Source organism: Oceanobacillus sp. FSL K6-0251 (genome assembly GCF_038004725.1).
Taxonomy (GTDB): Bacteria; Bacillota; Bacilli; order Bacillales; family Amphibacillaceae; genus Oceanobacillus; species Oceanobacillus oncorhynchi.
The window spans coordinates 1,290,932-1,348,602 of record NZ_JBBORS010000001.1 but is presented as its reverse complement, the minus strand read 5'-3'; the positions used below and the strand labels follow the sequence as shown (position 1 = coordinate 1,348,602).

Below are 57,671 nucleotides of genomic sequence, written 5' to 3'. Positions count from 1 at the left end.
ATCGAAGAGGTTGCTAGAACGATTTCTGATGCTATAGACCAGTAAACAAACATCTATGTAAAGGTTTTTCACCCTTATGATCAATTGATACTGCACGGAATTATTGAATCAGTTGGTCAATATTGCCATCGGATGAAACTGCGCCATGAGAATAATGAGTGTACATGGGTAAATCTCTGTGACATTGTGTATCTTTACTCTAAAAGTGTCCCATAAAGCTTCCCACGAAGCTTTTTAGTTCACTTTTGAGCTGTCTGTTTTCCTCTTCAAGTTTTTTGATACGCTCATTCTTTGCTGCCAGGAGGAGAGCCTTACCTTTATCCGTTATCTGTTTTTAACTTTTTGTACGTGTATGGCTTTCCTTTTGTTCTCTTAGCACTTCAATTTGCTATCTGATATCCGGTTGATTGTAAGATAATAGAATTGCACCTATCCCTTTCATACCAATCGTTAGAGCTTATTTTTCATGTCCGAAACTTGAATTAATAACAATTTTTTCAAATCCACATCAGATTCACAAAGAAAATGGTCTTAAATGGGCTAATTTCTTTATAAGAATAGCGCCCGATTGTGGAAAATTGAAATGTGAAAGAGATGCAAAGCTCCTGTCGATTAGGGAAGTCCTATTACATCAACAAAAGCACCTTTTACATATACCTCTAATTGTAATAAACACAATATGAATTTAATTAGGTCTTTCCATTTCACTCATGAATAACCACGAACTGAGCACCAATACAATAATAATTACGTAAAAAAGTACGGTTTTCAATTTGGGCTTACTCCCACTTTTCAAAACTTGAACACCTAAAGGAGGAAGAGCTATGCAGAGTCCTGTTAGTGAGATTATCGTTGTCATATTTGTTCCTTTTAGTACACCCAATGCTAAGACAAACATCATTCCTAAAGCAAGTGATCGAAACCACCCAAAAACCTTAGACAGATATGCTCCTATAGCTAATACAATCCAGCCAAGAAGGATAGAAAAATTTAATATATTAACAACATTGAACATACCGTAAAACTCGCCAACAAAATTTGTAGCTACTTCAACATTTTCAATTTCTACAATTTGAAAAGCGAAGTGATCTACTCCCGAGTGGAATGCCCTTGCAAATAAACCAACAATTACTAATAAACCACCCCAAAGACCTAGACGTGGCTTTTTTTTACTAATTAACTGTACAAGGATTAAAATAGCTGGAAATAATAAAATCATTCCAATTAAAAATAGACTATAGGATATGAGCATTAAGGTTGGATGTGTATCATAAGCTGCTAACTGATCAGGGAAAAAGAAATTATATTGTATTCTAAGCAGTGCAGAAATAACTAATAAGATAGGAGCTATTATTAAAGAAAGCCCTCCTAACCATCTTCCTGGGAATGAGTCTATATCATTTTGTAATATACTTCTTTCATTGAACATAATTTTTTCTCCTCCTAGCACAATACTTTGTTAATCGACAATGATATAATCTTAACGGGTTTACAGTTGCATAACAGTTACTAAACGACTTTCATTTATTAACTGGCCACGGCCAACGTGAATAAAACAAGCATTGGGTTAGCTTTCTTCTTTTTGTCTTCTCTTGAGGTTCAGAATCATCCTCCTTATTTTCATCTAATCGAAGTAAGGAGATTGAACTGTTTATCAGAATGAAGAACCACACAACTGGAAGGTTTTCAAGGGATTTCGTATGCTCACACTTGGCTGGCCAGATGGTGTGTCTTTTAGGCCACTTGCTTTTTTCTTTGAGTTCAAAAACAGAGAAAAATCGGTACAAGAACATCGATTCGAATATAAACTCTTCCACTAATCTGCTTTTTTTAACACAATAGTAGTTGCCAAATTTGGGTCACTCCTTGCTCGGCTATTGCAGCTTTTAAGTGAAAAAAATCAATTAAAAAAAAAAAACAAAATCTACTAACTCATTGAATAATATTAATACATGATCAACTAACTCAATTGACTTTCATTGCAGAGTGTTTCTAAATGGTAACGGATTACTTCCTTTACCTTTTCTGGAGAATAGACATCAGGTCTTAACAGAGCATGAATGGACAATCCATCAATTAATGCCGCTAGCCTACTCTTTTCTAATTTTACATTAGTTGAATCAGATAAAATCCCTTGTAGAGCTAATATCTCGATCATTGAACTTGCTAATTCATACATACCGTTAGTCATTTCATCTTTTTTTTCTTTTAAAGTATCACTTGTAAGTGACTGAAGTGCAAGGATCCACCAAACACTCGTTTCGATTTTCTTTTCTTCATCAATTGGTATAAGCTCTAATAAAACTTCCGCAACCGCCTGCAATGGATTGTCTGACCAACTTTTACTTTGAGAACGTTTTTTCCCTTCTTCCAGATAATAATCCATGATAAATAATAACATTTCATCCTTAGTTGAAAAATAATGTCTTAACGCTCCAGCAGACATACCTGCTTCAATAGCAACTCTTCTTATAGATGCTTTTTCGATTCCCTCTTTCTTAATAATACTCCAAGCGGCCTCAGCAATTGACTTCCTCTTTTTTTCATGATTAACAATCCTTGCCATAAAAGATCACTTCCCTTTCTTAACACAGTGTGTTATTATAACTTTAACACACTGTGTTATTTAAATTATAACATATAAAAAGGAGGGACTCTATATTTGATCGAAAGTATTGAAGCATTGATGCCTTCTTCATCAATAGACACATCGATAGCTTTGCTAATTATTTCTATTTGCGCATTAATTGATATATTAAGTCCTGGTGTACTTGCTGTAACAGCTTATTTATTATTGACACAGCCTAATCAATTATCTTCTCGCTTGCTTGGTTTTTTGTTTATTACGCAGTTTGGCTACTTCGTAGTGGGCTTATTCCTATACTTTGGTGGAGATTCACTATTGAAAGGAATCGGAAAATTATCTGAATTTGACTTTATCAATTGGTTTTATCTCCTTTTTGGAGCAGTTATGGCTCTAATTAGCTTCTGTAAACCAAATGATAATACAAAAAAACGTTTAATTTCATTTATACCCCAAAAAACAACGATGAAAGGGATGATCATGTTAGGTATCATTGTTTTTCTAATTGAATTTGTAACTGCCTTGCCTTACTTTTATTCAATTTTGTTAATGAATCACCTAACAATTGAGCCTTCCTCTTCTATCTTTATTATAATTGGCTACAATCTTGTAATGGTGCTTCCTTCTCTTCTTTTGTTAGGGGTAAATATTATGTTTAAAGAGAGACTGCAACAATTTCTAAATAAAATTAGATCAAAATTAAATGAAGCTCCGATTTCCTCACTGTTGGTAGCGATAGGAGTAGTAGGTGCGGTTTTTTTCAATATCGGTCTTAGAGGCATATTAAATTAAAAAATTATTAATGAGGTGTTCATCATGAAAGAAATAATCAGTGGACTTGGTCTACTTTTTGTTATACAGGGAGTAGGCGGATTAATCAATCATTTGACTAATGGTGGAAAAAGTTGGTTTTTGGTAAATTATATTGATGCGTTTCAGGGATTTGAAATTGTTATGGACATTATATTTATTGTAGTTGGCGGAATCATAGGTTTAGCCTCTTGGAAAATAGATGGATCAACTAAAAGAGAAAATTAAAATATAAAGCAAATAGTACGGCTTATACATAGCCGTCCAGTTTGGCGGATGCTCCGTTGAGATATATTTTTAAATATTCATAGAGGGGAACATAAGAATTATTATGAATTCAAGACATATAGGGAGCTCGTCTCTCCAAAAGGAAGGTCGGTTATACTTTATCGATAACCTAAGGGCAGCTCTTACAATGTTAGTAGTGCTACATCATTTAGTGTATTTTTCCATCTATAACGAGGTATTATCACAAGGATCTATTGGGGCTGTTATGGGCCTTCTATTCCTTGCTTTTAATCAGACTTTTTTCATGGGGACGTTTTTTCTTATTTCCGGATATTTTGTTCCTTCATCTTTTGAACGTAATGGAGCAACCCGATTTATCAAAGATAGATTCATCCGGTTCCTAGTCCCGTTTATCTTCTACGTTCTCATTCTTAGCCAAGTTCAATCAATTGAAGTCTATATGCTTAACCAGGAGCCATTTACATGGCAAACCTATTTTTCACATTTAACTTACGGGCCGATGTGGTACGTCGAGCTACTTTTCGTATTCGTTTGTTTATACGCAGTCTGGGCGAAATTTATGAGTAAAAATAAGCTATCAGTAGTTCGTCAGAGTACGCCACCCACCTACAGGATGTTTACAGTCTTTGTCATGATATTATCAGTAGGATACTTCATCATAAGACTGTGGGTCCCTGCTCTTGATTTACCCGGTGGGTCTCCCGGGGTTCAATCATTCGTTGGACTTTTTACAGCAAGCGGCTATGATCTCCCGCAATATGTCGGGCTATTCATTTTGGGCATCATCGCTTACCAACGCAATTGGTTTCGAAATACTCCTGATTCTATGGGGAGGGCGGGTTTTGGAATTGCAATTGGAGCATCGATTCTTCTCCTTCCCTTAGTCTTGATATTTGGGGTAGACGGATTACAGTTTTCTGGCGGCTGGAACTGGACATCTTTGGTTTATTCTCTGTGGGAAGCTCTATTTTGTGTTGGCGTCATTCTCGGATTAATCATATTCTTTCGCAAAAGAGTTTTTCTTCAGGGAAAAGGTTGGAGCTTCTTGTCAGCCCATTCCTTCGTGATTTATATCATTCATATACCGATTATCGCTATTGTTATAGCTGGATTGAAGGTCATCCACTTTCCACCATCCTTCATATTTCTAGCTACGATTCTGATCACGATACCACTTTGCTTCTTGTTAGGTTATATAATTAGGCAGATTCCCTTTGTGTCAAAGATTCTTTAGGGATGGTGAGTTTTAAAGAAAAAAAGAGGATACGACGATAACCATATCTGCCCTTATGCTTTTCAAAAATAGAACTAATGAGCCTTTCTACTTTGAATTTTTATCTGAGTGCTTAAAAGTATTAATTTTATAATAATAAGTGTTACGTGGAATACCGACAATTTTGAGTAATGCCTTCACAGGATAATCGTGCCTTAGCTCATATACTACTTTTACTTTTTGTTTTGTCGTAATTTGTTTTCTTCTTGAACTAAGGCTTTCAACTTTTTGAAATAGAATTTTCCATTTAATAATATGTATAAATTTTTACTCCCACCTGGCTTATGTTCAGTTGGGCTTTTTTGTATTTAATGAATATTTTTTTAAAAATATTGCTTTTATTTTTGGCATTTCATAAAAAATCTTGTTGAAGGTTATGAAAGGGGAAATCATCACCCACCTTTGCAGTTGCGAAGGGAGAGGAAATGCATGATAGAACCAGATCGTACCGAGTGGCAAGTTTGCTGTGCATTTAATGCTTTTTGTAAACGTGTATTGAAGAATGAAGCAATTAATATTTTCAACGAAAGACAACAACGACAAGCAAAGGAGATGACATTTTCTGATCTCACACCACAAGAATAAAATCAACTCTATACCTTAGATAAGCAATATGAAGGAGAAGAAGGACAAAGTTTTCAAGTGGCTGGAAAGAAAATAACTCCGAAATTACTCGCTGAAGCGTTGCGTACTTTGCCAAAAGAAAAGCGTAAGACTGTCCTTTTATACTACTTTTTTGACAAATCAGATGTAGAAATAGCTGAACTACTCGATATTCCACGTAGTACCGTTCAGTATAGGAGGACAAGCTCTTTCAAAAGGTTAAGACAATTTTTGGAGGAACATGCAGATGAATGGAGTGATTAATTCTAATGTTGGAAACAACGAGCGTGGTTTATTGCCGTACCCAATTATTTTAGCTGCAAATAAGGGTGAGCCAGAAGCAATGAAAGTAGTTGTTCTACATTATGGAAGCTATATGACAAGCCTATCCATGCGTAAGCTCCGTGATGAACAAGGAAACACTTATTGGGGCATCGATGAAGATACACGCGAACGCTTACGAGCGAAGCTTATGCAATCTGTTTTAGCTTTCAAAATTTGAATACAGAATGGTTAGGTTTTCCCTTTCATTAATCATATATTTGTTCTTTGACAAAGAAAGCACGGAAGATAACGCTGTGCAGTATAAACTAAAAAATCAGATACATTCTACTGATGACGAGCCACTTGATTCATACGCCACGACTTTCGTTAGAAACGAGCGATAATCTATGAATCTAATGCAATCGTGGTGGATTGCTGGCGATAACCCATCAGTTAGGATAATGATACTCCCCTATCGTCATGGTTCGAGCGTTCAAAGCGTCGCAAGCTATGAGTAGGGCTGGAAGAAATACTTGCAGGGGTGAAATTCCCGTGGAGCTGTACCAACAGCCGTCTGATTTTTAATTGATTAATTATAAGGGGGCGTGTTTTTTGAAACAGAATTTGATTCCTTATAGTATGCAAATTGCTATGTTAAAACAACTGCTAACCCGTAAATTGATTACTGAGAAAGAATATTACATGGTTAAAAATAAATTAATGAAAGAATATGGTGTTATTTCTGATATTACAAGCTGAATTGTGTTTCTATTAGCGATACATTTTGTATGGGAGTTATCATATTTCCAATCATTCGATTTTTTGATGTTAGAAGATTTAAGGATGTTCAAATTGAACTTCAATAATATAATCGGTCTAGATTCTAGAGCAATGAGGATTTTTTTAACAAAGGAATACATGACAAAACACCTCTCGAACCGAACATTCGAGAGATGTTTCGCTCTTATTTGTTTACAATGCGATTGTACGTATTAACAGTTAATACATAATAGACTGCATAGATGATAACAAAGAAGACTATAGCCATTAGAATAGGGAAGATAAGATTGATTCCAATTAGATTAGAAATAAAGTTGCTAGTAAAGTACAATGTCACACAACTATGCAATATTCCTACGGTTAGTGGCAATCCGAACACAAATAATGACTGTCTTTTGATTGATTTACGTATATCCTTTTTATTGACACCGATTTTTCTAAGGATTTCATAGTGTCCTTTCGCCTCATTCGCTTCTGTTAACTGTTTGAAATAAATGATACTTCCACTTGCCGCTAAAAATACAAGTCCCAAAAAACCAAAAATAAAGAGAGTAATTGCGTTTCCTTCTTTACCTTGCTTATACTCAGTATAAAATGATGAAGAAACTTGAAAATCGTTTCCAACCAGTTTATTTACTTTCTTTGAAGTGGCTTGTGCCGTTACTTCATTTTCCACTTCATATACTTTATAAGTTAATGGAGCCTCTTTTTTGGCTATCTCAGCAAACATTTCGTTACTAACTACGAGAAAGAAATCGGGATAATCGAAAGGTAGCACATTACTTTCAACCATATGAACAAATGGCAGTTCGCTGCTTCCTTGAGGCAATTGAATCGTTATATTTTCTCCTTTAAAAACCGACTTCGTATATTCAGTAAACCTTGGCTGGATTACTGCTGCTTGATTTCTTGATAGTAAGACTGTTTCATCCTTATTTAAAGCATTCGCTGCTTTATTAAATGTACTTTCTGAGATTAATTGCACAGGATTTATGTCATAATCCAGTTGAAATGAGAGTATTCCTTTTACCTGAATGACGGGTATGTCTAGTTGGGCTTTTATTGGATGTCGATGATCTGCTTTTATTATTCTCTCCACCTGCGAATCAAATTCTGGACCTTTTGACAAATGCGAATAGCTGAACGGAACAACTTCCTCAGCTCTTTTTTCGTTGCTGTAATACCCACTGTAAGTTGCACCTAAGAAACAAATCGTTGCAGAACTCAACAATGCAATGACTGTAAAGGTACGTGCATTCCCTCTAATACGAAACAGTAAGCGAGATGTTTCAATTATTCTAGTTCCTCTGTAATAACGCGACTTATTTTTTTGTGATAATCTTAATAAATAGACCGTTACAGATCGAAAAAATAAATGGGTGCCAATGACGAGAGCAACAAAAGCAATACCATAATTTTTCATTAAATATTCCGTAGTAAATTCGTCAGGAAATGGTTTTAATATCAGCCAGTAACTAACGACAAGCAATATAACTCCGATAACAGCCGATATAAGTGAAACCTTTGGAATTTGTTCACCTTTTTTCTCATCATAGAATAATTCGATTAATGTAAAACGATAAATCAAACGGTAACCTTGAACGGAAGTGAATAAAATAATGACCATAAAGACTATGACTGTTTGGGTAATCGCTAGAATGGAAATACCGAAGTCCACCTCGGCAATTGAACCCATAAGTTTTATTAAAATCATTGCAAATAATTTGGAAAGTAAGGTTCCAAGAATAATTCCAATAACTATTGCAATGATTCCCATAATCAAATTTTCATAAAATAACATTTTTGCAATGGTTTTCTTGCGTAAACCAAGTATGGCGTACAATCCGACTTCTTTCTTCCTTTTTCTTGTGAAGAATGAATTGGAGTACAAAATAAAGATTGCTACGAATAAAATTAAGATAATTGATGATACCCCAAACATGAAACTCATTGTATCCGACAATTCAATGCTTTCCTGAATTTTTTCGCTATATTGCAAGGAAGTGAACGTATAATAAATAACCATGCTGAAGACGAGCGTAACAAAATAGACAAAATAATTATTGAAGTTACCTTTAATATTTTTCCTTGCTAAACTAAATAACGTCATTTGCTCCACCCCCCAGTGCTGATAGAACATCCAACACCTTGTTGAAAAATTCTTTGCGGGATCTTTTCCCTTTCACAAGTTCTGTGAAGATTTTACCGTCTTTAATAAATAGGACGCGATTACAATAACTTGCCGCATAAGCATCATGGGTAACCATTAAAATTGTTGCCTTGTCTTGTTCATTAAGATCCTTTAAACTTTCTAATAAGTCTGTTGCTGATTTCGAATCCAACGCACCTGTTGGTTCATCTGCCAATATTAGGTTTGGCTTTGAAATAATCGCGCGTGATGCTGCCGTGCGTTGCTTTTGTCCCCCAGAAATTTGATACGGGTACTTATTTAAAATGTCGCGAATGCCAAACTTATCTGCCACTTCATCTGCTCTTCGTTCCAATTCCTTAACGTTCAATTTTGCCAAGGCTAACGGCAAGATAATATTTTCTTTCACAGTTAGAGTATCTAATAAATTATAGTCTTGGAAAAGGAAACCAAGTTTGTCACGGCGAAAGGCAGATAATTGCTCTTCATTCATCTTTGTCAAATTGATTCCGTCAACCACGATGTCACCAGCAGTCGGCTCGTCAATTGTTGCCAATATATTTAGTAAAGTTGATTTACCAGCACCCGAGGGACCCATAATACCGACGAATTCACCTTCCATGACGGTTAAGTCTATATCCTCCAAAGCTGAAAATACATTTCCCTTTGCACCATAGACTTTTTTTATTTGTTTTGCTTCGACAATAGTTTTCATATTTAAATCCTCCATTCAGAGTTGTTTTGTTTTACGTTTTTATTTTACAATAGGTGCCCTTTATATAAACTTACAGCTTGATCTCGTAACCTTACATTTTCGTCACATTGATAAAAAATATGTTTAAACACGATATTTTCTTTGTATGTTGGTCGATATTCAATTAATATGATGTTAAAGAAGGATGATTGTTTGGAGGGAAGAGGAATGAAAATCATGATTGTGGAAGATGATTTGACCATTCGTGATATGGTAGGGGAAACATTAGAAAAGTGGGGTTTTGAAACCGTTAAGATCGAAGACTTTGACCAAATCATGCAGGTATTTCTTAATCATGATCCTCACCTAGTCATCATGGATATCAATTTGCCATCGTTTGACGGATTTTACTGGTGTAATAAAATCAGAGAAATTTCAAAGGTCCCTATGATCTTTCTCTCTTCCCGTGATACACCAATGGATATAGTGATGTCGATAAACATGGGAGGAGATGATTATATTCAAAAACCTTTCCATATGGATGTATTGATTGCAAAAATTAATGCACTCCTCCGCAGAACGTATTCCTACATGGAAACACAGTCTAAGACAATCGAACATGATGGAATTATATTAAACCTTGAGAACGGAGAGGCCTTACATGGAGATCGAAAGTCGGAACTCACGAAAACAGAATTTCTTATTTTGAAAATCCTGATGAAAAATAAAGGAACCATCGTCAGTCGTACGAAAATGATGCGTAGCCTTTGGAAGAATGAAAATTTCGTAGACGAAAATACATTGACGGTTAATATTGCTCGTCTGCGTAAAAAGCTTGCTGAACTTGGAAAAGAACACTTCATTATGACTAAGAAAGGACAAGGTTATATTATCCAATGAGTTTCTTTCAATATCTAAAAGATAAACGGAATTTCTTTATATTAAACGTGATCATTATGTTCTTTGTTTCTTTGATGACGATTGTGAGCACAGATTCCAGAAACACTGTAAGTAATATCGTATATACCAATGTGGTTATCTTTTTTATTGTAGCTATATACGTAATCATCGAATACTATTACAATAGAGAATTTTATCGGGAATTAAATGATTTGGTTGAAAGTAATCATGAAGAATTTCTCGCAACTCTGCCTAAACCGCGAAACGATGAACAACTGTTATATCTTGAGTTATTAAAAAAAGTAAATAGTGTGCATGGCGATCAATTACAAAAGTTGTATAACGAAAAAATGGATCATCAAGATTTTATTACATCTTGGATTCATGAAGTCAAGGTTCCGATTGCGGCAGGTCGCTTGCTTATGGAAAACAGTAATGGAAGAACTGTTGAATACCTTGTGGACAAGTTTGAAGATGAGTTGGATAGAATCGAAAATTACGTGGAGCAGGCTCTTTATTATTCTCGCATTGATTCTTTTTCCAAAGATTATTTTATTTCCGAGGTAGTGTTGGATCAAGTTGCTAAAAACAGTGTAAAGAAATTTGCCAAATCTTTTATTAACAAGCAAATTCGTTTTCATATGGACAATATTGAACAGGTTGTCCATACCGACAGTAAATGGCTTGGTTTTATTATGGATCAAGTTTTTTCAAATTCTTTAAAATATACAGGTGAAGGCGGGGAAATCTCCGTACAATTTGAGGAAGATCTAAAAGAAAAGCGGCTACAGATTCAAGATACAGGCATTGGAATTAAGCCAGAGGATATCAGCCGCGTATTTGAAAAAGGATTTACAGGATCTATTGGGAGAAGTCATGCCAAATCTACCGGTTTAGGTCTCTACCTTGCAAAAGAAATGGCTCTTAAATTAGGACATGACCTTTCCATTCATTCAGAAGATGGGAAATATACGAAGGTCATCATCCACTTTCCAAAAATCAGAAATTATTATCATCTATAAGTATAATGGTGGGGTTAAAGAAATTGGTTAATCGGAAAATAGTATCAAATTAAAGGTGTTCAAGTAGAATAATGTTTATCGTAAGGCTTAAGAAATATTAAATAATATAGCCAATAGTAAGTGAATTAATTGATAAAAAAATAAGTACTTGAAAATAGCTATAACCAGGTTTTTATTATATTTTAATCGAACTTTTCAAATATGGTTTTATTAATACCACGATAAATCAACGTTATATGTCCTCTTTTTATCTCCAGTTCCAAGTATGGGAAATATTATCCATGGTTTTAACATGCATATGCAATGACTTTTGAAAATCAATTGAGGCTCAAACACTTTATTTAAGATTTTTATTTGGTTATAATTTTTATGGGGTAATCGGAAAATAGTGTAGAAAGAGGGTTAAAAATAACCCTCCTCCATTGCTTTAGTCAGTGGTGAAAAGTCAGCACCATAGATTTCTTCATAAACCCATTCATAGCCTATTTGACCCCAATTCGGGAATTGATCAGGTAACAATTTTATGAAAGTAGCTTCAACTTCTTTGAATTTCTTTTTCTTTTGGGTATTCGGATTATAGTGTTGAAAAACCCTATTAAATAAATTAATGTTCATAGCACTGTAAATCGTATAATTGGATCTACGCCAATATTCTGGACACAAAATAGATGGTGGATTGGACAGAGCTCCATTTCATAAGAGTGGGTTGGTCTATGTCGCTTGACATGGAGCCTCTATGGGCATGGGTGTCTTGCGAAGGGCGAAAGGGTCAAACAATCCTTTCGCAGGCGGACGAGCCTAACATGCCCCCCCTCCATGTAAAGCGCCGTGCTCAGACATGATGCAGTGACTTAGCCGCCACCCGGATTTCATCTTCAACCTGTTGTGGGGTCTTATATTGAAGGCTGCCATGCATTCGCTTTCGATTATACCAGCCTTCAATGTATTGGAAGAGATGAATCTTTGCAGAGGCGTAATCCAGATAAGTTACGTGATGTATTTCTTCCTTCTTCAAAATAGCATGGAAGGATTCAATACAGGCGTTATCGTACGGGCAGCCCTTTCGACTGAATGATTGTCTGATCTTTTTTGACTCAGCCTCTTCCATGAAAGCCTCACTCGTATATTGGGAACCCAAGTCACTGTGCAGAATTAACTCCTCTGGTGGTAGATGCGTGGCATAGGCGTTATCCAATGCTTTAATCACCAGGTCTGTTGTCATTGTACAAGAAAAGGAATAGCCTACGATTTTCTTTGAATGCAGGTCCATCACAGAAGCAAGGTAGCACCAGCCATCCTTTAATGTATGGATATACGTAATATCGGCCACCCATTTTTCATTGATGGTGGTCGTAGAAAAGTCCCTGGCCAGGATATTCTCGCGTTCGATAACTGTTTCTTTGCTTGGTGTTGGCCGATATTTTTTAATGACGATGGAACGGATGCCCTCTTTTTTCATCAGTCTCTGTACACGTTTCAGACTTACTCTATATCCTTCCGCACAGAGATATTGGTGAATTTTTGGGGCTCCATAACGTCCTTTGCTTTCTTCGTGGATCTCTTTGATCCTTTTTGTCAGCTCCTTGTTTTCCCGCTCACGCTTGGATTCGGTTTCTTGGAGTGTTAGGTAGTAGGAGCTTCGCGGCAATTCCAAGACTTCACACATAGTTTGGATGGGATGTTGGTCTTTATGTTGATCAATCACGGAAGCTACTGCAGATTGGCTTACCTTTTCGCGAATATGGCCATAGCCTTTTTTAAGATTTCATTTTCTTCCTGCAGCCGGCGAAGCTCCTTTTGAATCTTGGTATAGTCATCCGCCGTTGCCACGGTTCCATCTTCAAATTTGACGGGAGAAAACTTTTTGACCCAATTATAAATGGAGACATCAGATGCACCATATTCGCTGGTTAATTGCTTGACTGGAGTGCCAGATTGATATAATTCCACAACCATCCTTTTGAAATCTTCATTAAATTTATTTTGGTTTTTATTATGGCCTTTCATTGGACACACCTCTTCTTAATCTTATTCCTCAAAAATTATGAAACTAACTAGGATGTGTCCATGAAAATATACTAGCACCACATGTTTGGGGTGGGAAAAAGAAAAAAGACCATTATCTTGAACAAAACGTTTGAATCATTTCCAGAAATATTTCATTTCCCTAAACCCTACATCCCAAAGCTTTTCATTCCCCTTAACGATTATCGTAATCTTACTTGCACGTTCAAGTGGAATTTCAAACATTTGTGGAAACAATTCCGGATAATTCAGTTGCTCCGTTCCAGAGCCGGATAATACCTCACGACCATCGACTAAAACTCGTATACTTCCATCACTATCCATTAAGTCCGGTATTCCATAATAAAATGAAAAAATAATCTCCTTCTTGGACGTATAAGTGTAGGTTTCACTTCCTTTGCCTTTGGCGCCAAATATATTATATCCAGGTTCGACGTTTTGACCGCTAACTTTAAAGCTGTACGGTTTTGTTCCCGCTGTTGTATGCCCGGAACTATTTTTCAGTTCATTTAAAGCTATAAAGGGACCCTCTGCTTTGGTGAACGTTTTCTCCACAATTCCGCAAATTGCTAATACCCCGATTAGAATAACAATACACGTGATAACGGTAATAGCCATATTTAGCCAAAAGTTTTTTGTTCGATACCCTAGTTTGTACGCTCCGAATCCGATGCTTGCGCCTAGAGAGTTTTGAATGGCATCGTTAATATCAAAGCTTCCGAGCAAAGTTAGTGCCTGTATGGTTTCGATCACGAGAATAGACAGGAAGAACAATGAAAAGAAACGAATAAACTTCACACGGAATAACAATAGAATCAATATGCCGAATGGAATAAAGGCTGCCACATTTCCTAGATCTACGAAATCCATCAGAGTAGGATGCAGAAAATCAGAAATCTTTGGCAAATGGTAGAACTCAATCGGAAAAAAAATAAAGGTGACCCCAGTCGTGCTTGCAAATGCACCTATTCTGCCGAAAGCGAAAAAAATAAAATATAGTATCAAAATAGTATAAAGAATAGTTACGGTAAAAATAACTGTACGTTTTTGTGGCAATGTTATTTTGCCCTTGGCAGTCATATAAAAACACCTCCTGAAACAGTGTATCAAAAGTCATGTTTAAAATACATGATTTACTATAACCGTTACAGATATCAATGGAACCTGATGACCCCTATTCAATACAGAGATCACCTTCTTAAGTCTGCCTAGCTTTTTTATGATTGTCCTTTACAAAGGGTACAGTCTAAAGAAGGAATGGCTCCTTTTTTGTGGAAATAATCGCACCTCTGGTTGTCTATCCGCTTCGTGGACAGGATTATCCTCCACACCGACTAAATTTTTTTACGGTCAATTCCACAAATTTATTGACAGACCTGTTTTAGGACTATTTTTGCACAGTGGCAAATCGTGCAGGAGTGACCCTGCCACCTTTTCTAAAGAGTTGATTCATAAATGGTAATGAGGAGTATTTCATAGTACTGGAATCACTTTCTTCAAGTAGCTTGGCCTTATAAAAGTGTCTTTTACAAAGGGTACATTATAAATTTAAAGTCCTCTTTATAAATATATTTAGAATTTGAATCAAACGTTGTTCTTATGCCATTCTTCTCGATTTAATTCTCCGTTTATTGCGGCTGCGGATACAGCTCCTGAAGCAGCTGCAACAATAGATTGGTGCAAGTGTGTAGTTGCATCCCCAGCTGCATAAACACCAGGTACACTTGTTTTTCCAAACTCATCGACTTCAATTATTCCAGTATCCAACATCCGGCAACCAAGTGCGACAGGTAATTCCGATCCAAGTACCAATTCTGCCTTGAAGAAAATTCCTGTGCATGGAATTTCTGTTCCATCCTCAAGCTTAACATGCCTTACCATGCCTTGATTTGATTGGATGGAATGAATTGGTGAATGAAATAACGGGATATTATGCGCACGCAATTCTTCACGTTCTGCTTCACTTAATTCATTGGGACCATTTGTACAAACTACAAACTGCTTTGTCCACCCGTAAATCAATGGGACAAAATGCATTAGCGCTGCTCCTCTGTTTATGACAACTAATTGCTGATCTCTTAGTTCCCAGCCATCACAATACGGGCATACAAATGCGCTCTTACCATAGACCTCCGCCAACCCTGGTATGCCAAGATCGCGATCCTTCATTCCGATAGCAAACAACAGTTTTCTAGTGGCTATCTTCAACCCTGAAGCAGTTTCCAACAAAAATTGACCATCTTCACCTTCTATCAACTCGATAGTATCTTCCAAATGTGAAACTGACGGATAAGTGTGAAGCTGCGATTTAGCAATATTTCTAAATTCATGTGGGCTAATGCCATCACGTGTTAAAAAGGCATGAGCCTCTCTAGTCACTGCATTACGCGGTTGCCCCTCATCGATAATCAACGTCTTCTTCCTAGCCCGTCCTAGTATAAGTCCAGCGCTTAAACCAGCAGGACCTCCTCCAATAATAACAACATCAACTTCCTTCATGATTAACTCCCTTCCTCTTATTAGTTTAACTTTCCAAATGTGTATACGCCCAATAATTACTCTGTACATCTCATATGTAGTTAAGACCTAACCAGTACTACTGAAATACTGTATTCTCACTCTGCTACTATGTTACATGTTGGCATCACCTCCTTACATAAGAACTTATCCACTAGCTCATTCGACTTTTAAATAATTTGCACATCTTTGAAACATCATCGATAGGCGCTGATTTTACTCTGTATATAGATTTTTCAGTCATAAATCCCTAGTAAAATTCGATGACAGTCAGCGATATGAATATGCAGACTACGTACAGAAACTCTTCCTTAACTTTCGATCTCTTTCCTATAATCTTCCGGGGACATCGTTTCACAATACCGGATTAAAAATCGCTGTATCTTGAATCAACTTATACGGTCCTTTTATACATGTTCATTTTTGGATTCTCCTAATTTTTTATTATAATTTCATTAAAGACTATAGAGACACTTATTATCTATAATTGGTTGAAAGAATATGTGCTAGAAAACGATGTTCATTTCCCGCACAAGATCGGACATTTTTTTATTTCTCAAATGCTCTTCCATTTTTTCCTCTGCTTCCAATACTACTCTTTGAATCGGACAATCTGGTCCATGATCGAAACTACAATCAAACAAAGAGGCAGATCCCTCAATTGCATGAATAATGTCAAGAAACGAAATATCCTCCCAATTTCGTTTCAGTCTATATCCACCATTCACTCCTGTTATGGATTCAATCATACCAGCCTTTACTAGCTTGGTCAGTATCTTGGACAGATAAGTTGGTGACACCTTTTGCTTCTCAGCAAGCAGCTGAACGCCCACAGGTTTATCCGGAGTCGCTGCAGTAAGAAAAAGCATCGTATGTAGAGCATAATCTGTAGCCTTTGAAAACTTCATTCATCATCACCCTAATTAAGGATTTTATTTATCTATAATAACTTGAATGTTGTTAAACTCCAAGTATAATGCATGGGCTATTATATTATAGCAGCTAGTCGAACTTCTTGAAAATGCTCTAATCGTGACTATAAAACCCCATTTCTCTCGTTATGAATGGTAATGCTTCTCTTATATATTATTATGCAGACACATTACTACGATATTGTCAATCTATGCCCCCAACTTAATATAACAGCTTATAACCTATCCTTCTTTCTAATAATAGCTTGTAGAAATATTCTTTTAGTTCTTTTTTATAATTATTTATATATTTGGTTTGAAGGCTTCAATGATTTTCATACATTGTGAATTAAGTAGAGTTTTGGAATTTATTATTTGAAATAACAATTCTACGATGTAAACTCGATTTGTCTTTTCTGCTTATTTCATTCTAGCCTTGACTTTTATTAAATAGTCTATCAAATTTCAAGTAATGTAACATGTACTTTGCAAGTGTTATGATTGCAAAAATCAACATTAAAATTATTGTGATGGAAGCGCCTGGTGGTGTACCCAATTCATAAGAAGTGACTAAACCACTTAACATGCCGACAAGTGCAATGACCATTTCATTTAATATGACACCGTAGAAGCTTTTGCTTAAACGAAGCGATATAGCTGCAGGTAAAATGATAATGGCTGAGACAAGTAAAGCCCCGACAATCGGCATTATTACTGCTATTGTGACCCCTGTTAACACATTAAACAAAATCGACATCGTTTTAATAGGCAGGCCAGCTTTAAAAGCTGTTTCCTCATCAAATGTAAGAACATACATAGGTTTTCGATATATTAAATATAATAATCCGATAATTATCGTTAATCCTAGTAACATCCATATTTGTTTTGTGAATAGTAACAATTGAACCGAATAGAAATTGTGTTACACTTAATGTAATTCCACCAGCACTTATTTCCATCAGGACAAGCGCTACTGCCATTCCGACAGACATTAATATGGCAATCGAAATTTCAGAATATGTGCGATAAATTTGACGCAAAAATGCAAGCAGAGTTGCGATAATGATTACCACGAGAATATTGGTACATGTCGGATTGATGCCAATTAACAGACCAAGCGCTACCCCAGATAACGAGACATGGGATAAAGTATCTGCCATTAGTGATTGCCTACGCAATACCAAAAACAATCCTAATATTGGAGTGATTAATGAGATTAAAAATGAAGCTTGGAAAGCTCTTTGCATCAATCCATAGAAAAACATCTCCAAGGTGAGTCCTCCTTCCGTATCAACTCAATGTGTTTATTAGCGTAGTGACGAATCTCTTCATGATCGTGTGTAACCATTAAGATACCCTTGTCATGCTCTGTACTATTGTGCTTCAATAATTTATAAAATTCATTACGTGAACGTACATCCATTCCAATTGTAGGTTCATCTAATATAAACAAATCTGGATCTGTTGAGAACACACGAGCAATTGATATCCGCTGCTTTTATCCACCTGATAATTCCCCTATCTTTTTATGATGCATCTCCCACATTCCCACTGATTCAAGGGAACGACGAACATGCCCTTTATCTTCTTTATCTAACCTTTTAAACCATTTGCCTCTTTGAAAACGCCCTGACTGCACCAGTTCTAGTACAGTGCTCGGGAGATAGATGAGCTTGTTCAGCAATGTCTTTGATCGTGATGTCATCCAGCAGATGGGCTTCCATGTATTCGATTGTCTTTTGTAATGATTCTACCAGTGCCATATGGTTCACTCCTTTAATGGCATGTTACCTTATTAACTTCTCTAAATCCTGTCATTTTGCGCTCGATCCAGACAGTTGCCTTTACGTAATAAATCATACCAACATAAACCAAACGAATTAGTTAATTTTCATAACCTGTTAGCACAGCAAGTAGTCGATATTTTCTATATCTTTTTTTCAACTCATACCTTAACAATACATTGCCAGAATCAGAGGGAATACCCCGACCTCTCCGCTACTCAAATATGGGACTGGCTAAAGGAGCACGATCCGGAAATTGAAGTTGGGGAAAATACGGTAAGAAGCCGCATCCGGCCGCTGCGAAAGATGTACGGGAGCCCAAAGGAGGTGCAACAAAGGCAGTATGAAGCCGTTCCCAATCCCCCCCCAATGGAACAAGAATCATGAATCCACTTTTCTAAAACTCATTTTTTGAAAGCATCGCAGTCAACAGATTCTTGATAGTTGATTCATTGCTTCATATTCTTTGTTTGATAACTCTAAAAGAATATCAGAAGCCTGATTTAGGAATAGTAATTCATGAGTCTCTCCAGCCTTATTAATAAGCTTAGATACCTCCTCCCACATAGGTGCGATTTTAGTAAATAGAATATATCCATTTTGTAAAGGAGTATAATCAACTATACTCAAACATTCTTTTAAGAAATCTCTATACATATTTCTAAATAGGGATTCTCCAGTTCCCCCTCGCTCCATTAGTGTGGCTGCTAAAACTAAATCATCCTCAATATTTTCACTTCTCTCAAACCACTTCTTAATCTCTACAATTGTTTTCTTAATACCTTTATAGCCCAAATTTTTGATAGGAGGATTCTTATAATCTAAAGCGTTATTTTTGATTGCTGTTATAATCACATCCTTTAAATTTGGCATATCCTCTTTTTTCTTAATGGTATAAGACAGATTTTTTGAGACATTGGACCTTTTTCGTTTCTTGCCAATGCCAAATTTTCAAGACTTGTTTTTACCATTCCCCCCTGTTGCTTTGTATCAATCAGGTAGGCAAAACTGTCGTCATATCCATACATTGCCACATAATGACCAGCAAATTGTACCTTATTAGTGAAGTAATAACTGTCAAGCTTTAAGTCTACTACAACTCCTTGATCTATGTTTTGTCTAACATGTTCCCAAGCCTCCCTTTTTATGTTCTTACTATTTTATTTAGCTAGACCTTTCATGTTTAATTACGTTTAACAGATAAGAAATGACTTTAAAAAACTTTATTTTTGTATTATTCATTATTTTGTTCGATCAGTTTTTATGGAATTGTAATAAAATAGAGTTTGACATTTAAAGTATTTCTTCTTTTGGTCCTTTATATTAAATATTAAAAATGATTCTACCCAACTGTTAATATTCAGTTGTGTGAATCGATTTCATAATTGACGTTTTTGAAAATGGGTTGAGTTACCCTACGATGTTTTTTAATGTTTTTTTAAAAAGGTATTGCGATTTAATCACGCTGTTTTTAACGAATGTTGCTCCATTTCTAGTCTGATCCGGTCTGCGGCTAATTTTGAGGCATTGTAAACAAGCGTCACCAATTGGAAGTGAAGCCTGGCTTTCTTACCGGTCCGATGACGGACATTATTGAGTCCAAAGAATTCCTTTAAGTACGCATTAACCCGTTCAACAGCTGTGCGTTCCTTGTAAAGTTCATTCCACTTTTTCGAACCTCTAGCTGGATGTGTGTACTTGCGGATATCCGTCGATTGCCTGATTTTAAAGGTCATTTGACAAAGGGAATCGAGTCGCAATGGGCAAACTGTACATTCTTTTGGACGTGTGTATTTCAGTGTCTTGTACTTCTGGTCGAAGCTGTCGTAACGATAAGAATGTTCCCGGACGCATGTAGGTGCGAAATGTTCATCGTATCCAACTACTTCCCTTTCATTGCGCTGGTTATATGGGATGACAGCCTGTAGATTCTGATTGGTTAATTGCTGATATATGGGCTCATAATCATAACCTGCATCGAAAAGACCGGCGGTAAATAAAGCTGGAAGATCCCGATCAATTTTCTTCAATAATGGGATGGCTGCCTTCCCATCATTGAGATTTCCTGACGTCATTATACCCGTTAGAATGTATTGACTCTTTGTGCTGACGGCTAAATGTCCTTTATAACCAAACCAGAAGGTATTTTTCCCATCACTGTTTTTCTTGATTCCCCATTTTGGTTCGATGGGAGCTTCTTTATACAACGTTTCCACTGATTCGGATAGCTGGTGAACAATCTCTTTCTCATAAATCGGGCGTGCGTTTTCGGCAGCCTGTTTTTCCTTTAACCATTGCTCTCGTTCCACCTTCGGCTTGCGTCCGCGCTTTTTCGATGTCTGCTTTTCTTTCTTTTTGGAGGCTTGCGCACGATCTCTTGCCTCAAAATGCGTGGCAACGAAGGCGATGTTTTCATCGCTGATATGCCCCTCGTTGATGGCAAGTAGAATCAGTTCATCATGGATATGTGTCATCACATTTGATTCGCTGATGACAGTAATCATCCTTGAATAGGAGGCTTCAGATGGAATTTGGTCCGAGTGAAGAAACCCACAGTCATATCGAAAAACCGGGTCACGTTTTAACCGTTTGATTAGGTCCTTGATTGTCACGATACGCTCCACCATACGAGCGATAAGTGAATAGACCATGGCACCATAATTCAGTTCTCTTGGGGCACCTACTTTTTTTGGTTTATCGAAAAGATTCCAAAAAGGATTCAGATCGATTGTCGAAAAAACAGCCTCAAAGTGGTGGGTAGGTTCCAACTCATATAATTCATGCATGTCAAATAGGCTTGGTTGACGTATAATGGACATAGGGCATCTCTCCAGTCTGTTATGTTTGTGTGGTAACTTACATTATACAGGATTTGGGGAGGTGCCTATTTTTTTACGTCTTGAAAGCCTTGAGCCCCAAGGGCTCGGGATTATGAAATTAACTCGTGTTATTGTTTTTTTAAAAATTTTTCTCTGATTTTTGGCATTTTACAAAAAAACTTGTTGAAGGTAATGAAAGGGGAAATCATCACCCATCTTTGCAGTTTCGAAGAGAGTTGAGTGTATGGTACCGAACGGCAGGTGCGTTGTGCATTTAACGCTTTTTGTAAGCGAGTACTGAAAAATGAAGCAATCAACATATACAAAGAAAGGCAGAAACGGAGATAACATTTTCAAATTTAACACCGCTAGAAGAAAAACAGCTCTATACCTTAGACAAACACTAAAAGGGAGAAGAAATAGAAGGACTTCAAGTAGCTGGTAAGAGAATTACTCCTACACTTCTTGCAAAAGCGATGCATAGCTTGCCAGTTGAGAAGCGTACTATCATCCTACTATACTACTTTTTTAATCTTTCTGATGTAAAAATTGATCAATTGTTCAACATTCCACGTTAGTACTGTACAGTATAGGCGAACGAGTTCTTTAAACCGTTAAGACGTTTTTTGGAGGAACATGCAGATGAATGGGATGATTAATTCTAATGTTGAAAACAACGAGCGTGGTTTATTGCCGTACCCAATTATTTTAGCTGCAAATAAGGGTGAGCTAGAAGCAATGAAAGTAGTTATTCTGCATTATGGAAGCTGCATGACCAGTCTGTCCATGCGTAAGCTTCGTGATGAGCGCGGGAACATTTATTGGGGTATCGATGAAGATACACGTGATCGTTTGCGTTCCAAACTAATGCAGTCTATTTTAACTTTCAAAATTTAAGTAGAGAGATTTCCCCTTTCATTATATTATTTGTTCTTTGACAAAGAAAGCATGGAAGATAACGCCATGCCGTATAACAAAAATCAGATACATTCTGCTGATGATAAGCAACCTGACAAGTACGCCAAGACTTCCAACATGGAACGAGCGAAATAATACGTTGTCTAAAACAATCGTGGTGGATTGCTGGCGATAACCCATCAGTCAGGATAATGATACTCCTCTATCGTCATGGTTCGAGCGTTTGAAGCGTCGCAAGCTATGAATAGGGCTGGAAGCAATACTTGCAGGGGTGAAATTCCCGTGGAGCTGTGACCAACAGCCGTCTGATTTTTGACTTTCAGTTTAACAAGATAAGTTACAGTAACTATTAAGTTATGAGAATAAGACCTTTTTTTAGTGCAAGAGCCAAATTCACGCAACGTATTAGAATTAGTTTTATAGACGCGATATAATAATAGACAGATATCAAATAGCATATCCTAGTCTATGGAAAGGAGTTTATATGGTCACAGTCACTAAAAAAGACTTGATAGCACTAGGTTATGGTCCTTCTTATTCAGCTGATATCATTAGAGAATGCAAAAAACTAATGATTTCAAAGGGCCACACGTATTATCAATCTAAAAAGTTGGATCGTGTTCCTAAAGAAGCTGTAGAGGAAGTATTAGGGATAACTTTAGACGTGTGATTTGTACTTCTTGCACTAATTGCGTAAGGAGTGAAATCATGACTAAAGATATCATCAAAAAGGCAAAGAACGGAACTTATTATTTTAGGGCAAATTTAGGCTATCATCCCATCACTGGTAAGCAAATCCAGAAGTACCGTAGTGGTTTTAAGACCAAAAAAGAAGCAAGGGAAGAATATTCTAAGTTACTACTAACAAAGTCAGACTCCTTAGAAGAAAAACAAGAGGACATTTTATTTCGACAGTTTATTGAAGATATTTTCTTACCTTGGTATAAAACACAAGTAAAAGGAAGAACGTACGATAATCGATTACCGACTGTAAGAAAACATTTCACTTTTTTTGATAACTTATTCACATCAGAAATTACCCCAATTCATGTTCAAAAATGGCAATTAGCATTATCTAAAAAGAAGTATCGTTCTTCTTATATTAGAAATGTTCAAGGGTTGTTTTCCATGGCAATGGATCGAGCTGTTGTTTTAGGTTTAACCGAAAGTAATCCATCGAAAATTGTTGGAAATGTAAAAAAGACAAAGACAAAAATAGATTTTTGGACAAAAGAAGAATTTGAAAAAGTCATCTCCCTTTTTTATAAGGAAGACTACTATCAACATTTTTTATTTATTTCATTGTGGCTTTTGTTTATGACAGGCATGCGAATTGGAGAAGCCACTGCGATTCAATGGGAAGATATTGACTTTGACAAAGGTTTGTTATCAATCAATAAAACACTTTACTATAAGAATTTAGATAACTATTCTTTTGTAGAACCAAAAACAAAAGCTAGTGTCCGTCATATTGCATTAGATGAGGATACATTAATGTTACTCCACGAATGGAAGGAAAAGCAGCAATCTATCGTCCAAACCAATTTTGTGATGAGCTATAATGGTATCCCTACACAAAAGCATACGTTAGCAAATGCCATTACACGTTATTCAAAAAAGGCTGGGGTTCATCGAATAAGATTACATGCTTTAAGACATTCTCACGCTTCTCTGCTTATTAGTATGGGAGAAAACCCATTAATTATTAAAGATCGCCTAGGACATGAAGATATTGAAACGACACTCGGCACCTATGGACATTTGTATCCAAACAGTAATTTTGAGGTCGCTCATAAACTAAAAGGTATATTGTCTTATCAAACTGCAACTGAAAATAAAGATACTTCTCCCAAAAATCAATTCACAGTTCAATATTTGCGTAAGGACTTAGAAACAAATAATGCAATAACAATGCAATGACAATAGGGAAAAGAGCCGAAACCCTTATAAACAAAGGGGTTTCCGCTCTCCTTCTACTACTCCCACTCAATAGTAGACGGTCTACCTTGAACCCTTGCTATCATTGCATTCAGACAATTTATTTTCCCCTATGGTAGGGTTTTGGTAGGGAACCAATTCCATCTTAATATTTTGATTTCCATTGAAATCCATATAAGTTTCCTTAGAAAAATTAAATTTAATATTCCCTGCCATTTTTTCAGCAAGAGGTTCATCATTTCTACTCCACAAATGTGCATAATGTTTTAGAGTTATTTCTGGCGAACTATGCCCTAACCTTTGTGCTACAACTAAAACATCAGCATTAAATTCATTAATTAAATAGCTAACATGAGAATGCCTTAAACCCTTAGCTTGTATATCTTTAACTTTAGCGATTTTTGCATACCTAGTTACTATTCTAGGAATCGTTGACCGATGAACAGGTAATCCAGTATAACTTAATATGAAATCTTCTATTCCATGCTCTGATTGTACTTGTTTCCAGTTTTGCAAGATTGCCAATGTATCATCATCTAAAGATATTGTTCGTATTCCGTCTACCGTTTTAGTATATGGCTTTCTTATGAAATCTTTTGATGTCTTATATTGTAAAGTATGATGAATCCTTAACTTTTTCTTCTCGAAATCAACATCATTCCAGTAAAGAGCCAAGCCTTCACTCACCCTTACCCCTGTCATATAATATAACCATATTGCAACAAAGCACATATGCTCGTAAAAGTTATGAGTATAAATTACTGAAATAACCTTTTCAAATTCCTCTTTTGTCCAATACCCAACAATACTTTTCGCTTTTGATATTGCTTTTGTTTTCTTCGAAACATTTTTCTCTAAAAATTCCAAAGTCACAGCATACTCCATTGCTTGTCTAAATCCTCCATAGATCAACCCGGCATAATTTTGTGAATAACCGGGTTCGTTCAAGAGCCAAGTTCTATAAGCTTCACAATCTCTTACATCAATCTCTCTTAGCACTTTATCAGAAAATCTATCCTTAATCATTTCAAAAACAGGTTTTCTTGATATCCAGGTACTCTCTTCTACGTTTGATTGATAATGTGGAAAAAAAAACAAATCCATAAACTCACCAAATTTAAGCCTGTAATTAGCATAACCATTTTGGCTAAGGTATTCATTTCTTATTCTAGTTGCTTCCTTATAAGCTTCTCTAGCAGATTTAAATTTTTCACCATTATTATTTTTTCTAGCTTTCTTTTGAATTCTTTCACCTGTTACCTTATCTACTCCTAATTCAATATGATAGAAGTAGCCTCCACTACTGTCTGTATAAACCCCTTTATATTTAGTTTTAGCCATTTGTACCACTTTCCTCAAAGGATACACCGATAATATTTTCAACTGCGTGACATGGAACTCTACCAAGTCGCTTATTATTGTAATAAGGATAACCTTGTTGAACCATGTAATACTTTGCTTGTCTAATAATCTCAACTGCTTGATTTTGTAAAAAACCCATGTCTTTTAATTCATTTTTTGAAATAGTTTTATTCATATCGATTTCCTCCTTTTTTATTTAAAGACATAAAAAAAGAGCAGACGTTTTAATCTGCTCTTTCAAATCCATGTATTATTTATGACAACATTTTTTCTCTCATTCCTTAATAATTTCTCCTTGTTTCTCTATATAATCTGGTTCATTTGCTTCAATAGGCTCTCTATCTTCATCATAGATAATTGCTCTTAGCGAACCATCTTCTTTATATTCATAAAAAAGTGTACTAATTCTATTTTCTACATTTTGCCAATTCATATCAATTTTTATATACTTTTTATCTTTTTCATCCCATATCATAATGTCAGATACACTTCTCTTATCGTCACCAAAATCTGGTTCATAAACTCCTTGATTATCATTTTTTTCATCTTCTTTAAATGCTAAATCTATTAATTCATCATCTGTTATATTATTTCCTTCTTCGGTTTCTATATTATTATTCTCAACATTATCTGCACTTATATTTCCACAAGCACTAAGCATAACAAATAACAAAATTAATCCTATCACCTTCAAACTTTTAAAAATAAATATCACCCCACCGAAAAAATTATATTATTTACAGGGTAACACAAAACTAATATTGAAAAAAACTAAAATCTACAATTTGCCAACCATCATCATTATTTTCTAGATTCATTTCAATAATTGATTGAACTTTACTTTCTCCATCATATATTTCTAAAACATTATCAAATACACCTAATACCTTTTGCCTTCCATCCACAGCATCCCCTAAATAAATATTTAAATCATTTACAGAAGAATTTATATCACTCATTTCTTCCTCATATTCCTCTGATGAAGAAAAATTTAATTCATTTATAATTGCTGGAGATAAATAATCCTTTACATCTTCTTTTTTTGGGAAATGATTATAATTAAAGTAACTTAAAATAAATTTTTCTGCTACTTCTCCAGCTTCAAAATATACCGTATCATTATTGGCAGCCATTTCATTTAATTCACTTTCTTTTTGGATTAATTCATTTTTCAAATTAGACCTTTCAATAAACTGAAAAGTATTAAACCCTATTAATACAATGGTTATGGCTAAAATCAAACCGTATTTTTTCATTATCTCACCTCTTTATAATCCTAATGTTTCTCTTGGATCAGTTTTATTTGGATGTGCTTGACCTAATTCCGTCATATGCTCCAAATGCAAGTGATTACCTGTACTAGAGCCAGTTGTACCACACTTGCCTAGAGAGTCACCTTGACTAACACTATCCCCAACTGATACAGACAGTGATGTCATATGGGCATAACGACTAAATTCATTTTCTGAATGTTGAACGGTAACATAGTTACCATAACCAACATTACTATGAATGGCTTCAACTACTTCTCCATCTTTGACAGCCATAATGTCATCTTCTGGTGTGCAAGCAAAATCCAACCCTCCATGAAATGACTCTGTTTCACCAGTTACAGGATGCGTTCTCATTCCAAATTCAGATGTTGTTCTAATTTCATCTAAAGGTAATGCCCATTCACCATCTTTTGCAGCTAATACTGATTCATCTTTTTCCAAATAACGCATTACATTATCTACGTAATTAATATCGCCGTACCTTGACCAACCCATTTTTCCAGCCATTTCATCACTAAATTGTTTAGCCATCTCTTTACTATATTCTCCATCATTGTGTTCATCTACATAATTGATAAAACCACTCCCCATATTATAGGCTTGTAAGGCTAATTCAACGTCCCCCCCTGCTTCATCCAATGTTTGAGAAAAGTATTTAACCCCTTGTTCAATTGATTTTTCCGGGTCGTTAAGAGTATTAACTGGTAATCCTAATGATTCAGACGATTGCATTACATCTGAATATCTACCACCAGATTCTTGCATAGTCATTGCCATGATGATTTCCGTATGTTCTTCTATACCATTTTCTTTTGCATACTTTCTAAAATATTCTTCGTAACGAGTTACCTCTGGCGCAATTCCAGAAACAATATACGCACCAGATACTGGTTTTTGTTCTTGTTCTTCTTGACCATTATCACTACTCAAAAATCTTTCTAAAAATTCATTTTCTTGAATATAACTGCTAGCTACAAGAAGAAATAAAAGAATAATAATAAAAAATAAAACAGTCACAAGCATTACAGCTAATGTAATAATTAATCTATATTTAATAGGCAACTTTTTATATAAACGATTATTTTTTAATCTACTCATTTAGCACCACCTACATATAAAAAAGGACTGCCTTATTAAGACAATCCTTTATCTATATTTCTATCCTTTTTCTTATCTTCCACTGATTCTATCTCTTTATTTCTTTCCACGTTATACTGGTTATACAAACGGTTTTCATAGTTTATTTTCTTATTCTTATTCACTCCTTCTCTTTCATTAATATCCTGTTTCTTATCATCTAAATTCAGATCTTGTTTATTTCGTGTTGTTTTTAATTTCCGTTCCGTACCACCATACTCAAAATTACTAAAACTTAAATTGTCTTTCTTACTTTTTTTTTGCGTTCCACCCAATTTCAGTGGCTGGCTATTTTTCTTTGCTTTGTAGTCCTTATTAAGAACAATCGGTTTATTATTCGGCTGTCCTTTCTTACTATTTTTACTGATTGATTCCTTATCTTTTCCAGAAGAAAGGTTTTGCTGTTGTTGTTTATCATTTTGTTGACTTTTTTTATTTCGAGAAAATAGCTGTTTCGTACGTTCAATCGGTGTTTGTTTTTTATTCTTGACTACTCTGCTATTCTCTTTATCCGTTTTGGGTAATTGTGGTGTACGATTAACGTCTTTTTCTTGTCCAGATTTAGAGTTGGTTTTAGAATTCTCTTTCGCTGCTTTATTATCATCATTTTTTGCCTTATTCGATTGACTTGATTTTGTTGGTTTATTAGGTTTGCTTGAAGGCATAAATCTACTCTTTATGTCTTTACCAGCACCTTGAACATCCTTTTTCATTTTACCCATTCCCTGATGGATATTTGACATAATATTTTTATCCATTGACGCAACATAACCAGCTGTCATAAAGCTAATAACAGCATTTCTTTTTATCATCAAAAAGAACATTAATCCAGCCAATACAATAACATTTAAATAATACATACCAATTGAATCTGGTGGTATCATCTGATTTGCTAAAAATGCAATGAGGTATAAAAATAAAATAAAAATGCCTAAAAGCACTTTAAGCACAAGAACACCAGCTAATTTACCAAAAGTCTTAAAGAGAGTCTGTGCCATTTGCGGTATATAACTTATAATTGCTGCAAATGGGATAACAAAAGCTATTGCTAATAATAATAATTGCAATAGGAAATTTAATGCGCCAAGTACAGCAAAAGGGATACTTATAAAAAATGTTGTAATTAAAGTAACGAACACTAATCCAAACTGTTTCCATGCACCTCCAGCGCCCATGTTCTGATTACCTTCTTGATAATTTTCTGCTTTTGCGTAGAATGTGCGATAACCCATCGCTTCAGCAGATAAATCATGTGCTAGCAATCTATCTACTCTATTATATCCATCAAAACCGAATCCAAATTCTTGTCCAATAACATCATTTTCGTTAATTATTGTTTCGTTAGTTTCATCATAATTAATCATCAAATATGGGCGTTTTAATGCTAAATCAAAATAGACATTACGCATTACCGCAATCGTACCAGCTAGTGTTGCATCTTCATCAATATTATCTATATCAGCATATACGCCTTCTTTTTCATCCAAAAAATCTAACATGCCATTACCAGCTTCAACTAAGAATCCTTGACCTTCTTCCGCCCAGGAGTTCAGTGTTTTTAGTAAAAAACTACTGTTTGCAATCCAAAAACCAGCTACAATTACCACGCAAACAAAAATAAGTGATTTTTTTAATACAGCCTGTAAAGAACCTTTTGCTACAAATAAATACATCAAATACCCCATCAGAAATACTACAAATATTTCTGCAAAATAATCTTTTAAAGTATCATAAATATTATTCGTAACAGATTGTAAATCATCAGCTATTTCATTCAATAGATCCACACTAAATAAATATTCAAATGTGGAATCTGTAATTTCCACAACTAGATGATTAATACTCATAATAGCGTTACTTATAGTGTTTAAATTTCCATTAATCAAACCCGAAGTATCTTCATTATTAACCATATAGCGCTCTACACCATACCTATTTATTTCTAACTCTATACCGCCTGTTTCTTCTGTATCTTGATTATCATTTGGCAGTGACATAAAAGATTCGGGGTCATATTCAATATCCACATCAAATATAAATCGTGCAACAAAAAGTGCAGCTTTTAAATATTCATCATCAAAATCTTCTCCAATCATTTGCATATAATTTTCATCATTACCATTATCTTCGCTATCCTCTGCATATACATTTGTTATAGATGACAAACTTAAACCAAAAACTAACGCAGCAATAAATCCTAACAACCATCTTTTATTTTTGTTATTTTTCACTGGCATTCCATTCCTTTTCGTTCAAGTCTTTCTCAAATTGTAATATTCTTTCACATGCATCTATTCCACCTTTACAATAAGCCAAAAATGCAGTATCTATTTCCCCTCGTTCTTTTCCTTCTTCTAGTTTTTTTAGCATCTGAAAATTCCCAGAAACACCAGATATAAAAGACCTCATAAAAATTTCATTAGCCATCATTATCACCAACCTTTCAATTAAAAAAGTGACCACTTTTCAGCAGCCACTTTCTTTTTCAATTATTATTCATCAGTTGTATAACCATCATATTGCAAGATTTTTTCTTCTTCATAGTCCTCTGAATCCCAAAACGAAAAATGAAACCAATATTGCTGTTCTTTCCGTTCATCAAACGCTACTACATAGAAATTTTCATTTTCACCACCATTTGCCCGTTCAATAGCTTCTGTTCTTACCCCTTCATTTAAATGAAAGGCATTCAGTTCGACTAATTCTTCCTCAAATTTCATCCAGTTTTCTACATCTACAATTGTATTCATTATTTACGTCCTCCCTTTTTATATTAAAAAAAGGCTACCAATAATTGATAGCCCTTCTTTCTACAAATATTTTTCTTCTGCATACGCTACTTCTGATTTATTGACTGTTTCCAATGCTCCATCCCATTCTTCAAATAAATTTTCTACGGTTATTTTTCCACTTCGACCATACATATCCTTCATTAAACACTGACCTTGATACATGCTTTCCAGCACTTCTTGGTTTTCTTTGGTATCTTCCATGTTCATCCATTTCAAAATATCTGACCGTTCATTTTCTTCATCAAATGCAAAAGCTACACCAAAATTACCTGTTTCATTCTCTTCCTCTCTAATTGCATCCTTTGTCGATTGAGAAATAAAATACAATGCATTGTTAAAACTTCTACCGATACGTTTCATTGATTTCTCAACTTTTTTTCCTTGCTGGGATGCAGTAATCATCCATGCTTCATCAATAAAAACTGCTGTATTTTCTTCTTTATCTTTCGTACCAAATAATTCGCAGAACTTACCTAAAGCCATCATAATGGCATTGGACTTTAACTGGCTGCTTGTGTAAGTCTCTATTGGGTCAGTTGCTTTGGGTAAATCAATATTTTCAATTTCAATAATGGAAATTCTATCATTCAATGATAAAGATCCATTCGTTCCATCATGCACGCATAATTTTAGAATACTATCTGCAACTACTTCATACAGAAAATCACCAGCTTTTTTTACAGGTATTTCATTACTGCTTTGCATAATTTCTATAATATGAAGTGAGCCGACTTGTTCTCCTTTTTCTCTACGTTGCGTTACTTCTGTTATGGATCTTAAAAAGGCTGTATGCACATCATCTTTACCCTTAAAATCATACACCTGTGAAAAAATATCCTGAATCAATTCCTTCGCTTGTGATGCTGGCAAAAATGTTACAGGGTCTAATGCACCCCAATTTTCCTTTTGTTCATGGTCTAAAGTAATAAACTTAAATTTCTTTAAATGCTCCACAAATAAAGGATAATCACGCCGAACGACGCTGTCATTTATAGCTTTATTAATCCATTTTCTAAACTCTTTTTTCGGGTCAATATACGTGGAACTTACATTTAGAAATGACATGAATATATATAAAAGTTTTGCCAAATAAGATTTTCCATTTCCCGTATCGCCTGTTATTAATACATGCGGCGAGCGCTTTTTAGAGCCTTTAATATTTTGATTTGCTAAAAACGGATGATGCAATATAGGGTTACGACTTGTCATTTTTGCACTTTCTAAACTTTCATGTTCATTAAATCTATCTACCCAACCTATAAAAAAGCCGATTTTATTTCCTATATCGCTATTTACTGCAAATAAATTTTCAGATATACCATCTTGAGTAGTTTTTTGCAGCCAGCTACGGCTAGTGATGTCTAGCTTTTCGCCTGGTAATAAACGGTAGAATAAATTTAATTGATCTGCCACCGGAACATGGGATACAATATTTAACTGTCTAAAAAATCGCTTTACTTGCTTTGCTTTTACTAAACATTCTTTTTTCGTTTTACCTGTTACTGTTATTGCAGCAAGCCAATTATTTAAAAATGTATCATTATCTTTCAATTCATTCTGTAAATTCCGTAAAACACCACCGCTGTCTGTTATAGAATCATCAATATCGCCTTCGCTCATTAGCTGTTCCTTGGATGATTCGTTTAACTCTCTACTTTTCATACCAGCATTTAATTTTGTTTTTGACTTATTTTCCACTTGCGCTTTTACGTTAACTTCTACCTCAAAAGGCAATGACTGTGCTTCAAAAAATAAATCACTTTCTGCCATGTTGTGAGGGAATTCATCAATAACTACAAATGATACAAAACCTTCATCTTGATCACTTTCCAATTTTAAAGATGCTGTATAACTTGGATTAATTTTTGTATTTGTAATAGCATCTACGGAACCACTTTCCATTTCTTCTGATACATCATGTTCTAAACCTCTTACAAAGTCATAACGATTAATATAAATTAATTCATCTTCATCTAATCTAACTCCGTTAACCGTTGATACCATGCTAAAAAGCGTTTCTTCTAATTCTTTAAATTGATTAAAAAATGAGATAGGAACATTTTGTTCCCACCCCATTAAATTTACTAATTTATCAGTGACATTCGAAAATATATTAAAAGCATTTTCCTTTATATCTGCATCTAACTTTATCATTTCATTTTTTAATTTTATTCCTACAATAAAATCATTTTTTGTCATTTTACCTAATCTGGCATTCAATATATTTTCCGTTTCATCTAAATAGTATTTTCCTACATCCTCACTATCATTCGATAAATGGTAACTCAAATCTTCAAAGCGTTCGGACAGTCGTAAATTTTGTGGATACATTCTCAAATGATAATCCTCATATGGTGATATTTCTTCAAAAAATCTTTTCCAGTCTTTTTTGTATGATTCAACTACTTTTTTGTTCTGGATTGGAATTGATTTGCTCTTGATTCGGTAATATGCGAATACGTCTCCCTCTCTCGTTAACAGCATATTGTTTCTTATTGTCTTTACTGCTGGTTTCAATCTTGCCATTTTTATCATCCACCACCTTTACACATTGACGAAATGTTATTTCTTTATTATCTGTAAATTCTACAAGCCGATCATTTATAAATTGTTTATTTGGCATTTTAACCATGAAAACATACTTTATAAAATCATAAATGTAGATATAGATATTTTTGCCTTCTGGTTTAATTTTTTTCACTAACGTCGTTAGAACAAGTGGTATGCCAATTAAAAATATTACCCATGAATCAGCGAACGCGTAAGGATAAAATTGCCTAATTACATATCCACTTAAAAAGGTTAACGCTAAAAACAAGAAGAAATTTAGCGTTGGTATTAATTCAATAGGAAAAGGCAGATAGAAAAACTCTGTTATCTGCCTAATTTTTTTGGGTTCTCTTAATGCTTTTCGATAATTAAAAATCACCCTCATTTAACATTATCCTTCCTACAGTGTGTTCAATAGTGCTTCAATCCAACCTAGCACCGTTTCTGTATTACGAATCGTATAGTACACAAAACCTCCAATAATTACTGCTATCACAATTTGGCCAATTTTTAGTTTGGCAACAAATTTTGCAACGATAGCAATAATAATTATTACTACAATTTGTTCAACCACATCTGTAAACCAATTTGCGCCAGTATTTATATTGGGTAAATTTCCTGTTGCAATCATTAAATTAGTAAAGAAATTCATCTTCATTCCTCCGTTTATTTATAGTTAAATTTTTCTACATAAAAATTACTTCCATTTTTGGTAATATCCATTTCAACAGCATTTGTTTGAGTAATGCCACTTGTTTCATCTTTGAATATCACTTGCAGCAACACTTTATATCCCTTTGAATCTTGATAAATATTTACGTCTTGTATTCCCTCAAACAAAAAAGAACCATTTAAAGATTCTGGTTCTTCCATTAAATATGACATTTCTTCAATTGGCTCTGTCGTATATCTTTCAAAAAAAGTATTTAAAAATACGATTAAATCCTCTTTTTCGTTGCCATTGTATTCCTCCAGATCAATTGATTCTTCTTCATATTCGATATTTCCAGCTAAATATGGAACATCCGTAAAATAGGGAGTAGTAGGAATGCTAAACAAACCACCTTCCACTACAACTGGTATATTTAATAAAAGAGTTTGTTCTTCTGATTCATCATCTGAATCTGGTGCATTTGTAAAAGTGACTTTATATTGATAAATCGTATTTAATTCATTTTCTTCTACATTAAACAGATTAAAAGATTGTAAGTTTCTTGTGCCTTCACCTTCTGGACTATACATAGCATTATTATCATTGTTAAACCTTTCATTATAAACCATATATTCTTGAAGATTGTTTGCTCTCTCTTCTCTATCTTCACTTTCCAAAGGAACATTTATATATTCCCGAATGAAATTAGATAGAAATTCATTAGCAGTTTCTTGAGATATTTCTTCCTGTTCTTCTTCACCTTCCATAGCCAGTAAACTCCTATTGGTATCATTTAGCGTAGAACGTGTATTTACCGATAGAAGTATAGATAACGTTGCAATAAACAGCATTCCTAAAATTAATGACCAAACAAAAAAAGCAGTCCGTTTTGAATTATCTTTACGAATACTGCTTTTATCTTTTTCTGGCTTTTTAACTTGTTTCACTTTATCAGCGACTTTGCTTTTACTAAATTTTTGTTTTAGTCCCATAGTTACTCCTTTCCATCCAACTAATAAATGATGTAACCTTACGAATCACCTGTACTGGTGATGCATTTTCCACATAGACTTTTTCTCTTACTTTAACACCCCCTCCAAAGTAAGTTGCTTTATAGAATGTAAAACGGTACGTTGGATACCCTTTTTTTCTATAACCTTCAATTATCAAGGAAGTATTGCTAGATAAATCCTTGACGTAAGCATGATAAAAATAATGGTATTCACCTTTTTCCGTAACAGGAACATCTACAACAAAACCTAAGCTTTTTAAGCGTTCAGTTAAACCAATCATTATTCAACAACCCATAAATCTTTAAATTCAACAACAATGACCGCATTTTTTGGATTACCTGTGACTTTATTTTGTACATGAGGAACAATTGCAAATAAAAAATGAAAGGTTTTATCTTCATCCCTTTCATTTTTTAAATAATAATAGATATTTAATTCTTGATAAATGGAATTATCTACGCCATTTAATTCTTGCTGCAATTTTTCTAAGATAATATACACATCATTCACTAAATTCTCCTGTTCCAAAGTTTCAATAAGTTCACTTTGATTATTTATCAATGGAATCACAGCACATTCCTCCAATTAATAATTATGATGATACGTACCTACATACACTAAGTCACATAATAGCTGTTCATTATCTTCACTATAAATTTCTTCCATCTTAAAAACAGATAGAATATAACTATTTTTATATTCCAATCTAGCTTTTACACCGCCCATTTCTTGAACTTCTGGCATTAATCCAGCTTCATAAGCTGATTCAACGATTAATGAAAAATCACCTTGTTTACCTATTTCATTTAGATCTTTCTCTAGTTCATCTAAATTTTGAAATCCATTTATACTCATTGGCATCATTTACGTTTTATCCCCTTTCATCAAATCCATTTTGAATAGTATCCAAATGCACCAAGTTGCACCAAAACATCATCTAACTCTTCTTGCGTTTGCGGTTGAATTGGATACCAACGTGAGACAGTGTGTTCACCATCTGCATTTTCGACACCTCTAATGGATATATTCTCACCTGTATAGGTTATACGTTCTTGAACTAATTCTTGCACCTCAAAAATATCTCTAGCTTCAACTTTTTCTACCACGCCAGCACCATAATTAATTACATATTTATTCAATCCATCCATCTGATTCAATAAATCTTCTAAAGCAATTAACAAGATAAACATATGCAACCCTACAATCTAACTTTTGACATTTAATAACCCCATTTCTTGCACAGGAACTAATCTACAAGCAAGGTACAGGTTGTATTTTTCAAACCGTTTCACTGAAAAATCTCCACCTTTTCCCCCTTGCTTTCCGATTTTTTACAGGCTTAGAAGGCTTCGCCGAACGACCGATATACTAATTAGGACACATAAATAGATGGTCGTTCGCTTTTCTAGTGTAGCCTGTAAAAACGTTTGGCCAGCCGTTCTATAAAAGTTTCTTTTCCGATATAAATTTACGCTATGTGGGGGCTAGCCCCCACACCCCCAGCCTCACTTCCCTCAACCTAATTAGGAGGGGAAACAAAGAGACACTAAATAACCATTTCTTCTGTTTTTGCAAGTTGAACCATTAGCATACGCTCCTGTTTTTCGTTTAACTCTATTTCATCCTCAAAATCTTCTAAATCTGTAAATCCTTTCGTATCATCATGCATCTTTATCATCTTTCTTGTTCTGGCAGCTTGGTTCATGTACCATCTTTTTGATTTCTCATAAAAATCTTCTTGCGGATTAGTAAAAATCGGTAGTTTTTCCACATCATCTAAAAAAACTTCCCAAAAATGAGAAGTTTTCCACACGCTACGATTAGATTTAACAGATTCATCTTTATCCACAAAACGTAAATAATTTTTTATAATACCTTTACCAACATGAAGCAAGTTTCCATCATGAATGATTTCGGAAATAACACTATTCGCTCTATCGTTTTTAAAACGTAATTCATATCTATTCCAATCGCCTATTTCCTCAACATCTTTATTAAATCTTTCTGCTTGTTCATAATTCTTCTGATAAAAACAAAAATATACTTCTGAATGTTTTTTTGAGCCAAAATAAAGGGTTGTGCCACCAATTTCACCATCCTCCATATTTAAAGAACCATTGTAATCCGTTTTCTTAAATCGGGAAATGGCTTCACCATTTCTAATTTTGTCAAACAGCATAGGTATCTCAAAATATGTTTTTGTATCATCAATGGAAATATCCAGTCTAGGAAATTTACCGCCATGATCTAAACAGTCTTTAAAGAAGTCTATCCAAGTAATTTTCCTAGCTTTCAAAAACGATTCAAATTGACGACAGCCTTTACCGCTCATTTCAATAAGCGTTCCTCGAATATCAAATTCATGTGAATAAAATATTTTTATATTATCTAACTGATACGTACCTGTATAGCCATAAAATCCACTCTCTTTATGCTCCATGTATTCTTTTTTTAAATGTACGACTTCCTCTAATATCATTTCTACATCGTGTGTTTTAAATGATATTCGAATATAGTCAATCATTGCTATTAAAGGGTTTTCGTCACCTTCATTATCTTGTACCCCCCTGTTAGAGTAGGGGGGGTTTAAGGTCGTCATTCGCTTCGCTCCTTCCTCCTCACCACGTCTGCGTGCTGGAACTGCTTTACGCTGCCGCTAGCGACTGCCGTCGCTGGCGCAGTCCCAGTCTACGACGTGGAGACTTTACCTATTTCTTTTAAAAAGTCGTAATCCTTCGGTACTAAAGGTGTAAAAAATTCTGTTATAACGGACGAGCCTGTATCAGCATAGCCACGCCCTTTAATACGCTTATTTATAAACGTATTATCGACATCACCAAACATCATTCCATAACCAACCTCGCTATTTTTGCCTAAAGCTACTCTAAAGTTAAATTGATCACGTATACCATCAGCTAGATACTTTGCATCTGGTCTTTGATTAGCTAAAATTAAGAAATAGCCAGCTTGCCTTCCAAGCATAGTTAGTTGTTTCATATTTTCTAAAACTGCCTGTTTTTCTTTCATATCTAACATTTCCATGAAGGCTACATATTCATCAAATACAATAAAAACAGGCGGTAATCCTACATCCCTATAATTTCCACCTGTCTTATATCCTGGCATTTCTTTCATTTCTTCGGAACGTTTATGCATATCTTCTACAGCTTTACGTAACGTCATTTCTATACCATTTTTTCTGCTGAATACTGTACTAGCTGGCATGACCTCTGCTAAATCTGCCAAATCTGCATTTTTCGGGTCTAATATTTTTATCTTTGCACCAGACTTTAATAAAGCATCTATCATTGTTAAAATAAAATACGTTTTACCACCACCTGTACCACCAGCTATCAGCATATGAGGTAGGCTATCAAATTCCCAGCTAATATGCTCCATTAACTTCATAGAGCCATCTTTTACTTCTACATCATCAATTGATATACGTTTCCTTTTAACATCATAAAGCAACTTGTAGCACACATAATTTTCCTCCAATTCTTTTTCTATCAAGGCACAATATAAGCCATTTTCTAATTGATCGCCTAATTGAAGAAATCTGTCTTGAAACCTTGTCATATCCATATTTATACGCAACTCTATATAGCCTTTACGTACTTTATAATACGCCTTAGGGAAATAAGATATTTTTGTTTTCGTAACGGTTTTTTCGCTCCACTGTGATTCCGTTGAATAGCTTTCTTTTTCCATAAACCTATTGGAAATAAACATTCTAGCTATTTTCTGTCTATGCCAAATGCGCCTAAATGTTTCAAAGAAAATAAAATAAGCTAATCCAACAACAGCAATGGCTACTAAAAACGATATTAATATACCTCTACCTATATAAATCCAATTCCAATTCATCAGATCGCTTAAATACTCCCAATTGAACCATTGACTAGCATTATTAATTCCATTTTTATAACAGAAAAATAGAGACACTAAAAAAACAGGTATAAATATACTTAAACCTGTTCTTAACACGCCATGTTCCATTTTCGGCGTTATTCTTATACCCCTATATTTCCAAAGACGTTTCTTTAAAAATTCAATTTTTATCATCTTCTTTCCCATTACCATTTACATTTATTTTGACATAAAAATAGCGCGCTAATTAATCTATATAACTAGCACGCTATCAAACTATTACTTCTTATCTTGCCCTGGTGCACCTGTACCCACAGGTTCTTTATTAGTTTCATTTTTCTTTACACCATTAGAACTTCCAACTTCAATAATATCTTCTGCTTCAACTGTCCAAATAACATTAGCAAAGTTACCGTTTGCCTGCGCTCTTGCTCTAATAATAGGGTTTTTTAATTTCACTTGTTTATTAAAATCAATTTCTTTTAAGTCAATATATTCGGGCAATGTTACTTCAATTTGTTCCATTTGAGTTGAAGATGCCAAATTGTAAATTCGTGAATCCAATTGATCTGTTCTTTGCTGCTTTTCTCTGTCAAACACCATTCTTTCTCTTTTTAATCCCATAAAAAATAAATCCCCAAAAGTTTGTTCATCTGGCATAATTCCTGTTTTAAATTCCATTATAAAATCTCTCCTTTAATTTTTAATATATATATTCCAAACTCAATTCTTCACCTTTAATTTCAGTCCATTTACTTATTGCCATAACATCAAGCCTTTCCCCAACACTAACATATGGGTTAAAAACTAATTTACAAACATCTTTAAATGCCTTAAAACTTGCGTCTTGAGATTCATTCCCATTCCCTTCATTCTTCCAAAATTTTAAACAGTCATTGTAAAATAAAGATAAAATATGGAATGTTTCAATATATTTCGTTAACTCTCGATGTTCATGTAAAACATTCACTAAATCTTTTCTTTCAACAGTTATCATATTATATTCACTACTGAACGACTGTAAATTTTCTTTTAATGCATCAGAAGATTCCATCCGTTCACCTCAATTTACTTTTTCTAGCATAATCGGGTTTTCCGCTATTTGAATACGTTCTGCTAATTCTGCACCCTTTAGATCACTATCTCTCATATAATCAAAGCCCTTTATAGTAACTGACGTATACAAATCGCATGCAGGTATTAAATGTTGTGGTAATGTACCAAATACATGTTTACCTTTAATATCGCTTGATTCAACACGTTCAAATACAGGCGCATCTTCTAAAAAAGGGAACTCTTTTTTTAATATTTCAATTGTCCCTTTATGCCTACTCGCAATAACAAAATCCTTTTTCTTTTCTAATGGATATATTTCCAGTGCAATCAAATGATATTTCCATACATTTAAATCTGCTTTAATAATATCTAATCCTGTTTTATAAACAGTATCTCTTGATAATTCCAACCCATAATATTCATTTACCCCATGCCTAACTAACAAGCTAGGAGAAATTGTAGAAATAATAACTGTATTGTCCGAATCTTTATTATCGTATCTAACCAACTCTTTTACAGCATCAAATCCAAATACGACTACTTTGTTTTCCTTTAATAAGTCATTTAACTTCATGTATTCACCTACCTTTTCTACACATAGTCACCTTGGATAATTTTTATTGCTTTAACTGCCTTCTTATATTCTTTTATTTCTTCTTCTTGTTTTTTCATTCGTTCATGAATCTCATAAAATTCCTGTGAACCCCACTCTACATTTCCTAAAGAAAAATTCTGGATTTTTGTTTTTTTTAAATCCATGTTATCCTTCCTTCTTTATGGTTTTAACATTTAAAAGAAAAAATGATTCGCTAGGTTCAACAATAAGAACCATTTCGGCGCTTATCAGTCGCTCACTTTAAAAAGGTTATGGCGACATATAGTAGATTGTTTTTACAATCATTAGCACCCTCATTTTAGAATGGACTGCTATACCATATTTAAAAGTGTTAGGTATCATCACTTAGATTACGCACATCTAATGACAAATCGTACAATACACGCTATAATAAAAGTGTCTAGTTTTTATTAGTGGCGTGTATGATTGGTTTCAATTAATCATATGCGCTTTCTTTCTATATGTAGTTTTCAATGTTCTAACTTCCTTCCTTCTGCATCCTCGAACATTTCTTATAGTGGTATAAATTCACACTATTTATATGTTCTCAAATGCCATAATCTCATTTATTTCACTTCTGGACTTATCATAGTTCTTTGAGATTCTACGATAAGATACACCATGCAGCAATAACATTTCAATTACATCTTTTTTTATTGGTTGCTGCATATAATGCTCAACTTTCAATGTTTTAAAGGCTAATTTCATTCTTGCTTGCCAGTCACCTTCGAAACTTTTCGCTAATGAAACTGCTTTTTTCATAGAAGTTTGCATTTCGTGAAAATTCATTGAATTTCACCTCCAGAGTATATTATAATGATAAAAAATAAGTTATAGCTTTGTTTTGCGTCAATTTGTTGCATTTGTTTGTAAAAAAAGGTCTGGAAATAAATTTCTTTCACTTACACCAAAGTAATTTGACATTTCCACCATAAGTTTAACAGTAGGATTTCTGTTTCCTTTTTCAATTGCACTTAAATATTGTCTTGAAATACCTAAGTCATCTGCAACTATTTGTTGAGAACCAACTGATTTTCTAAACCCTACTAAAACATGTCTAACTTGGTTAATCATAAATAAAGCACCTCCTTATTTGCTTCAATTTGTAACATTGTATAACCGATTATAATGCAACACTTCGTGTCTGTCAACACCTGTTGTTACATTTTGTGTCTTTTGTTTATTTGCTACATTATGTGTCGTATAATGGTTATAGTATCAATATGTCTCAATAAGGATTGGGGATTTTAATGTTAGGCAAACGCATAGCAAAACTGCGAAGAAATAAAAATTTAACACAAGAAGAATTAGCAAAAGAATTAGATATCACTCGTTCCTCCTTATCTCAATATGAAGTGAATAAACGACAGCCAGATTACGATACACTTAAAAAAATAGCAAAATATTTCAATGTATCAATAGATTATCTACTTACTGGAAATGAATTTACTAATTCACCAGACGAAATGTGGAAAGAATTTCTAGATCCTAAAACACAAATTTTCTTTAAAGATTTACAAGATGCCCCAGAAGAAAAGATAGAAGAATTAATACGTTTTTGGGAATTTATTCAAGAAAGAGATAAAGACAAATAAGCTCTGTTATTAGGGCTTTTTTTATACTAATAAACAGAACAAACATTCTATAACGGAGGGTAAGCAATGAAATATCATACAACATTACTAGAAGATTCAATTAAACAGTTTTATTTTTACTTAAACATCTATCATCCACAGCAATTAGACATGATAAAAATTGCCGAACTTCTAAAAATTAAAATACATTTTGCGCCATTTTCAAGTAGTACATTCAGGGGGGAAATCATTATTGATTCACGTTTAGCTCCTGAACAACAATGGGAAGATTTTGGTCATGAACTCTGTCATGTTTTATTTCAATATGGAAATCAAATTTTAAATATAAATAGCCTTTTTTTAGAGTATCAGGAATGGAAAGCAAATAATTTTGCGCTTCACTTTTGTGTACCTACCTTTATGCTACAAAAATATAAAATCGCTACTATTCCCGACGGAATATCTTTTATCACAAATAAATTTCAAGTAAGACAGGAGATTGCAGAAAAGAGATTAATTCATTTTAGAAACCAGTTAATTATATCCAATTCTATATTGAAATAATATAAAAATTGTAATAACGATTTAATGGGAATTTTCAATTCTGCATATTCTTTTACGGTCATCAATTTAAACAATAAACAAATATAAGGGTGGTTAGTGGTTATTAAGTGATAAGTATTTTAACTACGGGCTATATACTTAGCTTTATCGATAACTTAAGTGTAAATAGCATCTCCTTTGATTTGATATATACATCTTACCAAGGGATGCTGAAGATTAAAATGCGTTGTTTGAATAGTGGTTTACAATTCTCGTTCCCGTTTGCATATTTTCTCAATGTACACCCCACTCTGTCACATTTAACGTTTACACCTGTATAAAATTGATTAGAAAAAGAGATTGCACTCCATTACATAGTGCAATCTCTTTTTTAAAACAGTTATTTGATTAGCTTGTGAATGTGTAAATCTCTGGTTTCGGAAAGAAGCATATTTTCTTTTTGGAGAAGCAAAATCTTTTCTCTTAGAACAGAAAATTTCTCTGCAAAGGTACTCAACTCGTTTTTATCTTCTGGAAAATTTAAGACTAAGGAGTTAACGTAATTTTTGCTTGTGTGAGGTACAGCAGAACCAGTTGTTCGATTCGATATAGCTCTTTCTCTCATTTTAAGAAACATATACCCTATATCCCTATAAATCTCTTCCTTAGGAACGATCTTTGCCAAAGTTGACCCCACATAGCCATCTATGGCTGTGAATACTTTTCCAGACCTTGAACCATCCATAACCATTAAAATGTCTAAGTCTCTTGATTTTAATAAATTTGGCTGATCATCAGTAAATTCACCTTTACCTTCTTCAAGAAATTCAATGGTTAAATAAGGTTTTTTTGCTCCACAATTTTCTTCAAAAATCTCGTTTGGAATGACTCCTTTTTCAAAAGAAAACAACTCTTTAAACTTTACAGAGTTCCATTTTTTTGGAATTAACTTACCTCCAACCTCTATCATATCTCCCCCACTATCTTTATAGGGTTTTCCATTTTCGTTTGGGAAGTTAAAATCAGCAAACCATTTACGGAAAAGGAGTTGAGCATATGTCTCCAGTTGTATCATCAAATCTCTATTTAGTTGAATTTTTTCGTCGTACAAATAAATATTGTCAGCTATATCTTTTTGAGTTTCTAAACCTGGCAAATTTAAAGGGATGTTAAGTTTCAGAATATCTCTGACATTAATTCGTTTAACGGTTGAACCAACAGTGTATCTTTCTATTAATCTTTGAGTTTTAGGATGTGTTAATGCATACAGCAAATATTTAGGATATATTACGTCCCTGTCTGGTATAATTTGCACCGTTCGTTGCCCTAAGCAGACTTTCGTGTTTTTTGGAACGATACCTACTGCACCGACGGGAGCTTCTCGCGCCATAATTAAATCCCCTTCTTCGGGAACAGAGCGCTGGGTCCACTTTTCATAAGTCGCATCGGATACTCTCATAGTTTGTTCTAACAATAATCGCCCATTTTGAATGTCTGTTGTTCGTATGAGTGCATGCCCCTTCTCCGTATAAGGAGCGGTAGCATGTAAACAATCGACAATTTCTACAATGTAATCACTTAAATTAAAACTCATACTCCACCTCCAAAATATCTGCAAGTTTCTTGTTGAGTTTTTCGCTCTCTGTCAAATTGTTCTTTATCTCATTTTGTAAACTCTGAATTCGCTCATCAATATCAAAATCAAGCTCTATATTCTTAATCTCCACATACTGACCTGCTGAGAGAGAGTGGTCATTTTCACGGATATCCTGATTGCTTACAAAAGCACTAAATTCCGCTTCGACTCTTCGGTTTTTGAATGTGTCTATCAGTTTGTGTCTCTCTGAATCACTTAATACAGTGCGTTGACCCTCATCCAACTTCTTCTTCTCACCTAAATTAGCTCCATCAACCAACATGACCCTATCATCTTTTTTACCTTTATCAATGAAAACGATGGAGACAGACGTTCCTGTGTTCGCAAAGATATTTGATGGCATGTGGATAACACCCTTTAGCCAATTCTTATCAATCAGAACCTCTTTGATTTTCTTAGGGATTCCCGCAAGTGCTGATACGAATCCCGTAGGTACAACAATAGCAGCTCTTCCTTCCTTGCTTAATGAACCCAATATATGTTGCATGAACGTTAGATAGACTGCCATGCCATCCTTTTTCTTTTCTGGTATGTTTGGTAATCCAGCAAAGAATCTATCGTATTTATCCACTTTCAAACTCTCAATACTGCTGCTGAAATCCATGTTGAAAGGGGGATTGCTTACAATAAAGTCAAACTTCATTAACTTATCAGAATTACTTTCATTTAAGTGGTCTGGTCGGAGCAATGTATCTCCCTCAGTTACGTTTGGCAAGGAATGAACCAATTTGTTCAAGATTAGGTTGATTCGCAAGAACTGTGTAGACTTCTGTGAAATATCCTGACTGTAAATCGTACTATTGTTTGTTCCGATTTTATTTGCCATGGAAAGAAGAAGCGTTCCCGAACCAGATGCAGGGTCATATACCGTTACATTCCGAACTGGTTTATCATCATACAGAATGTCTGCAATGATGTCCGCCACACTCACAGGAGTAAAATACTCTGCATATTTACCACTGTCTTTGTTGTAGTCCTTAATCAAGTATTCAAATACACTGGAGAAGTAATCAAATCCATCTTCGTAAATGTTAGTGAATTTGTGTTCTGCCATGATGTTAATGGCACGTTTTGCAAGCTCCAATTCTTTACTACTATCCCGAATGTACGTTGATAGTGGTTCAAATAAGTTTTTCTTTTGACCAGAAGCTGTTTCAATCGTATAAACATCTTTATTTAGCTCGTTGACTTCCATGAATGTCTGATCCAGGATTTGGTTAAAATCGTCCTTGTTTTGTTGCTGATATAAACTGTCTACCAAGTGTTCCTCATTCATCCTTGCAATGTTTATCGGAGCGAAATCAACAAAATCTTCGAATGTTTCTTCTTGATTTTCTCGCTTGTCAAACTCATATAGAAGTTTATCGTTTAAGAATTTATAAGTGAACAACTCAGAGATAATTTTGTACTCATCGCCCGTATTCGCTAAACCAAGGTTTGCACTCATCGCTTTTAGATCATCAATCATTTTCTTTATTTGGTTCAGGTATTCTTCAATACTCATTTCTCATTCTTCCCATCTATTTGAATTTATCATCTGTAAATAGCTTGATGACATCCATTACTTGACTTCTTCCAAGTCGCAACCCATTATTTAAGAATGCATCCCTTACAGGTCGCATCATTTCACGCTTCATGATTTCTGTGGTTGGCTGTATGCCACCGAGCAACTTATCTATTTCATTAATAATTTCATTCATTACACTGTAAACTGTTGCGTTGTCTAATGTTTCACTGTAATTCTCTAATAATTGTTTATGGATTCTCATACAGGAGTCATCTCCCCTGTAACTTGCAATGATTGCGTAGTTATCAACATTTAACTGTCGTACTTTTCTATGAAGTTTTTCAAATCCAGTGATAATCTCTTGTACTCTTTTCGTTGAGTCACCTTCGTGCTTCAATGCCAATGTTAAATCCTTAAATTCTTGCTGAAGGTTGATGAAAGCTTGATCTCCCTTATCTAAATTCTGATGAAATTCATTTTTAATCTTATTGACGATTGTTTGCACATCATTTTCTGTGGTGAAATCCAAATCTATTTCTCCAACTTTTAAAAACTCAACAATTAAACCTTCAAAATCAATGTCATCTACATCTGAATCAGGATTGTTTAATCGCTCTTCATCATTCTTAAACTTAATGCGACTGGACACTTCACTGTGCGCTTTTTTCACTCTATCTATTGGCATGCCTGATACATCTTCTTTTGCCATTTTAAGCTCATTGTAGCACTCTTTGTAAGCATTCAAGTTAGCTCTTAATTCTCTTAAATATGGCTCTTCCATGACCTCTATTTGTTTCCTGAAATCAACCAAATTATTCTCGATATTACCCATGTAAATGAATAGCTTATTATTTAGAGATTTTAATTGTTTTTTGACTTCTTCCACATCAACAAACATATCATCTACATCTGCCTGTCCATCCTCACCAGCAATATCGTCTCTTAGTTCCTCCAAATACCTACGATTCGTTTCTTCGTACTCTTCGGTTATATCAACAAAGTCTACTATGTACCCATATCGCATTTTTTTATATGGTCGATTCACCCTCGCAAGTGTTTGTAACAATGAATGTTCTCTAATCCTTCGCAATAAATACAAACGCTTCAGACGTGGTGCGTCAAATCCTGTTAAGAGCATGTTGTAAACAATCACGCCTTGATATTCACTTTCAATCACGCTTGAATTGTTTTCATTTCTCTTGCCTCGAAATTCTTCTTGCTTTTCTTTATTATTTTCTTCGTCATATAAAACAAGTGCTGTTTTTAAGTCGCTTTGTTTTTTAAACCAATCTTGAATCATTCGTGCTTGTTCACTGGAAGAAGTAACAATCATATAACTTAAACTTAAATCATTGTATATCTCTTTACGAAACACATTGAAATCGTCTTCAATATAAGCGCAAATTTTGTCTACGAACGCTTGTTCCTTTCCTACAAGTTCCCATTGAGCAGATGTGATGTTATCCTTCTCACCTAAACGAAAAAGGTCGCGAACCTCTGTTTTAAGCTTCGTTGAAATATTTTCCTTCTTTATACGAAGTGTGTACCCATCCGCAATGGATTTATTATAGTAATACTTGTGAATGTACTCCGAAAATAAATCGGTTGTTTTGAACTCTTTCTTTAAGATAGGTGTACCTGTTAGTCCAATAAATATCCCATTTGGATCAACACCAAGTAAATTAGAGAGAAAAGTTCCTTTTGGCTTATAACTTCGATGTACTTCATCCAAGAAATAGATCCGCTGGATTTTCTTATCTAAAGAAGAGTCAACCGTAGCTTCTTGAGAGAACTTTTGAATGTTAACAACGTTCATCGTTTCTTTGTATTCACCAACATTACTCGTTGTGGAAACAATAACTGGCGACTTGATGTTTTTTACAAAGTCATCCTTGTTGTTAATCCTTGCAATAGACATTCCTCTTGCTGAAAGCTCACCAGAAGCTTGAATTAATAGATCCAATCTATCAACAACGAAATAAAACTTAGTAATAATATTTTTCTCTTGAAAATAGTCCCTCAGCACGTTGGTTGCAAAGTAAGCAAATGCAGTCTTCCCACTCCCTTGCGTGTGCCATAATACGCCTCGATTCATGCCTTTTTCCAGCTTTTCAATTAAAGCATTTAAAGCAAAGAATTGCGGGTAACGAATGATATGCTTGTTTAACCCATCTCGAATAGAGTCTACATAAACAATTCCATACCTGACAAATTGTATAAAACGCTCTTTTGAAAAAAGAGAAGTGATGAATCGGTTACACGACGTATCTGGTTTCAGATTAGAGTTGAATTCATTCGTTTCCTTGATGGACATAATTCCATTATCTATTAACGCCTCATCTATTAAGGCATCTGACAAATATTCATTAATAGGAATTTTTCTTTCTTCTCGAAAGTGATTGTAAGAAGAACTGCCGCCATTTGGTGTTGTATAGAAACTACCTGACATCTTCACCAGCTCATTATCGTCATACTCCAAGTTGTTAGTGAATCCTAGTATTTGCATTTGATTAAAGTACGGAATGAATTCTTCTCTACTTGAACGAAACTGATCGCGTCGAAACTCAGCTTGTATTCCAGTTTTATTGTTTGGCTTCTTCACTTCAACAAAAGCAAGCGGAATACCATTTACTAAAATCGTGATATCTGGACGAAAGCTTTCTCCATTTCTACTAAAAGTAAGTTCAGAAACCACCCTAAAGTCATTATTCATCGGTTCTTTTAAATCAATTAATTTTATTCCCATGTTATCCTTTAATCTATTGAAAAAAGATCTGCCTTTATCCTTCATGTTATCTGTCAGTGTCTCAATCTCCAACAGTAACTCTTTCAGCCGAGAATCTGAACACTCTATATTGTTTATTCTATTGATAGACTCGCGAAATACGTCAACAAAGATATTGTTTCTTGTATCAATATTTACTGTTTTCTTTGTCTGGTATACATATCCTAATCGTAAGAAATGAATCAACGCTGGTACTTTTACTCTAGAATCTTCATTATGAAGCACTTATTCTCATTCCTCTCTATTTTATTTTTGTGTCGAATCCAGCTTTTACTCGGAATGAATTTTTCTTCCATCAGCCATATAAGAGATTGTTACTTTTATAGGTTCATTTTTAACTATCTTGTCTACCCCTAAGATGACCGAATGGAAAGTGTAGGTCCCTCTATCAATTCTTTTGATAAGACCAACTTCATTCAACCTTGAAATGTAATTCTCAATTGTTCCCTTGCTGGAATTTGTTTTCATAGCTAATTCCTTTTTCAAAAAGGAGTTTACAATAATATGCTTTTGAGGATTTGCATAAGTAGTCAGATGAAACAGTAATGGGGCTAAACCTTTTGAAACATTATGTAACGAAAGCAAATCTTCAAGATACAATTGAACTTTTTTAAAATCTTTATTTTTCTCCATTTGACACCCTCTCTTAAAATATACTCATCAATTTTAATGAATAGTAATAATTGATTTTATGGTATAATAGTCACAATGTTATTGCAAGTCTTTTCATGTTCAATACTGTTCGACAGTGTTACATAAGTGGACCGCTGAAATTCTTGGTTTAATCATTGAACTAAGAAAAACTTTACATAAATCTTAAGTTTAAATAAATTTACCTTTAGATAACATTTCATGCTAACATTTTGTGTATTAGAAAATGTTACTCCACTAGGTACCTGTTTGTTTAACAAATGGTATTTAGAGTTTTTCAATATCATCTTAACAAATTTCACATGATAATCTGGACCCTAAAAATTCCCCTGCCAAGTTTTAATATTAAATCAAAAAAAATCCCTATACTGGCATATTAACTTTTTATAGTGATATTTATTATAATATAACCAAGTTATCCACAGAAAAATGTTCCCTACCAAAATTCAATGAAAAAACAAAATTCCCTACCAAAATTTTTTATTGGTAGGGTTTTTGGTAGGGAACTATATTATTTTAGATGGTTTTTAGCCTTTTTTTAAAAGGTTAAACCCTTATAAATCAGCGTTCCCACTTCAAGTTAGGTTGTATTCTTATTCCCACTCAATCGTAGCCGGCGGCTTAGAAGTAACATCATACACCACTCGATTAATATTATCCACATCATTCACCAAACGCGTCGAAATCTTCTCAAGCACATCCCAAGGAATTCTTGCCCAATCCGAAGTCATACCATCAATAGAAGTTACCGCACGAATCCCAATTGTATGTGCATACGTACGAGCATCTCCCATGACACCAACACTCTTGATGTTTGGCAGGACAGTGAAGTATTGCCAGATATCGCGGTCAAGACCTTCTTTAGCAATTTCTTCACGAAGGATTGCATCGGATTCACGAACGATTTCTAAGTGTTCTTCCGTTACTTCACCCAGGATACGGATAGCAAGTCCCGGCCCTGGGAATGGCTGACGCCAAACGATACGGTCAGGAATTCCTAATTGCGAACCTAATTCACGCACTTCATCCTTGAATAATGTATTTAATGGCTCAATTAATTCAAATTGCATATCTTCCGGCAGACCGCCTACGTTATGATGTGATTTGATGGTTTGAGCTGTTTCTGTTCCACTTTCAATCACGTCAGTGTAGAGCGTTCCTTGCGCTAAGAAATCAATATCCTTTAATTTTGCTGCTTCATCGTCAAATACATAGATGAATTCATTTCCGATGATTTTACGTTTTTGCTCTGGATCGGAAACGCCTGCTAATTTAGATAAGAAGCGGTCCTTTGCATCTACTTTGATAATATTCATCTGGAAGTCTTCTGCAAATACTTCCATCACGTCGTCTGCTTCATTTTTACGAAGGAGACCATGATCAACAAAGATACAAGTCAGTTGGTCGCCGATAGCTTTATGAATTAAAGCAGCAACAACAGAGGAGTCTACGCCGCCGCTTAATGCGCAAAGTACGTTGCGGTCGCCGACAGTTTCTTTGATCTTTTCTGTTTCCATTTCGATAAAGTTTGCAATCGTCCAGTCTCCTGTACATTTACAAACATCGAAGACAAAGCTGTTTAATAAATCATTTCCATACTCGGAATGACGTACTTCCGGATGGAATTGCACCCCATACATTTGCTTATCAATATCGCTGATAGCAGCAACTGGTGTAGATGGACTTGTTGCATCAACGATGAAAGAAGGTGGTGCAGCTGTAACTTTATCACCATGACTCATCCATACCGTCTGTTTTGTCGGTGTATCTTTAAATAGAGCCGGGCTTTCATTTAATTCGATTAATGCTTTTCCGTATTCGCGGTTTTTGGATGCTTCTACTTTACCGCCAAAATGCAGGGACATTAATTGCATGCCATAGCAAATACCGAGGACAGGAATTCCTAATTCAAAGATTTCCTCATCACAACGGAAGCTGTCTTCGCCATAAACACTGTGCGGTCCGCCGGAAAGAATGATTCCTTTTGGATTCATTTCTTTGATTTCTGCAGCGGTCAGTTTATGTGAATGAAGCTCACTATATACGCCAAATTCACGAATACGGCGTGTGATTAATTGGTTATATTGACTGCCAAAATCTAAAACCAGTACTAATTCATTGTTCTCCATAACTAGACTCCAATCTGTATCTTTTATAGAAAATAGCTTGTAAACTATACGTTCCTTTACCCTGTATTCGAAATCCTTTGTCTCACCTATTAAAAAGCCCGGCTTCCACCTTTCTACTTCCTGCAGCTCACGCACACAAAAAATCATAGAAAGGCAGAATCCGGGCAGCATAAGCAAACCTTCTTCTGCCTTCATAGTCGAGTCATTTACGGTGACCCGGTAGAAACTTTCGAACCTTATTTTCGAGGATATACGAAAGGCATATGTCAAACGATAATTTTTCATTATGGGAAGAAATATTCTTACAACGTCTCCCACAGTATTTCCTTTTTCATTCTACTAATTGATACGCCCCGGGTCAAGCCATTATTTGATTGATTAAATTTTTCCATAATTGAATTATTTCCTCTTTTTCACCTGTGAGCCGTTTACTGTAAATCATCCGCTCGTAGATTCTTGTCAGCTTGCTCATTTCCACGGCAAAAAGATGTTCATCCACTCTTCGGGCAAACTCCCTTAAGGTTTCGTCACTTCCTCGTTTGAAGCCTTTTTTACCTGTAAGCTTTAACAGGTAGAGATAGGCTTCCTGGAATGCCGTCTCGTCAAAATGGTTTTCCAGCTTTCTTTGCAGGAAATAAATCCGTATCTCTCTTCGCTTTATATAAAGGGCAAGTAGAATCAGCAACAGAACAATCCCTATTCCAATAAGGATATAACCTGTTAATGCAGAAATCCCTGTCTCTTCATCGGAAGCAGCTGTATCTTCTTCCTGATCTTCCGCTTCATCTGTCTCTTCTTCGTCTTCTGCGCCTTCTTCCTGGTCTAATTCTGGTGCTTCGAGCGGTTCTTCTTCCTCTGGCAAAGGAGAATCATTTTCATCCACATCTACTTCGAAATCCGCCATATTGGTAAAGCCCTGTGTCGGTTCAAATGGCACCCAGCCTACCTCTGGAAAATAGACCTCTACCCAGGAATGGGCATTGCTGTTGGCAACTTCATTCACATGTGTTTGTTCTTCAGCTTTGGAATCGATTCGTTCTCCGCTTGTAAATCCTTTCGCCCATCTAGCCGGAATCCCTTCTGACCGGAGCATCACAACCATGGCCGTGGAGAAGTTATCACAATAGCCAATTTGCGTCTCAAATAAAAATTGATCGACATAGTCCTCTTCTTCTCTTGGCCTTGGAATATCTGTTGTCTGGTATTCAAATCCATTTGCACTGAAGTAACGCTCGATTGCACGTGCTTTATCGTATCTTGTTTCATGATTTTCTGTTATTTCTGCGGCTAAATCTCCCACTCTTTCCGGAAGATCATCCGGCAGCTGTGTGTAACGGTCCCGGACTTCTTCAGGATCCTGTTCATAGTTATTCTGCAGTGCTTCGATATCAAAGGATGGACTCTCATACTTTATTTCATAAGCTTCCAGCGTACTGTCCTCTCCATCCCGTGTCGTTTCGATCCCCTCCATACTTTCATCGAGGTGAAAATCAACCGGTTCCTCTGTTCTAATAGAGGAGACACCGTAAGGATAGACGACCTTTGGCAGCCGGTTACTTCCCGTAAAAGCAATCTGTGTCTCTAACGTTTCTGTCTCGACACTGTCCTCGAAGGTAGATAGGGTAATCTGCCCGCCTGTCTGATGCAGAAGGTTTCGATCTTGCGAAGTCTCCCATCCCTTGCCTGTATAGACATCCTTTGTTTCAATCCGCCAATAATGATCCTCTTCTACGGTCGCTTCAAAAAGAACTGTATCATCCTGGACAAAGGAGCCGCCAAGCTGGGAATCATCTTCTCCATATCCAACCCGTCCAGTTCCGACGCCGCTATCTCCTATGTTATCGGCAGCCCCCTGCAAAAATGGCAGCGGGTCCGGCCATTGCGGTTCTGCTTTCGGTGCTTGATATCCAATAATGCTTACGATTGCTACGACAAACACAAGCGGCAGCAGCCAATATTTTAATCGTTCGCCGACAGAAATAGGAATTCGTTTATTTTCAATCTCCTTACTCAAGCTGGACATTCCGAGTGCAATAAAGGAAATAATGAAAATACGGACGATTGCCGCAGCGCCTTCATATACCGTAAATGTATCCAAAATGCCGATATAGACAAAGGTCAACAGAATAAATAAGATAATATTTTTCATTCTGACAAACCAGTAATAAAGCAGATAGCTCATCAGCCAAATGAGCACCAGGAATAATAGACTTCTGAAAAAGTTGGTAAGCATATACCAGTCGCCTGAAAACATCAACTCCATATTATACATGACTTCCTGGAGGACTTCTCCTGCCCAGTTCAGGTCTAAAAAGCTTGTCTCAAAGTAAAGCATATGGACGATAAAAAGCAATCCCAGTCCTTTTACAGGGATACTAATCAGCCAATGCAGCTGAAAATAAGAAATAAAAAAGCAGTACAGCGCGAATAACACAAAAACACCAATATTGGTTTCCGAAATATCCCCAAGCGGATAGAGCCATTCTAAGAAAAGGCAAAATCCTGCAATATATAATAGTAGTGTATGCAGCGTTTTTACTTGTTTTTGGGTCTTTATCATTTAAAAATCACCTCAACCGGATCCGCTGCAAGCTGTTCCATACTTAATTGCTGTACCGCTATCCCGGAAAATCGCAAAGGCTCAAGCAGATGCTTCTCCGTGTCCGGCAGGACTTTCTCTGGATGGATATAAATAATCGATAAATGCTTCATACGCTGTCTGGCTTCCTGGATAGCCTGCACAAATTGGGGATCTATGGATGTTACAATCAAAAAGATAATATCCGCTTGATGGAAATGAGCCATTTCTTCACGAAAACGGATGGAAAAAGAACCTTCCTGTTCCCCTCTCGCTGTCAGAAGATAATGCTTCATCCGCTCCATTTGTTGCTCACTTTGTCCCAGTTCAAGTACATGCGGCCTCTCGCCAATAGAAAGAAAGCTTGTCTGATAATCTTTCTTTGCTATTTTTTCTATAAAAGATAAGCTCATTTCAATTGATGCTTCATAGATAAGTTCATTTTTATTCCCGTTCATAAAATTATCATGAACCAGCAAGATATCCATGCTTTTCTCCCGGTCAAATTCCTTGGTCATCATCGTTTGTTTTCTTGCTGTCTGTTTCCAGTCAATCCATGCAAATCGGTCCCCTGGAGCATATTCCCTGGCTCCGGAAGCAACGGTCGTATTCATATGCTGTAATTGGTTGGATAGCACTCCGCCCTGCTCGTAGCTTGCCATATCACTCACTAAACGAAGCTCATGCTCATAAGGATAGACAGCGAATGTATTTTCCACCTGAAAATCGCGGCTTTTCTTAATAAAACCAAATATATCACCTGTTTGGATCGTTACTTTATCCAGTACATGCTCTCCGCGCGGCAGGGATTGTATCGAATAACTGAATGTAAAATTTCTGCGGAATAGAGGAAATAACATACGTATCAGTCTGCGAGAAACTGTCATTTGTCCTGAAGCCTGAGAAGAAAGGTATTTCGCCTTCTTTGTATCTTCCTTCATTAAAGACTGGGGAAATTTTTCTTCAAACGTACAATATAATAAAGGAAAAGGCAGCTTCCGTTTTAAATGCACCTTCACAACGATTTCATCTCCCGCCTGACATACCGGATTCTCGATTTCCCGGTAAATCTGCCACGCACGCAGTGGATAGCTGGCAAAGAGGAGCTGGTAGATGCCGATTGGCAAGTAGCCATAAAATAAAAACCAGCTGACAAAACCTCCCTGGAACATGGCATAGCAGAAGAGAATAACAATGAGTGTCAAAACGCCAAGACTGCGAAGGATAATCCGGAGATTCTCCTTCATTCTCCGAAGCCTTTCTTAATCGGGATATGAGCAGACTGTATAATAGAATCAAGAATTTCCTCACTTGATTTGCCTTGATATCGCGCTTCTGCTTTCAGCATCACCCGATGAGCTAACACAAATCCTGCCAGATACTTCACATCATCCGGGATAACATAATCTCTTCCTTCGATATACGCATACGCTTTGGAGGCTTCCATTAAAGCAAGTGAACCCCTTGGACTCACGCCTAAATAAATCGAAGGGTGTGATCTCGTGCGCGTAACGATATTTAAGATATATTGCTGGATCGTTTCGTCTATATAGACACTTTTGGCTTCTTCCTGCGCCAGCAATAATTCCTCCTGCGACATCACTGCCTGGATTTCTTCAATCGGATGATGGCTTTTATTTCTCGCAAGCATTTCTAACTCGTCCTCATAGGTTGGATAGCCCATGCGCAATTTTAATAGAAAGCGATCGAGCTGCGCTTCTGGCAACGGATAGGTTCCTTCATATTCAATCGGGTTTTGAGTCGCCATCACAAAGAAAGGACTATTCAACCGCCGTGTCTCTCCGTCTACGGTGACGCTCTTTTCTTCCATCGCTTCCAGCAAGGCGGATTGCGTCTTTGGAGACGTCCGGTTAATCTCATCTGCTAGAAGAATATTTCCAAAGATTGGCCCCTCCCGAAACTCAAATTCTAGTTCTTTGGGATTGTAAATAGACACCCCTGTCACATCCGACGGCAGCAGGTCTGGCGTGAATTGAATCCGGCTAAAATCACAATTGACTGATTTTGCTAATGTGCGGACCAGCATTGTTTTCCCTACTCCGGGCACGTCCTCCAATAAGACGTGACCTTCTGTTAATAAGGCTACTAAACTCAATTTGACAATTTCTTCTTTACCAAAAATAACGTCATTGATATTATTTAACACATCTTGAATCTGTATATTTTCTGCTAACTTTTCCTGTTCCATCATCACCCTCCTTATCTTCCTGAACCTTTCTGCCTTTCATGTTACTATATTAGGAAGCATATTGAAACGAAATGCATTCCAAAGATTTAGTTATCTCTTATTATGGTCAAATGATAGAATGAATATTCATTGGTTGGTTGTTAATGCATTTTTCTGATATATATTAGTTGGAACAAAGATTTTACTTTCTAGCAGTCGCTCCGGAAATACACTACGCTTTCCACGGGCTTGTCCTCAGCCTCCTCAAAAAAGAAGACTACTTTTTCTGCGGGGTCTTCACACTGGGACTGCGATTACTCGCCCCACCGAAGACCATTGCGCATTCCCGTAGGAGTCTCCGTGTATTTCCTCCGCTGGTTAGAGTGCTTAATTATAGAAAAAATAATTTATTTTTGTTAAGTAAAAAAGATAGATTAACTATTTCAACTTAGATAGTTTAAACTCATTTTTATAAGAATCTTTCAGTTGAGGAGGAAAAGACCACTAAATGTAATTTCACTTAATAAGTTCACCTTACATTATAAAGTGAACTTTATGTCAACGAATTACACTGTTATTTTCAACATGCAAAAAGAGCAGCCGGGGTTTCTTCCTCAGCTGCCCTTCCTTTTAATAAAATCAGATTTCCCGAAACCTTCCTACCATAAAGCAAGGCGCTGCTTCGAGGCTGGTTCAGGATACACTGTATCGATTTGCTTCAAATCCTGCTCTGTTAGTTCCATTTCCGCTGCTTTTATGTTATTCACAACATGATCCGGATTACTGGATTGCGGGATAGCAATCGTTCTTCCATTCCGTATCGACCAGGCTAATAGAATTTGGAATACGTCTGCCTCGTGTTTTTCTGCTAGATCCTTTAACACCTGTTGTTTCGTTAAATTCGCTCCGAAGCTGTCGCCGCGGTCAATTGGAGAATAAGCTATCACGGGCATGTTATGCTGAGCCATCATCGGCACTAAATCAAATTCGATACCTCTGTTTGCGACATTATAGCGTACTTGATTCGCTTTGCAGTTATCCCCGCCCGGTAAATGAATCACATGCTCCAAATCGTCCACGTCTAAATTAGAAACGCCCCATGCTTTGATTTTGCCTTGATTTCTTGCCTCCTCTAAAGCTTCTACCGTTTCTTTAAGAGGAACCTCTTCTTTCCAATGCAGTAAATATAAGTCGATATAATTGGTTTCTAATCTTTTTAAACTATTATCCAAGCTGACTGGCAAATCTTTTTTTGATGCATTCGACGGGAGAACTTTTGAAATAAGAAATAAATCTTCCCGGGCATAAGGCTTTATAGCGCTTCCAACTAATTTCTCCGCATTCCCGCTGCCGTACATTTCAGCCGTATCAATCAATTGTACACCCTGATCAATCCCGGTACGGATGGCCTGTACTTCTTGATTAAATGTACCCGCCTTGTCTCCCATGTTCATGGTGCCTAAGCCAATCGGCAGCACTTCTCTGCCGGCAATTTCC

Annotated in this window: 61 protein-coding genes, 2 pseudogenes and 1 riboswitch (1 of these 64 cut by a window edge); of the genes and pseudogenes, 15 read left to right on the top strand and 48 right to left on the bottom strand. The window is 35.5% G+C overall.

The window, feature by feature from the left end; translation table 11 throughout:
- Positions 1-685 precede the first annotated feature (685 nt).
- Positions 686-1,429 (bottom strand): hypothetical protein, encoded by a 744-nt coding sequence (locus MKY45_RS06905; RefSeq protein WP_204670187.1) that lies wholly within the window; start codon positions 1,427-1,429, stop codon positions 686-688.
- A gap of 531 nt (positions 1,430-1,960) precedes the next feature.
- Positions 1,961-2,566, bottom strand: a complete 606-nt coding sequence (locus MKY45_RS06895) for a TetR/AcrR family transcriptional regulator (RefSeq protein ID WP_042532680.1) — start codon at positions 2,564-2,566, stop codon at positions 1,961-1,963.
- A 96-nt stretch (positions 2,567-2,662) separates the two neighbouring features.
- Here MKY45_RS06895 and MKY45_RS06890 point away from each other — a divergent pair, with 96 nt between their 5' ends.
- The 7 genes from MKY45_RS06890 to MKY45_RS06865 all read left to right on the top strand — a co-directional run bounded on the left by MKY45_RS06890 (position 2,663) and on the right by MKY45_RS06865 (position 6,542).
- The gene (locus MKY45_RS06890) at positions 2,663-3,376 is read left to right on the top strand and encodes a GAP family protein (RefSeq protein WP_204670188.1); all 714 of its coding nucleotides are present in this window, start codon (positions 2,663-2,665) and stop codon (positions 3,374-3,376) included.
- 24 nt (positions 3,377-3,400) lie between these two features.
- Positions 3,401-3,622 carry a hypothetical protein gene (locus tag MKY45_RS06885; RefSeq protein ID WP_042532676.1) on the top strand — a complete coding sequence of 74 codons (222 nt, stop codon included), beginning with the start codon at positions 3,401-3,403 and terminating at the stop codon, positions 3,620-3,622.
- Between the two features lie 103 nt (positions 3,623-3,725).
- A complete protein-coding gene (locus MKY45_RS06880; protein WP_204670189.1) occupies positions 3,726-4,877 on the top strand; it encodes an acyltransferase family protein in 1,152 nt (383 codons plus the stop codon).
- Between the two features lie 468 nt (positions 4,878-5,345).
- On the top strand, positions 5,346-5,501 hold the full coding sequence (locus MKY45_RS23270; RefSeq protein WP_445667623.1) for a hypothetical protein: 156 nt from the start codon (positions 5,346-5,348) through the stop codon (positions 5,499-5,501).
- 57 nt (positions 5,502-5,558) lie between these two features.
- Positions 5,559-5,783, top strand: a complete 225-nt coding sequence (locus MKY45_RS23265) for an RNA polymerase sigma factor (RefSeq protein WP_445667622.1) — start codon at positions 5,559-5,561, stop codon at positions 5,781-5,783.
- On the top strand, positions 5,767-6,021 hold the full coding sequence (locus MKY45_RS06870) for a helix-turn-helix domain-containing protein (RefSeq protein WP_077735386.1): 255 nt from the start codon (positions 5,767-5,769) through the stop codon (positions 6,019-6,021). Before MKY45_RS23265 ends, MKY45_RS06870 begins: the two co-directional genes overlap by 17 nt.
- A 374-nt stretch (positions 6,022-6,395) precedes the next feature.
- The gene (locus tag MKY45_RS06865) at positions 6,396-6,542 is read left to right on the top strand and encodes an SHOCT domain-containing protein (RefSeq protein ID WP_091775827.1); all 147 of its coding nucleotides are present in this window, start codon (positions 6,396-6,398) and stop codon (positions 6,540-6,542) included.
- A 205-nt stretch (positions 6,543-6,747) separates the two neighbouring features.
- Here the strand turns inward: MKY45_RS06865 and drcB are convergent, their stop codons facing one another.
- Both drcB and drcA read right to left on the bottom strand, forming a co-directional pair.
- Positions 6,748-8,673 carry a daptomycin efflux ABC transporter permease drcB gene (gene drcB / locus MKY45_RS06860; protein WP_094423637.1) on the bottom strand — a complete coding sequence of 642 codons (1,926 nt, stop codon included), beginning with the start codon at positions 8,671-8,673 and terminating at the stop codon, positions 6,748-6,750.
- Positions 8,660-9,427: a daptomycin efflux ABC transporter ATP-binding protein drcA gene (gene drcA, locus MKY45_RS06855; protein ID WP_018705605.1), complete on the bottom strand. Its 768-nt coding sequence runs from the start codon at positions 9,425-9,427 to the stop codon at positions 8,660-8,662. The genes drcB and drcA overlap by 14 nt, the downstream gene beginning before the upstream one ends.
- A 207-nt stretch (positions 9,428-9,634) precedes the next feature.
- Between drcA and drcR the strand changes: the two genes are divergently transcribed.
- A complete protein-coding gene (gene drcR / locus MKY45_RS06850; protein ID WP_018705604.1) occupies positions 9,635-10,306 on the top strand; it encodes a daptomycin efflux response regulator transcription factor drcR in 672 nt (223 codons plus the stop codon).
- Positions 10,303-11,328, top strand: a complete 1,026-nt coding sequence (gene drcS, locus MKY45_RS06845) for a daptomycin efflux sensor histidine kinase DrcS (RefSeq protein ID WP_077113179.1) — start codon at positions 10,303-10,305, stop codon at positions 11,326-11,328. Before drcR ends, drcS begins: the two co-directional genes overlap by 4 nt.
- 402 nt (positions 11,329-11,730) lie before the next feature.
- Here the strand turns inward: drcS and MKY45_RS06840 are convergent, their stop codons facing one another.
- From MKY45_RS06840 to MKY45_RS06830, 3 genes are all read right to left on the bottom strand, one after another.
- On the bottom strand, positions 11,731-11,943 hold the full coding sequence (locus MKY45_RS06840; protein WP_033369738.1) for a hypothetical protein: 213 nt from the start codon (positions 11,941-11,943) through the stop codon (positions 11,731-11,733).
- A gap of 217 nt (positions 11,944-12,160) precedes the next feature.
- A protein-coding gene (locus MKY45_RS06835) for an IS3 family transposase (RefSeq protein WP_139345697.1) occupies positions 12,161-13,335 on the bottom strand; the annotation gives its coding sequence in 2 pieces (ribosomal slippage) (positions 12,161-13,092 and positions 13,092-13,335; 1,176 coding nt in all).
- Between the two features lie 135 nt (positions 13,336-13,470).
- Positions 13,471-14,433, bottom strand: a complete 963-nt coding sequence (locus MKY45_RS06830) for a VanZ family protein (protein WP_256705924.1) — start codon at positions 14,431-14,433, stop codon at positions 13,471-13,473.
- Between MKY45_RS06830 and MKY45_RS06825 the strand changes: the two genes are divergently transcribed.
- Positions 14,401-14,565, top strand: a complete 165-nt coding sequence (locus MKY45_RS06825) for an IS3 family transposase (protein ID WP_328799779.1) — start codon at positions 14,401-14,403, stop codon at positions 14,563-14,565. The genes MKY45_RS06830 and MKY45_RS06825 overlap by 33 nt on opposite strands.
- Positions 14,566-14,937: 372 nt before the next feature.
- Here the strand turns inward: MKY45_RS06825 and MKY45_RS06820 are convergent, their stop codons facing one another.
- The 8 genes and pseudogenes from MKY45_RS06820 to MKY45_RS06790 form a co-directional block, all read right to left on the bottom strand.
- Complete coding sequence (locus MKY45_RS06820) at positions 14,938-15,852, bottom strand: NAD(P)/FAD-dependent oxidoreductase (RefSeq protein ID WP_018705598.1); 915 nt, start codon at positions 15,850-15,852, stop codon at positions 14,938-14,940.
- Positions 15,853-16,376: 524 nt separating this feature from the next.
- Positions 16,377-16,778 (bottom strand): RrF2 family transcriptional regulator, encoded by a 402-nt coding sequence (locus MKY45_RS06815; protein WP_018705597.1) that lies wholly within the window; start codon positions 16,776-16,778, stop codon positions 16,377-16,379.
- 433 nt (positions 16,779-17,211) lie between these two features.
- Positions 17,212-18,052 (bottom strand): annotated as a pseudogene (locus MKY45_RS06810) (metal ABC transporter permease).
- Positions 18,028-18,441: pseudogene (locus MKY45_RS06805) on the bottom strand (metal ABC transporter ATP-binding protein); the annotation flags it as partial. The pseudogenes MKY45_RS06805 and MKY45_RS06810, both read right to left, overlap by 25 nt.
- Positions 18,383-18,544, bottom strand: coding sequence for a helix-turn-helix transcriptional regulator (locus tag MKY45_RS06800; protein ID WP_018705595.1), 162 nt, complete (start codon positions 18,542-18,544; stop codon positions 18,383-18,385). The gene MKY45_RS06800 and the pseudogene MKY45_RS06805, both read right to left, overlap by 59 nt.
- Positions 18,545-18,991: 447 nt before the next feature.
- Positions 18,992-19,468, bottom strand: coding sequence for a DUF4872 domain-containing protein (locus MKY45_RS06795; protein WP_256205324.1), 477 nt, complete (start codon positions 19,466-19,468; stop codon positions 18,992-18,994).
- Entirely contained in the window at positions 19,426-19,713 is a 288-nt protein-coding gene (locus tag MKY45_RS23260) for a BtrH N-terminal domain-containing protein (protein ID WP_077735397.1), read from the bottom strand. Before MKY45_RS23260 ends, MKY45_RS06795 begins: the two co-directional genes overlap by 43 nt.
- 312 nt (positions 19,714-20,025) lie before the next feature.
- Entirely contained in the window at positions 20,026-21,384 is a 1,359-nt protein-coding gene (locus MKY45_RS06790) for a transposase (protein ID WP_341172770.1), read from the bottom strand.
- Positions 21,385-22,026: 642 nt separating this feature from the next.
- Between MKY45_RS06790 and MKY45_RS06785 the strand changes: the two genes are divergently transcribed.
- The 3 genes from MKY45_RS06785 to MKY45_RS06775 all read left to right on the top strand — a co-directional run bounded on the left by MKY45_RS06785 (position 22,027) and on the right by MKY45_RS06775 (position 24,222).
- On the top strand, positions 22,027-22,281 hold the full coding sequence (locus MKY45_RS06785) for a helix-turn-helix domain-containing protein (RefSeq protein WP_341172769.1): 255 nt from the start codon (positions 22,027-22,029) through the stop codon (positions 22,279-22,281).
- 505 nt (positions 22,282-22,786) lie between these two features.
- Positions 22,787-22,972 carry a DUF3173 domain-containing protein gene (locus MKY45_RS06780; RefSeq protein ID WP_010097541.1) on the top strand — a complete coding sequence of 62 codons (186 nt, stop codon included), beginning with the start codon at positions 22,787-22,789 and terminating at the stop codon, positions 22,970-22,972.
- Between the two features lie 38 nt (positions 22,973-23,010).
- Positions 23,011-24,222, top strand: a complete 1,212-nt coding sequence (locus MKY45_RS06775; RefSeq protein WP_332094247.1) for a site-specific integrase — start codon at positions 23,011-23,013, stop codon at positions 24,220-24,222.
- Positions 24,223-24,303: 81 nt separating this feature from the next.
- On the opposite strand, the gene MKY45_RS06770 is transcribed toward MKY45_RS06775, so the two are convergent.
- The 24 genes from MKY45_RS06770 to MKY45_RS06655 all read right to left on the bottom strand — a co-directional run bounded on the left by MKY45_RS06770 (position 24,304) and on the right by MKY45_RS06655 (position 41,636).
- Positions 24,304-25,581, bottom strand: a complete 1,278-nt coding sequence (locus tag MKY45_RS06770; RefSeq protein WP_341172768.1) for a tyrosine-type recombinase/integrase — start codon at positions 25,579-25,581, stop codon at positions 24,304-24,306.
- A complete protein-coding gene (locus tag MKY45_RS06765) occupies positions 25,574-25,777 on the bottom strand; it encodes a DUF3173 domain-containing protein (protein WP_341172767.1) in 204 nt (67 codons plus the stop codon). The genes MKY45_RS06770 and MKY45_RS06765 overlap by 8 nt, the downstream gene beginning before the upstream one ends.
- 99 nt (positions 25,778-25,876) lie before the next feature.
- Entirely contained in the window at positions 25,877-26,275 is a 399-nt protein-coding gene (locus tag MKY45_RS06760; RefSeq protein WP_341172766.1) for a hypothetical protein, read from the bottom strand.
- Between the two features lie 82 nt (positions 26,276-26,357).
- Positions 26,358-26,858 (bottom strand): hypothetical protein, encoded by a 501-nt coding sequence (locus MKY45_RS06755; protein WP_341172765.1) that lies wholly within the window; start codon positions 26,856-26,858, stop codon positions 26,358-26,360.
- Positions 26,859-26,870: 12 nt separating this feature from the next.
- A complete protein-coding gene (locus MKY45_RS06750) occupies positions 26,871-27,974 on the bottom strand; it encodes a lysozyme family protein (protein WP_341172764.1) in 1,104 nt (367 codons plus the stop codon).
- 35 nt (positions 27,975-28,009) lie between these two features.
- Positions 28,010-30,244: a CD3337/EF1877 family mobilome membrane protein gene (locus MKY45_RS06745; RefSeq protein WP_341172763.1), complete on the bottom strand. Its 2,235-nt coding sequence runs from the start codon at positions 30,242-30,244 to the stop codon at positions 28,010-28,012.
- The gene (locus MKY45_RS06740; protein WP_341172762.1) at positions 30,234-30,443 is read right to left on the bottom strand and encodes a hypothetical protein; all 210 of its coding nucleotides are present in this window, start codon (positions 30,441-30,443) and stop codon (positions 30,234-30,236) included. Before MKY45_RS06740 ends, MKY45_RS06745 begins: the two co-directional genes overlap by 11 nt.
- A gap of 62 nt (positions 30,444-30,505) precedes the next feature.
- The gene (locus MKY45_RS06735; RefSeq protein ID WP_341172761.1) at positions 30,506-30,763 is read right to left on the bottom strand and encodes a hypothetical protein; all 258 of its coding nucleotides are present in this window, start codon (positions 30,761-30,763) and stop codon (positions 30,506-30,508) included.
- A gap of 60 nt (positions 30,764-30,823) precedes the next feature.
- Positions 30,824-33,289 carry an ATP-binding protein gene (locus MKY45_RS06730; RefSeq protein ID WP_445667636.1) on the bottom strand — a complete coding sequence of 822 codons (2,466 nt, stop codon included), beginning with the start codon at positions 33,287-33,289 and terminating at the stop codon, positions 30,824-30,826.
- Positions 33,204-33,740, bottom strand: a complete 537-nt coding sequence (locus MKY45_RS06725; RefSeq protein ID WP_341172760.1) for a conjugal transfer protein — start codon at positions 33,738-33,740, stop codon at positions 33,204-33,206. Before MKY45_RS06725 ends, MKY45_RS06730 begins: the two co-directional genes overlap by 86 nt.
- A gap of 15 nt (positions 33,741-33,755) precedes the next feature.
- A complete protein-coding gene (locus MKY45_RS06720) occupies positions 33,756-34,007 on the bottom strand; it encodes a TcpD family membrane protein (RefSeq protein ID WP_341172759.1) in 252 nt (83 codons plus the stop codon).
- A 14-nt stretch (positions 34,008-34,021) separates the two neighbouring features.
- Positions 34,022-34,999 carry a conjugal transfer protein gene (locus tag MKY45_RS06715; RefSeq protein ID WP_341172758.1) on the bottom strand — a complete coding sequence of 326 codons (978 nt, stop codon included), beginning with the start codon at positions 34,997-34,999 and terminating at the stop codon, positions 34,022-34,024.
- A complete protein-coding gene (locus MKY45_RS06710; protein ID WP_341172757.1) occupies positions 34,977-35,300 on the bottom strand; it encodes a hypothetical protein in 324 nt (107 codons plus the stop codon). Before MKY45_RS06710 ends, MKY45_RS06715 begins: the two co-directional genes overlap by 23 nt.
- Positions 35,300-35,590, bottom strand: a complete 291-nt coding sequence (locus MKY45_RS06705; RefSeq protein WP_341172756.1) for a hypothetical protein — start codon at positions 35,588-35,590, stop codon at positions 35,300-35,302. Before MKY45_RS06705 ends, MKY45_RS06710 begins: the two co-directional genes overlap by 1 nt.
- A 15-nt stretch (positions 35,591-35,605) precedes the next feature.
- Positions 35,606-35,884 (bottom strand): hypothetical protein, encoded by a 279-nt coding sequence (locus MKY45_RS06700; RefSeq protein WP_341172755.1) that lies wholly within the window; start codon positions 35,882-35,884, stop codon positions 35,606-35,608.
- 20 nt (positions 35,885-35,904) lie between these two features.
- Positions 35,905-36,210, bottom strand: coding sequence for a hypothetical protein (locus tag MKY45_RS06695; protein WP_341172754.1), 306 nt, complete (start codon positions 36,208-36,210; stop codon positions 35,905-35,907).
- A 356-nt stretch (positions 36,211-36,566) separates the two neighbouring features.
- Positions 36,567-37,619, bottom strand: a complete 1,053-nt coding sequence (locus MKY45_RS06690) for a replication initiation factor domain-containing protein (RefSeq protein WP_341172753.1) — start codon at positions 37,617-37,619, stop codon at positions 36,567-36,569.
- Between the two features lie 89 nt (positions 37,620-37,708).
- On the bottom strand, positions 37,709-39,085 hold the full coding sequence (locus tag MKY45_RS06685) for an FtsK/SpoIIIE domain-containing protein (protein WP_341172752.1): 1,377 nt from the start codon (positions 39,083-39,085) through the stop codon (positions 37,709-37,711).
- An 84-nt stretch (positions 39,086-39,169) separates the two neighbouring features.
- Positions 39,170-39,571 carry a DUF961 family protein gene (locus MKY45_RS06680; protein WP_341172751.1) on the bottom strand — a complete coding sequence of 134 codons (402 nt, stop codon included), beginning with the start codon at positions 39,569-39,571 and terminating at the stop codon, positions 39,170-39,172.
- Between the two features lie 22 nt (positions 39,572-39,593).
- Positions 39,594-39,944 (bottom strand): hypothetical protein, encoded by a 351-nt coding sequence (locus tag MKY45_RS06675; RefSeq protein WP_341172750.1) that lies wholly within the window; start codon positions 39,942-39,944, stop codon positions 39,594-39,596.
- A 9-nt stretch (positions 39,945-39,953) separates the two neighbouring features.
- On the bottom strand, positions 39,954-40,520 hold the full coding sequence (locus MKY45_RS06670; RefSeq protein WP_341172749.1) for a hypothetical protein: 567 nt from the start codon (positions 40,518-40,520) through the stop codon (positions 39,954-39,956).
- 17 nt (positions 40,521-40,537) lie between these two features.
- Entirely contained in the window at positions 40,538-40,705 is a 168-nt protein-coding gene (locus MKY45_RS06665) for a hypothetical protein (protein WP_341172748.1), read from the bottom strand.
- A 394-nt stretch (positions 40,706-41,099) separates the two neighbouring features.
- Positions 41,100-41,351: a hypothetical protein gene (locus tag MKY45_RS06660; RefSeq protein WP_341172747.1), complete on the bottom strand. Its 252-nt coding sequence runs from the start codon at positions 41,349-41,351 to the stop codon at positions 41,100-41,102.
- A 60-nt stretch (positions 41,352-41,411) separates the two neighbouring features.
- Positions 41,412-41,636: a helix-turn-helix transcriptional regulator gene (locus MKY45_RS06655; protein ID WP_341172746.1), complete on the bottom strand. Its 225-nt coding sequence runs from the start codon at positions 41,634-41,636 to the stop codon at positions 41,412-41,414.
- A 176-nt stretch (positions 41,637-41,812) separates the two neighbouring features.
- Between MKY45_RS06655 and MKY45_RS06650 the strand changes: the two genes are divergently transcribed.
- Together MKY45_RS06650 and MKY45_RS06645 are read left to right on the top strand one after the other, a co-directional pair.
- Positions 41,813-42,157, top strand: coding sequence for a helix-turn-helix domain-containing protein (locus MKY45_RS06650; protein ID WP_341172745.1), 345 nt, complete (start codon positions 41,813-41,815; stop codon positions 42,155-42,157).
- Positions 42,158-42,223: 66 nt separating this feature from the next.
- A complete protein-coding gene (locus MKY45_RS06645; protein ID WP_341172744.1) occupies positions 42,224-42,700 on the top strand; it encodes an ImmA/IrrE family metallo-endopeptidase in 477 nt (158 codons plus the stop codon).
- A 379-nt stretch (positions 42,701-43,079) separates the two neighbouring features.
- Here MKY45_RS06645 and MKY45_RS06640 read toward each other — a convergent pair whose 3' ends face one another.
- The 9 genes from MKY45_RS06640 to MKY45_RS06600 form a co-directional block, all read right to left on the bottom strand.
- Entirely contained in the window at positions 43,080-44,273 is a 1,194-nt protein-coding gene (locus MKY45_RS06640) for a restriction endonuclease subunit S (protein WP_341172743.1), read from the bottom strand.
- Positions 44,263-45,840, bottom strand: coding sequence for an N-6 DNA methylase (locus MKY45_RS06635; protein ID WP_341172742.1), 1,578 nt, complete (start codon positions 45,838-45,840; stop codon positions 44,263-44,265). The genes MKY45_RS06640 and MKY45_RS06635 overlap by 11 nt, the downstream gene beginning before the upstream one ends.
- A gap of 16 nt (positions 45,841-45,856) precedes the next feature.
- On the bottom strand, positions 45,857-48,853 hold the full coding sequence (locus tag MKY45_RS06630) for a type I restriction endonuclease (RefSeq protein WP_341172741.1): 2,997 nt from the start codon (positions 48,851-48,853) through the stop codon (positions 45,857-45,859).
- 45 nt (positions 48,854-48,898) lie between these two features.
- Positions 48,899-49,261, bottom strand: coding sequence for a hypothetical protein (locus MKY45_RS06625; RefSeq protein WP_341172740.1), 363 nt, complete (start codon positions 49,259-49,261; stop codon positions 48,899-48,901).
- Positions 49,262-49,872: 611 nt separating this feature from the next.
- Positions 49,873-51,408, bottom strand: a complete 1,536-nt coding sequence (guaA, locus tag MKY45_RS06620; protein WP_256705917.1) for a glutamine-hydrolyzing GMP synthase — start codon at positions 51,406-51,408, stop codon at positions 49,873-49,875.
- A gap of 174 nt (positions 51,409-51,582) precedes the next feature.
- A riboswitch (purine riboswitch) is annotated at positions 51,583-51,684 on the bottom strand.
- 82 nt (positions 51,685-51,766) lie between these two features.
- Positions 51,767-53,968, bottom strand: a complete 2,202-nt coding sequence (locus MKY45_RS06615) for a transglutaminase TgpA family protein (protein ID WP_341172739.1) — start codon at positions 53,966-53,968, stop codon at positions 51,767-51,769.
- Positions 53,965-55,233: a DUF58 domain-containing protein gene (locus MKY45_RS06610; RefSeq protein ID WP_256705914.1), complete on the bottom strand. Its 1,269-nt coding sequence runs from the start codon at positions 55,231-55,233 to the stop codon at positions 53,965-53,967. The genes MKY45_RS06615 and MKY45_RS06610 overlap by 4 nt, the downstream gene beginning before the upstream one ends.
- The gene (locus MKY45_RS06605; RefSeq protein WP_445667621.1) at positions 55,230-56,195 is read right to left on the bottom strand and encodes an AAA family ATPase; all 966 of its coding nucleotides are present in this window, start codon (positions 56,193-56,195) and stop codon (positions 55,230-55,232) included. Before MKY45_RS06605 ends, MKY45_RS06610 begins: the two co-directional genes overlap by 4 nt.
- A 638-nt stretch (positions 56,196-56,833) precedes the next feature.
- Positions 56,834-57,671 carry the 3' portion of an aldo/keto reductase gene (locus tag MKY45_RS06600; protein WP_289585191.1) on the bottom strand. The gene runs 11 nt beyond the window's last position, so 838 of the gene's 849 nt are visible here — the last part of the coding sequence; its start codon lies beyond the right edge, outside the window; the stop codon is at positions 56,834-56,836.

Coding starts and splice junctions, on each gene's coding strand:
- MKY45_RS06715 (WP_341172758.1), bottom strand. CDS start 34,999: ATGGGACTAAAACAAAAATTTAGTAAAAGCAAAGTCGCTGATAAAGTG.
- MKY45_RS06820 (WP_018705598.1), bottom strand. CDS start 15,852: ATGAAGGAAGTTGATGTTGTTATTATTGGAGGAGGTCCTGCTGGTTTA.
- MKY45_RS06700 (WP_341172755.1), bottom strand. CDS start 35,884: ATGATGCCAATGAGTATAAATGGATTTCAAAATTTAGATGAACTAGAG.
- MKY45_RS06685 (WP_341172752.1), bottom strand. CDS start 39,085: ATGATAAAAATTGAATTTTTAAAGAAACGTCTTTGGAAATATAGGGGT.
- MKY45_RS06675 (WP_341172750.1), bottom strand. CDS start 39,944: ATGGAATCTTCTGATGCATTAAAAGAAAATTTACAGTCGTTCAGTAGT.
- MKY45_RS06635 (WP_341172742.1), bottom strand. CDS start 45,840: ATGAGTATTGAAGAATACCTGAACCAAATAAAGAAAATGATTGATGAT.
- MKY45_RS06645 (WP_341172744.1), top strand. CDS start 42,224: ATGAAATATCATACAACATTACTAGAAGATTCAATTAAACAGTTTTAT.
- MKY45_RS06905 (WP_204670187.1), bottom strand. CDS start 1,429: ATGTTCAATGAAAGAAGTATATTACAAAATGATATAGACTCATTCCCA.
- MKY45_RS06605 (WP_445667621.1), bottom strand. CDS start 56,195: ATGGAACAGGAAAAGTTAGCAGAAAATATACAGATTCAAGATGTGTTA.
- guaA (WP_256705917.1), bottom strand. CDS start 51,408: ATGGAGAACAATGAATTAGTACTGGTTTTAGATTTTGGCAGTCAATAT.
- MKY45_RS06740 (WP_341172762.1), bottom strand. CDS start 30,443: ATGATGGCTAATGAAATTTTTATGAGGTCTTTTATATCTGGTGTTTCT.
- MKY45_RS23270 (WP_445667623.1), top strand. CDS start 5,346: ATGATAGAACCAGATCGTACCGAGTGGCAAGTTTGCTGTGCATTTAAT.
- MKY45_RS06720 (WP_341172759.1), bottom strand. CDS start 34,007: ATGAATTTCTTTACTAATTTAATGATTGCAACAGGAAATTTACCCAAT.
- MKY45_RS06695 (WP_341172754.1), bottom strand. CDS start 36,210: ATGTTTATCTTGTTAATTGCTTTAGAAGATTTATTGAATCAGATGGAT.
- MKY45_RS06785 (WP_341172769.1), top strand. CDS start 22,027: ATGAATGGGATGATTAATTCTAATGTTGAAAACAACGAGCGTGGTTTA.
- drcB (WP_094423637.1), bottom strand. CDS start 8,673: ATGACGTTATTTAGTTTAGCAAGGAAAAATATTAAAGGTAACTTCAAT.
- MKY45_RS06690 (WP_341172753.1), bottom strand. CDS start 37,619: ATGACGACCTTAAACCCCCCCTACTCTAACAGGGGGGTACAAGATAAT.
- MKY45_RS06725 (WP_341172760.1), bottom strand. CDS start 33,740: ATGAGGGTGATTTTTAATTATCGAAAAGCATTAAGAGAACCCAAAAAA.
- MKY45_RS06895 (WP_042532680.1), bottom strand. CDS start 2,566: ATGGCAAGGATTGTTAATCATGAAAAAAAGAGGAAGTCAATTGCTGAG.
- MKY45_RS06730 (WP_445667636.1), bottom strand. CDS start 33,289: ATGCTGTTAACGAGAGAGGGAGACGTATTCGCATATTACCGAATCAAG.
- MKY45_RS06780 (WP_010097541.1), top strand. CDS start 22,787: ATGGTCACAGTCACTAAAAAAGACTTGATAGCACTAGGTTATGGTCCT.
- MKY45_RS06770 (WP_341172768.1), bottom strand. CDS start 25,581: ATGGCTAAAACTAAATATAAAGGGGTTTATACAGACAGTAGTGGAGGC.
- MKY45_RS06790 (WP_341172770.1), bottom strand. CDS start 21,384: ATGTCCATTATACGTCAACCAAGCCTATTTGACATGCATGAATTATAT.
- MKY45_RS06655 (WP_341172746.1), bottom strand. CDS start 41,636: ATGATTAACCAAGTTAGACATGTTTTAGTAGGGTTTAGAAAATCAGTT.
- MKY45_RS06625 (WP_341172740.1), bottom strand. CDS start 49,261: ATGGAGAAAAATAAAGATTTTAAAAAAGTTCAATTGTATCTTGAAGAT.
- MKY45_RS06615 (WP_341172739.1), bottom strand. CDS start 53,968: ATGATAAAGACCCAAAAACAAGTAAAAACGCTGCATACACTACTATTA.
- MKY45_RS06660 (WP_341172747.1), bottom strand. CDS start 41,351: ATGAATTTTCACGAAATGCAAACTTCTATGAAAAAAGCAGTTTCATTA.
- MKY45_RS06610 (WP_256705914.1), bottom strand. CDS start 55,233: ATGAAGGAGAATCTCCGGATTATCCTTCGCAGTCTTGGCGTTTTGACA.
- MKY45_RS06670 (WP_341172749.1), bottom strand. CDS start 40,520: ATGAAGTTAAATGACTTATTAAAGGAAAACAAAGTAGTCGTATTTGGA.
- MKY45_RS06870 (WP_077735386.1), top strand. CDS start 5,767: ATGAATGGAGTGATTAATTCTAATGTTGGAAACAACGAGCGTGGTTTA.
- MKY45_RS06765 (WP_341172767.1), bottom strand. CDS start 25,777: ATGAATAAAACTATTTCAAAAAATGAATTAAAAGACATGGGTTTTTTA.
- MKY45_RS06815 (WP_018705597.1), bottom strand. CDS start 16,778: ATGAAGTTTTCAAAGGCTACAGATTATGCTCTACATACGATGCTTTTT.
- MKY45_RS06800 (WP_018705595.1), bottom strand. CDS start 18,544: ATGGCACTGGTAGAATCATTACAAAAGACAATCGAATACATGGAAGCC.
- MKY45_RS06680 (WP_341172751.1), bottom strand. CDS start 39,571: ATGGAATTTAAAACAGGAATTATGCCAGATGAACAAACTTTTGGGGAT.
- MKY45_RS06650 (WP_341172745.1), top strand. CDS start 41,813: ATGTTAGGCAAACGCATAGCAAAACTGCGAAGAAATAAAAATTTAACA.
- MKY45_RS06755 (WP_341172765.1), bottom strand. CDS start 26,858: ATGAAAAAATACGGTTTGATTTTAGCCATAACCATTGTATTAATAGGG.
- drcA (WP_018705605.1), bottom strand. CDS start 9,427: ATGAAAACTATTGTCGAAGCAAAACAAATAAAAAAAGTCTATGGTGCA.
- MKY45_RS06830 (WP_256705924.1), bottom strand. CDS start 14,433: ATGACTGCCAAGGGCAAAATAACATTGCCACAAAAACGTACAGTTATT.
- drcS (WP_077113179.1), top strand. CDS start 10,303: ATGAGTTTCTTTCAATATCTAAAAGATAAACGGAATTTCTTTATATTA.
- drcR (WP_018705604.1), top strand. CDS start 9,635: ATGAAAATCATGATTGTGGAAGATGATTTGACCATTCGTGATATGGTA.
- MKY45_RS06885 (WP_042532676.1), top strand. CDS start 3,401: ATGAAAGAAATAATCAGTGGACTTGGTCTACTTTTTGTTATACAGGGA.
- MKY45_RS06665 (WP_341172748.1), bottom strand. CDS start 40,705: ATGGATTTAAAAAAAACAAAAATCCAGAATTTTTCTTTAGGAAATGTA.
- MKY45_RS06750 (WP_341172764.1), bottom strand. CDS start 27,974: ATGAGTAGATTAAAAAATAATCGTTTATATAAAAAGTTGCCTATTAAA.
- MKY45_RS06640 (WP_341172743.1), bottom strand. CDS start 44,273: ATGAGTTTTAATTTAAGTGATTACATTGTAGAAATTGTCGATTGTTTA.
- MKY45_RS06735 (WP_341172761.1), bottom strand. CDS start 30,763: ATGAATACAATTGTAGATGTAGAAAACTGGATGAAATTTGAGGAAGAA.
- MKY45_RS06840 (WP_033369738.1), bottom strand. CDS start 11,943: ATGAACATTAATTTATTTAATAGGGTTTTTCAACACTATAATCCGAAT.
- MKY45_RS06710 (WP_341172757.1), bottom strand. CDS start 35,300: ATGATTGGTTTAACTGAACGCTTAAAAAGCTTAGGTTTTGTTGTAGAT.
- MKY45_RS06880 (WP_204670189.1), top strand. CDS start 3,726: ATGAATTCAAGACATATAGGGAGCTCGTCTCTCCAAAAGGAAGGTCGG.
- MKY45_RS06775 (WP_332094247.1), top strand. CDS start 23,011: ATGACTAAAGATATCATCAAAAAGGCAAAGAACGGAACTTATTATTTT.